This is a genomic window from Cecembia calidifontis (genome assembly GCF_004216715.1).
Classification (GTDB): Bacteria; Bacteroidota; Bacteroidia; order Cytophagales; family Cyclobacteriaceae; genus Cecembia_A; species Cecembia_A calidifontis.
This window is the reverse complement of the sequence record NZ_SGXG01000001.1, coordinates 1,613,944-1,671,614: the sequence shown is the minus strand read 5'-3', so window position 1 is coordinate 1,671,614 and position 57,671 is coordinate 1,613,944. Positions and strand designations below refer to the sequence as shown.

The following is a 57,671-nucleotide window of genomic DNA, read 5'->3' as shown; positions in this document are numbered from 1 at the left end:
TGTATCCTGTCAGGAAGGAACAAGCATTGCGGTAAAAAACCTGTTTTTCAATGTTCCGGCCAGAAGAAACTTCCTCAAATCCAATCCTGTGGAAATGCGCCATCTGGTAGATGAATTCCAAAGAGTGGCCCTTGCCTATCCTGAAATCGGATTTAGCTTTATCCAAAATGACATGGAGCTTTTTAACCTCCAACCCGGAAAATTGAGTCAAAGGATAGTGGGGCTTTTCGGAAAAAATTATCAAGGCCAATTGGTGGCCTGCAAAGAAGAAACACCACACCTGAATGTGCGGGGCTATGTCGGGAAACCTGAAAATTCCAAAAAAACCAGAGGAGAACAGTTCTTTTTTGTCAATAACCGCTTTATCAAAAGCAATTACCTCCACCATGCAGTGGCCAATGCTTATGAAGGTTTGATGCCTTCGGACATGCATCCTTTTTATGTGCTTTTCCTGGAGATAGACCCAAGCCACATAGATATCAATGTCCACCCCACCAAAACTGAAATCAAATTTGATGATGAAAGGACGGTATATGCCGTCATCCGATCGGCTGTAAAGCAGGCCCTTGGCGCCCATAATGTGGTCCCGGCCTTGGATTTTTCCCTGGATGTCAACTTTACAGAAAACTGGAAATATGATAGCGGAAAAAGACAGGAGGTCAAGCTGGAAAATACCTTAGTCCCTGACGACATAGCCAAAGAGAAATCCTACAAGTCATTCCAAAACCCTACTTTCAAAAAACAATCCGTTTCGGGTTGGGAAAGACTTTTTGAAGGAGGTTCAGGACTATCAGAAATAAGTCAGGAAACAGCGAGAAAGGAAGACAAAGACTTTCTGACATTTACCTCTAAAGCCAGTGAGGAACTCTCCAGGCCTACACTCGAATTTAGTAAGCCGGAAGAAAGTACCGGAACCACTTTTCAGGTCGAACTGAACTACATCATTGCCCAAATGTCAACTGGCCTGCTGATCATTGATCAACAGGTGGCCCATGAGCGGATCTTATATGAGCGGTATTCCAAGCAGCTTTCCCAAGCCTCGGGGGCCTCTCAGCAATGTCTTTTCCCTCCACATGTTCAATTGGCACCTGCAGATTTTGCCTTGGTCATGGACATCAAAGACGAACTCCATAGTCTGGGATTTGTATTGGTGGAATTTGGAAAAGATACCTTGCTCATCCAGGGAGTTCCGGCCGATGTACAGGTCACCAATGAAAAAGCACTCTTTGAGGGGCTATTGGAACAATACAAACATTTCAAGTCTGAGCTTTCCCTAGACAAGAGGGAAAATCTGGCAAGGTCCTTGGCTAAAAAATCTGCGATCAAGAGGGGGACCAAGCTTAGCACAGCTGAAATGGAAACGATCGTTGCCCAATTATTTTCCTGCCAAAACCCAAATTATGGGCTTTCAGGAAACAAAACCTTTGTCAAACTCGATTTACAAAAGATACAAACCTTTTTTAACAGATAATTTATGTTCAGAAACTTAACTCCTGTTGTAAAAAATTTATTGCTGATCACCATCGGTGTTTATGTGGTTACTTCCTTTTTCATGCCACAGCTGAAAGCATTTTTCGCACTGTATTATGTCCATAGCAACAGGTTTATGCCGACCCAGTTCCTGACTTATATGTTCATGCACGCAGATGGATGGCACCTTTTCAGCAATATGTTTGGCCTTTTCATTTTCGGCCCCCTTCTGGAGCAGTTTCTGGGCCCGAAGAAAATCCTCACCCTTTGGATGGTCTGCGGGGTTGGTTCGGGCTTGCTCTATTCCGGATATACTGCATACAGAATGAACCAAATGGACAACAGCATTTCTGAATTTTACAGCAATCCCAACCCGGATAGTTTTAGGGAATTTGTAAAAGATAATCCTGGTTTTTTCAAGCAAGGGGTTTATGATTTCATCGATGCCTACGACCGAAATCCTGACAATGCCAACCTGATCCAAAGGGCAAAGGACAACCTGATGTCTGTCAGGGAAATGCAGGCGAATGTCCCCATGGTGGGTGCATCTGGCGCCCTATTTGGTGTTTTGATTGCTTTCGCCATGCTTTTTCCAAACACTCAGTTATTTTTGTTGTTTCCACCTATGCCGGTAAAAGCCAAATATTTAGTCTTATTTTATGGCCTTTACACAGTTTATAACGTAATTTACAATAATCCACTTGACAATGTGGCCCATTTTGCCCATCTCAGTGGTCTGGTGATCGGGGCAGCATTGGTATGGTATTGGAAAAAAGATAGGCGCAACTTCTATTGAAAGCTATGTACGGAGGATTCTGGGACAATTTGAGAAATGCATTCAGGCAAAACAACAATAGCCTTTACAAGATATTGGCCATCAACATCATTGTGTTTTTTGCGATGGTCATCTTCCGTGTGGTATTTACTTTGTCTGGAGCGGGAAAGATCTATGAAGGCTTCAGGGCCTACCTGATGATGCCGGCAGATCTTTCCGTATTTATTATGCAGCCTTGGTCGCTGTTCACCTACATGTTTTTTCATGAAGGTCTCTTTCATATCCTTTTCAATTTGCTGTTCCTGTATTGGTTTGGCCTATTGGTACATGAATACTTGGGGAGCCGTAAATTGGCCAATCTCTATATCTTAGGAGGCATAGCCGGGGCCATGTTGTATGTCCTGATGTATAATATTTCCCCTTATTTCTCAGACGTACTGCCTATGGCCAAAATGCTTGGGGCAAGTGCAGGGGTTTATGCAGTCGTGGTGGGAGCGGCTACGCTGGCCCCCAATACAACCTTTCATTTGATTCTTTTGGGCCCGGTAAAAATCAAATACATCGCCATTTTTTATGTGATCATTGCATTTGTTAATTCTGCAGGCAGCAATGCCGGTGGGGAATTGGCGCACTTGGGCGGGGCGGCTTTGGGGTTTTTCTATATCAGTCAGCTCAGAAAAGGAAACGACTGGGGAAGGCCCGTACAAGCAGTTGGGCAGTTTTTTGAAAGATTATTGGATAAAAAGCCAAAAGTTAAAGTCTCTTACAGGAAAAAATCTTACTCTACGACAGAAAGTTATACCTCATCAGGAGCATCCAATATGAAATCCTCTTCTTTTTCAAGCGCAAACACACCAACCCAAGAAGAAATCGATCAAATCTTGGATAAGATTGCTGAAAAAGGCTATGATGGATTAAGCAAAGAGGAAAAAAGGAAACTCTTCGAATTCAGCAAGAAGTAAGCTCTTTTGAAGTCCCATTTCAAAAAATATTTTTGGTTTTTTGAAATGGCTTACAATTTAAACACTACCCCCACTCTAAGCACCGGTTGACGGGTATTTTGGCTTTGCATCTTAAATTCAGTCACCACCCCAAATTGATCCAATAGATCCAAAAAGGCACCGACCCCAAAATTACCCCCTGCCCTGGAAAGCACTTGACCAGGTTCCCCAGGTTGTAAATTGAGCCAAAGGTTATTGTAGCCTCCTACCAGGTAAACCTGGGATATCCCTTCTGTGAGATAGTACCTGAGATCCGCATTGAGGCTATAGCTTCTTCCGATATCCGGAAACCAATACGTAAAACTGGGGGCAAAAGAAAACCTATCGGCAAATAAGTACTCAAAACCCGCATTTCCCCCAAAATCATTGATCTGAAGTTTATAATCCCCTGCAATCTGAACCCTAAAATCCCCTTGCTCCTGGGCTGTGGCCAAAGAACAATACGTCAGTAGAACAATAATAAAAGCCAGCTTTTTCATACCTTAAATATAAGGAAAATCCAAGAAGCCCCAAGAATGGGACTTCTTGGATTCAAAAAAACCTTTTCAATTGTTGGCTAAATTGATCTCCTTTTCAAGGTAAGACAACCTACCGAATTTGTCCATACCCTGTACTACCACTTTGAGTTTTTGTACCACATCATTGTTGAAAAACTCAATATCAGCACTGTTCCCATTCAGGGCCAATTTGGGATTCCAGTACAAGGTTGACCGGAAGTCCGGCGCAGGGGAGCTCTCCTTATCATATTGAGGCATATAAAACTCCCTTGCTAAGGAATAACCAGGAAACCTCAAATTGAAGACCCCTTCACCTACATTTCCAATCCCTGCTCCTCTCTTGGTGTACAGGGCAATCACACCGCTGCCACCTGATGCCCCGAAAATGGCCAAAGAAGATGCGTCCTTAAACACTTCAACCGAAGCCAGGTCCCTGGGACTGATGGAGGAGGCAAAACTTATATCAACAGGCACATTATCCAATAATATCAAAGGGGGACCACCGGCCTGAAGAGAACTTACCCCCCTTATGGTGATACTAGGCCTTCCCATGGGGTCCGGTATAACCCTAACTCCGGCAAATCTACCTTGAAGTAATTGGAAAATATCCCGAAAACCCTCAAATCCACTGATATCCTCCGGTCTAAGAGAGGCATCTCCCTTTCCGTACATTCTGACAATTTGCTCTTCTTTTGGATCAATTTTCTCAGATTTTAGCACAAACTCATCCAGCTTGATTTCCCTAACTTCTCCAAAGGCTGCTTCGGCAGCCCTCCTTTTCTCAGCCTGAAGCAGGTAATCTCGCATCACCGGTGAAATCTGAAAATTTCCCACTTTGGGTTTGAAGCCTTCCCATGAAATATACTTAGACAAAGGTGGGTCGAGCTCAAGGTTTACAAATTCCTTCAGCCTTTTATCAGAGGCTGAAATGGTAAGCAGGGTGGTATCCTGAAAATCCAGGTCATCGAGAATGAATTTTCCGTTTTCACCGAATTCCACAGCGAAGAATTCTTCTTCCTTACCTTTTGAAAAAACATTGAGTACCCCGCCCGAAAGACCTCTCCTTCCTCCATTTTTTGGACTGACAGTACCGGTGACATTGATACCCTGTTCGATAAAGTTTTTATTCTCCATTTTCCCTGACAAAACCTTTTCCCAGTTGAACCTCCTCCAGCCATGGGTCAGCATCACCAGGTCAATCCCTGCATCATCTCTGCTTTCACCGAAAAATTGCTTGGGGTTATGGATAAGGCCCTTCAACTCAGATTCCATCTTGAGATAGGAAATGATATGGGATTGGTTGATATATGGACTTTCGTTGGCATCTGTAATGGAAACAGAATAATTCCCTCCTTCAAATGCTTCCCCCTCCAACAACAGCTTCCATTTGTTTTTCCCTCTTGGCTGACTATTGACCTGATCTGCCTGCAGCTTTAAGGAAACTTCCTTTTCCACAGGGATAAAAATCAAACGCTCGGCCAAAGGTGTTCCTCCCGGCTCAAATATGGTCACCTGATTGATCCCTGCTGGAAGTTGGGATTTGTTGACCCTGGCACCGGTTACCCCATTTTGGAGATTGATCATCTGCATGTGCCCTATCCTTCCACGGGCATGCACGACCAAGAGGCCTTCGCCTGAAGGGGAAATCTCCGTGAAATTGTTGGCCTGCACCAGGATATTCACCAGGCTTTCCTTGGAGTTGTCGACTGCAAGGTTTACCCCTTTGGTCTTCACCTGACCAACGGATTTATTTAATTTCCCAGAATCAGTAAGCAATTCAGCAGTGATATTTTGTCCTGATTGGGGAGTAATATTAAATGCTGCCAGACCGGATTCATTGGTGCTGAATTCCACCTCTTGCGAACCCGACGCTACTTTACCCTGTAACCTTACCGGAGAACCATCTGGATATACCGCCCTGACTGCCACCTTATTGTTGAAACCTGCTATCAGGTCTCCTCCTTCAGGTAAAAACTGGACATCAATAGAGGAACTTGGAAAAGGCAGAACAAATTTTCGGGAAATGGCATAATCTTCATTTTCTACCTGCTTCAATTCAAGGGCAGTCACCTGATTCAATGAAGCTGTGGGAAGGTCAAAAGCAAGCTCATGCTGACCGTTTTGGTCCAAAATAAAAATGCCTTTCTGAATCGTCTTGTCCCTATTCATCAGTTCATAATGCACTGAATCACCCGCCAAGGGCCTCAAAGAATTATCCAAAGCAGAAATCTTGGCCAGGTAATTTACCTGATTGCCATTTTCTTTCTTTTCAAATGTCACGGAAGGCTGGAATTTCAGGTTGTAAGGATCCAAGACCTGAATACTTGTCTGAAATACCGCATCTTCCCCAAATCCCTTTAACCAGTAAGAATAAGCCTTGATATGATACAGCCCCTCCTGGGTAAAAAGATCCAGTTTTAATTCCCCATATCCATGACCCTCTTCCATCTTCACAGTCTTCTGCTGCATCAGGCGTCCCTCATTGTCAAGCAAATCCACATAAACCACCTTGCTGAGCGGAGAAGGGACATCTGGACTACCTGCGGTCATGTAAACAGAAAACCAAATGTTATCTCCAGCCGCATAGAGGTTTTTATCCAAGTGGAGAAAAACTTTTTCCTCGGGAATTTCATCCACATAAAATTCCATCATGGAGATGATTTTTTCTGTAAGTTCTGAGATACCCGGCTTTTTCTGAAAAGCAGTAAATAGATAAAGTGCCGGAATGAGTAAAAACGGAATGAGGTACTTGATTTTTTTCATAGAAAACAAATTTTACGACAATCAAACAATTCAAATAGCCTGAAGCTTTTGGACATACCAAAACCCCCGAGTAGTTATTCCAACGAAATATTTTATTCGGTGGTTTTGTTATTGGCAAATAAAACTAAAAAAATAAAATATTCAAAAACCGCTTACATAAATAACTTTACCGAGACCATGAGGATCAAATGAAATAAAAGCAAGGTAAACTAACCACCTAATCTATTGAAGCTGAGCTACCTCGTTCTTGTTGGCAAGCTGACCACAGGCTGCATCTATGTCCTGTCCCCGGGATTTCCTGACCTTGGCTACTATGCCATTTTCCTCCAAAATCCTGACATACATATCCACTGCCTCTTGGGAAGCCTGCCGGAATTCTCCCTCATCGATAGGATTATATTGTATAATATTCACTTTTGAAGGAATGATTTTACAGAATTTTGCCAAAGCTTTCGCGTGGCGCTCATCATCATTTACCCCGTCCCAGATCACATATTCATAGGTGACTTTTCTTTTGGTCTTTTGGTACCAATATTTTAAAGACTCAGCCAGATCTTCCAATGGATTGACCTCATTAATGGGCATCAATCTGCTCCTGGTTTCGTTGACCGCAGAATGCAGGGAAATGGCCAAGTTGAACTTTACTCCATCATCTGCCATCTTTCGGATCATTTTGGGAATACCTACCGTGGAAAGCGTGATCCTTCTTGGCGCCATTCCCAATCCTTCGGGAGAGGTAATTTTGTCAATGGCCTCGATGACATTGTTGTAATTGAGCAGGGGTTCGCCCATGCCCATAAAAACGATATTGGTCAAGGGACGGTTGAAATAGGTTTCTGCTTCCTCCTTGATGGCCACTACCTGATCATAAATTTCATCAGGGTTTAGGTTGCGCATTCTTTTCAACCTTGCCGTCGCACAGAAGTTACAGTCCAAGCTACAGCCAACCTGAGAAGAAACACAGGCAGTAATTCTTTTGGTGGTTGGGATCAGAACGGACTCTACAATCTTGTTGTCAAAAAGTTTGACGGCATTTTTAATGGTACCGTCGGTAGAATGCTGCATCAGGTCCACATGGATGTGGTTAATGGAGAAATTCGCTTTCAACATCTCCCTGGTCTCCTTGGAAATGTTGGTCATGTCATCAAAATTCTTAAGTGACTTGTTCCAAAGCCAGTCATAAACCTGCTTGGCTCGGAATTTTTTGTCTCCTTGGGCAACAAAAAACTCCTCCAATTGGGTCAGTGTGAATTTTCTGATGTCTTTTTTAGCGGTGTTTTCCATGTTGCAAAGGTAGCGGATTGCAAGTTTGGAAAATAAAAAAATCTGACAATTCGTAATGTTGCACGTACGGGTAAATAGAAGCTACAATTAATCTGTTGAACAATTTTTCTCCAAAGTACCTTCTGTTTAGTTTATAGACAAACTCATCCAGGTAATTCTGCAAATACTTCTCACTGACCATATGGTATATTCCCAATAGGTTCTTTTTAAGGTTGCTTATTGCCACATTTACCCAGTTTAAATCTCCTTCTGTGGAATCTGGAGATGATTTAACCTTAACATGTTCTTCTACAAGTCTTTCAAGATTGTAATAAGCAGTATTTTTATCGGTAAAAAGGACCGATTTTGGTGACACTGCATCAGCCACAAACTGCAATACAGATTCTTTGGTCACCTCCTGGAGTTCTCTCATTTTGAAGAACCCACAATGTCGGCTTTTTATACCCGAATCCGCATCCTCCAATGGAATGGATTCTGATGCCACTGCAACAACCGCATGGTTTTGGCTTCCCTTGCCGCGTTTGAGACGCTTTTGGACTTCATGTCGGGTTGCTTTTCTGACATAGGCTTCATCATATTCAACCATACCTTTGAGAAAATACAAATCATCTCTTTTCCCCATTACTGATCTTATCTTGTGCATGAGATTAAACGCAGTCTCATACCTTTTCAAACCCAATTGTCTTTGAAATTCAAGACAGGAAAACCCTTTTTTGGTAGCTGACATCAACAGAAAAGCGGCAAACCAGGTGTGTAAAGAAAGATTACTAGACTCCATGACTGTACCGGATTTAAGTGAAGATCTTCTTCTGCATTTGCTGCACTCAAAAAACTTCCTCCCACTGAACCAATAGTGCCTTGTCATAAATTTGCAGGTCTTACAATAGATGCCGGTCTTCTCCCGATAGGTTTTTAAGAAGCGCTCACAACTTTCCTCGTCCGGAAAATGATTGATAAATTCAAAGATGTTCATGGCTTTATGTATTTTTAACCAAGAAACATCAATAAAACAGACTCAGAAAATCATTGACACTAAATGACAAAGATTATTTTGCTACGTGCATGATTCCGAAGAGTCAGATAAAAAAATTAAAAATTGATGAATATGGATTTGAAAATGCTTGAAATTCAAAAAAACATCCCCTAAACAGGGTATTTTTCTACATTTAAACTGAATTTTTTGCGAAAAAGATTTGATAATAATCACTAGTGTCCGACTAAAGTTGGCCTTTAGTGAAAAACATTTGAATGGAATAAATATAAGTACTTTTTCTGATCAGAATGAAAAGTAAGCCCCTACGTTGGGAATAATGAGGTTTGACCTTGATTTTTGATGCTTTCTTTTAATTCTTTTTCGGGATCGTTGAGGAAGTTGATTAGATGGACATAGCTTACCATATGAAACCTGACTAAAGCTACCATATTTGAGAATGCCCACTTTCTTTTAATGTTCTTTCGGACAACCTCCATCAGGAGAAGAGAGATAAGCGAACACCAAATTTGTATTTCAATCGCATTCTGGTTGTCCCCTAGAAAATATTTGAGAGGGAAGTTTTGCTTCAGTTTTTTAAACAGAAGTTCAATTTGCCATCTGTACTTATAGATCCCTGCTATTGTAGCGGCTTCTTGGTCGAAACTGTTAGTCAAAAACACCATGACCTTGGATTTAGTATCATCCCAAAGTACCACTCTACGAAGTTTCAAAGTCTCTTTATTTCCGTTTGCGGTATATTCCAGCGTTATTGTTTCATCTTTAATAATTTCCTGGTCCTTATCATCTGGCAGATCAATGTCATCTATACTTTCATAAACAGCATTGTCTTTCATTCTTGTAATAAAATAGATACCTCTGTCACTCCATTGTGCATACTGCAGATAGTCTGTATATCCCTTGTCCATGACAATATAAGAGCCCTCGGGCACATTGAGATGTTTGAGGAAAGTATGATCGTGCCTGACTCCCTCTGTAAACCTTATCAGACAAGGCATAAGTTCTGCGGCATGTATCATCACATGGGCTTTAATGCCACCTTTACTCTTCCCGTCTTTTCTAGGCCTCCCTGCAACTTTGAGAATATCTTTAAAAAGGCTTATGACAGTGGAATCAACAATAAATAGCTTTTTGATCACCTCCATTTTAAGTCGGCTGTCCGGTAAAATATGACGGTGTTTTTCAAAAAGCCCCATGTAGATGTCTCTGAACACTGCACTAGGTCTTTTACTGTTCCCGTCAGATATGGTAGATCGTTTTGGAGAAGTCTTAATTCCAATATGGACCAGCTTATTTTGCCAGGCTAAAAGCCCCGTAGAGAGCTCCCTCAACGATGTTGCACCACTCAAAGAACAGAAAAGCATTGTCACCAAATGCTGCCAGGTGTCGAACTTCTTGTAGTATCTGTCTGATTGATGTTTGGATCTGACTTGAGACAAAACAGTTTTGTCAACAAAAGAAAGTACCTGTGAAAAAATCGGCTGTCCGAAGAAATGTGTATTTTTACCCATGTGTAATTTATGTTGTCGTAAACACAAAGTACACAAAACAGGGTAGGTTCAAGCAATTGAATCTACCCTTATTTTAAAATCGTTTCTCGGACACTAGTGGATAATAATAATAATAATATGTTAGAATTACCTAACTGGTTGGTTAGTAATCTTGGCCAGGATTTTTGTTTTATACTAAAAATTTTAGAAAATGAAAAAATTTATTTTAAGCATAGGGGTAATCGCTCTTAGCCTTGGAAGTATAATGCCTGCAAATGCAATTTGTAGAGATTCCCGAGGCAACATAATTATTGAGAATGGGATGACATATTCCAGAGACAACGGAGATGGATCCTGCTCAGGATGTAATATGACTTGTGGAAGGCCACTACCGCAATATTAATTGGGACTATGACACAAACTGTGTAAGTTGGTTTCACTACTTACGAAGTTAAAGTTAAACCTCGAAATTCTCTGTGTGATTTAGAAGAAATCGCACAGGGAATTTGAGGAACCCGCGGTAGGCGCCCCCCGGTCTGTGTGTGGACAATTTCTTACCTTTATAACACACAGATTACAAAAATGAAAAAAGAAGATCTCCTAAATGATGACTTCCTCAAGCAGTTCAGGACTGCCGGGGAGCTTAATTCCTTCCTTCAACAGCTTCAGAAAAGAGCCGTTGAGAAAATGCTTGAAGGCGAGCTGGATGCCCATCTTGGCTATGAAAAGCATCAGAATTCCGATAATCCCAATTCAAGGAACGGCTATTCCACCAAAACAATAAAAAACACATTTGGGGAAGCTGAAATCAGAGTCCCAAGAGACAGGGACGGCAGCTTTGAGCCTGCCCTTGTGCCCAAACGCAGAAGCATGGCGGAGGGCGTTGAAAACGTGATCATTTCCATGTATGCCAAGGGAATGTCAAACCAGGACATCGAAGAACAGATCCGGGAGCTTTATGACATCAATGTTTCCTCCTCCACCATCTCAAGGGTTACCGGTGCCGTAGCGGAGGATATTGTTGCATGGAGAAACAGGCCGCTTGACCCTGTATACCTGATCGTTTGGATGGATGGTATATCCTTCAAAGTCAGGGAGAACTCCAAAGTGGTCAACAAGACCGTTTATATTGCCGTTGGCCTCAGAACTAACGGCCTTAAAGAGATCCTAGGCCTTTGGCTTGGCAAGAATGAATCTTCGGCTTTCTGGATGGGGGTACTCACCGACCTGAAAGCCAGAGGGGTTGAAGATATTCTCATAACGGCAACTGACAACCTGAACGGGTTTACTGATACGATAAAAGCTTCATTCCCCCAATCAGTCACTCAGATATGTGTCGTCCACCAGATCAGAAACGCATGTAGATATGTCGCATGGAAAGACCGCAGGGCGTTTACAAGGGATATGAAGGAAATTTATACCGCCCCTACAAAAGATGCTGCTTGGGCTGCCCTGAACGATTTTGCCAAAAAATGGGAATCCAAATACGCTTATGCCATCAAAAGCTGGAGGGACAACTGGGATGAACTCACCGTTTTCTTCGATTACCCGGCTGAAATCCGTAAAATCATCTATACCACCAACCTGATTGAAAATCTCAATGGAAAGATCAGAAAATACACCAAAAACAAGCTCTCTTTCCCGACAGATGATGCCGTAATGAAGTCTGTTTTCCTGGCTGCAAGAGAAGCATCGAAAAAATGGACTATGCCTATCAGAGACTGGGGAGCTATTCTTAACAGTTTCCTGCTTATATTTGGTGATAGGGTCAGGCTTCTTGATACCTGACAATAAAACCATAATTTGAAGTTTACACACTTATCGGGATAGTGTCTATTAATTATTCTTAAAGGGAACGGGAGATCCCGTTCCTTTTTCACTTTTACAATAATATTGATGAAATCAACAATTTCCCTATTCCTCGGATTTATAATTTTCTCATGTTCACCTTTAGCAAGTGAAGAAAAAACAAATTCTAATTTATTTAAAATTTCAGAAATAAACCTTTCCTTAGATGATTCTACAGCTCTTGACTTTATAAGGACCTCCTATTTATTTGAGAACGATACTGAATTTTTGTACCATCAAAATGAATTCAAAAAGTCAATTCAGGTTTATAATTTAGACTTAGAGATTTTAGAAAAAGAAATCAAATACCCATCTACCCCTCCCTTGGGAATAAAAACGGCTCAAGGAATTCTTGTGATCAATTCAGATTCCGTATTCATATTCCCAACACTCACTGTTCGTGGATCTCTTTTGATTAACAATAGTGGAGAAGTTTTGAATCGGTATATGCCGCCCCGTTATAAAAGCATTGAAGAATCTTTGGTTAACCACATTTCTTTTGGTTCCATGCCTACTATTTTGAGTAAAGGAAAATTAAGGTTTATCCAGCTCCCAATGTTTGATTTGAGTAATCCTGCAAATATCAGTGATGAATTTAAATTTGAAGTATCCTATGACATCGAAGCCAATACTTTGGAATTTGTAGAAGAATCAGGATTCCCATCTTTTTACCAAGACAAAATATGGCCAGGGAGTGATTTGCAGGTTTCAAGAATTGAGGATGACTTTGAAAGGGTAATTTATTCGTGGAAATATTTAGACTCTTTAAGTTATTTTTTAGATGGTCAAGAATTCAAAGTTTTTGGTGGAAGCAAATATAAGAATTCTGAAATCAAGCCTTTCACTATGGTTCCAGAACCGGAAAAAGAGGACATAGCATGGGTCGAAAATTCCAAATACTATGGTATCTATTTCGATCCATACCGAAAACTTTATTACAGAACTTTCCAATTCCCTGGGGTTTATGACAAAAATATCATATTGAAAGAAATCGATGCAAAAAAACAATTTAGTGTGATCGTCTTGGATAAGGATTTTAAAATAATTAAAGAAGTCGTATTTCCAGGAGGGATTTATAATGTCTATAGGGCATTTGTAGGTAAGAAGGGATTCTATCTTCCAAAGAACAATATTTTGAACCCAGAACTTCAAGAAAACTATTTATCCATAGACGTATTTGATTTTACTCAAGATGAAGAGAATTAGTATTTTATTGTTTATCATATTGCTCGGATGCAAACCAATAGAGAGTGATTTTGAAAAATACGGATCAATAATTGGATTTGACACTGATGCACCTACTCTGATTATCAGTCTTGAAAATTGTCAATATTGTTTTTCAGTATTTAAGGAATCCTTGCAAGAACTTGAAGGCAAAAAAATCAATGTTATCATTGTATCATCACAGGAGAAGAAAGCAAATTTACTGGCGAAGGTTGATGGCAAGTCTATTTTCATTGACCAAAAAAAGGAAGGTTTAAAGTTAGGATTGATAGAATCTTTACCTGTACTTTTCCTTTCGGGGCAAGAAAAACAAGTCATAGAAACTCCTGATGAACTTGTTGATTTAATTCAGAAACATGTCCAATAGCCTCAAATTCATCTCCTTAATTCTTTTTTTTCCTGTGTTTCAAAAAAAAAGGAACTATACAATCATGAATTTCAAATTGAATTTTCCCCCTTTGCTACTGTCAGAGATGTGGCTATCAGTGAATATGAAGTTTTCATTTTGACCAATAAGCATGAATTGCTTTCCTATACATTTGATGGAAATAAAACCTTGGATACAGTTATCCTCCAACCTAAGCTTTATCCTGATAAGAGTGTGGAATATTATCCAGATAATGCTTTCAGATCATTGTTTTATTATGACAACTCCTGCTATTTTCTGGGACAAAACCCAAGTGACTTATATAGGTTTGATCTTAGAACTAAAAAGATCAGCAAAAAAAGAGTGAACCTCGACGAAGCCGGACTACATTACATTCTTCATTCAGAAGCACAAGAAGCTATCATTCGGGTCAATAATATTATGGTCACAGAAGATGATTTAATACTTTATCGCCTGGATTTAAATTCAATGAAACCAAAAAAAATAATGAAAAAATCATTAGGGTATAGTCAGGAAGGAAGCTATTTGTATCATAAGGACAATATCCTTCGAATTTTGAACCCTTTACAAAACGGGTATCTTGAAGTCTCTAAGTCCGGTAAACTTTCAAAAACAAAGGAATATTTTCTTGATTCATTATTGGATAAAACCAAACCCAAGCGGGTAATGGAACTGAGTGAGTTTTATGGTATGGCACTGTGGGAGAGAAATCAATACCAATTAGATTTGATTCTTTCAGCTATTTCAGTCGATCAAGAAACAGATTACTTTTTGATCAAAAAACTGAATAGAACCTCCCCAACAGAAAAAGACTTCAAGATACTAATGATTAAGAAATACCAGGATAATATAGAAATTAAAGAATTAAAGGATTATGTGTTTTGTAAATTTGACCAGAACACCAAAACTTTTTGTGGAATCACCTTGGATTCCAAAATTGTGGTTACTTCGGATTTGGATAAAATTATAGACAACTAAAGCCGTCTTATTGAAGATTTAATTACATTAAGACTTACAGCCCCGCATGAAGGGGATCACATGCAATGATTCTTTTTTATAATAGGGACCAGAATAAAAATAGCTTAAAATTGATGGCAACAATCCTTTTCCCGTAAAAATACTTTTTCGACCCGTAATCAATTTATTTTCAGATAATTAATCAGAAAAGAGTATTTTTAAAAATATGGAAACCATCAACAACCTTCTACAAAGAATGACCAAAGAGTCTTCTCATTGGGAAAGCTCAGGCGACCGAAGACATGTGTTTTTACAGTGCTATACCCTGATGAGCCGAAATATGTATGTCTCCATTGAAGAAAAGCACTTTTCAGATCCTTTATGGGTAAGCACTTTGTTGGTCAGGTTCTCAGACTATTATTTCGAGGCACTCGATCTCTATCAATCTGAACATCCTCATGTGCCCTCCGTATGGAAGCAGGCGCATGATGCCAGCAAAAATCCTGAACCCCATGTCCTGCAAAACCTACTTTTGGGCGTCAATGCCCATATCAATTATGATCTTCCCTTGACACTTTATGATTGCATGGAACAAGAATGGATCAGCGCTGATCCAGATAAAAGAACGAAGCGGAAAAATGACCATGAACTGGTCAATCAGGTTATTGCCAACTCTATAGATGCGGTTCAGGACAATATCATCAAACCACTTTCGCCAAGTTTGGCATTTTTGGACAAATTGATGGGACGTATGGACGAATGGCTGCTTTCAAAAATGATCGTCTCCTGGAGAAGTGATGTCTGGAATGTTTCCCAGCTCCTTTTGGAAGCAAAATCACCCGATGTAAGGGAAGAAATCAGGCAAAGACAGGAGCTACAGGTCCTCAAAAGGGGAGAGCAGTTGTTCAACCTATTTTAAAACAGACAAAACTTTCAAATTGCTGAGCAAGAAATCTAATATCAATGAAGATGGCTACCGATCATATTAGCTGGTTTTAAGGTTTGCCACTACAAAAGATCTTTTGATTTTTTTATACCAAGTTCTTTTCCATTGCCACCAGAATATTCCTGATTTCTACGATACTATCCCATTCCCTATCTTTCTCTCCATGCTCAATACCGACATAACCATGATACCCATGAGAAAGCACAATCTTCATCATCCTTTCATAATCCAAAGGGGATTCATTGCCATAGTCATCAAAGGCTGTGGGTTTAAGACTCACCCCTTTTGCCAATGGCATCAATTCATCTACTCCTCGGTAAGAATCATAGGAAACATCCTTGGTCTCATCCTTAAAAATCCTGAAATTTCCAAAATCAGGAAGACTGCCTGCCCTTGGATGCGCTGTTTGCTTCAACATACCCACTAACCACTTGGCATCGCTGGAATAGCCACCATGGTTCTCAATGAGGATATTGATATCAAAATCATCCGCAAACTCACAAAGTGATCGCATACCCTCGGCACATAGTTTCATCGCTTCCGTGGCCATTTGAGGATCTGTAGACCAAGGGATTTCAGTATAAGCATTGATCCTGATGGAATGACAACCCAAGAATTGGGCAGCCTCCACCCACTTTTTATGATTTTCAACAGTCTGTTGGCGATCAGCCGCTGACTTGGCACCCAAAGTCCCTTCTCTGTCACACATGATCAATACCTGATCAATCCCTTCATTCTGACAACGGGTATTCATCTCCCGCAGGTAATTTTTATCCATAGCCTTGTACATGAAAAACTGATTGACATACTCGACAGCATGGATTCCATGCTTTTTGGTCATTAATGGAAAATCCAGATGATCCATCTGACCTGAAAAAAGCAATCGGTTGACAGACCATTCTGCCAAGGATATTTTGAATAAAGGATCTTGATTGGTCATGGAAAAAGCGATTTGGGGCATTCCTATTGCCATGGCTGCCAAACCGGCTTTTTTTAGAAATTCTCTTCTTTGGGGATGATGGGCTTGTTTCATGATTTGGGTAAGTGGGTGTTTGGGTTACTGTTGTAGGGTAGAAAAATACCCATACAGCAGATGGATTACAAAATTTTGGAAAATGTTTTTCACTAAATTTACCCAAAGACCAAAATCCAGTCAAAAATGTCATTTAAAAAAATAAGCCTTTCGCTGCTGTATTTTCTCAAAAGTAACATTTCAAAAGGGCTACTTTGGATTGGACTGAAATCCAAACTGATCGATAAAATAATGATTGTACCCTATAAAGGTTTTGGAAACGAAACTGAAATCTATTTTGTAGGACGGGTGCTCAAAGACAGGGGAATAGAAAACTCCAATCCGGAAGACAGTACATGGAAAAATTTCAAAAAAATGTACAAGCGATTTATGTCCTGGGAAATCCCCGGGGTTAAAATCAAGGCCATTTTTCAGCATCTCGAGCAAACGGTGACTACCGATGAGGAAGGCTACTTCAGCATACATTTAAAATCATCCGAGCCTTTTTTATTAGATGGTCCCTGGCAGGAGGTAAAATTGGAATTGCAGGATTATTTGGTAAAAAATCAAAAGGAAGTGCTGGCAGTCAACAAGGTCTTCATCCCCTTTAAAAACGTGGAGTACGGTATAATTTCTGACATCGATGATACCATTGTGCCTACAGGAGCCACCAGGCTTTTCACCATGCTGAAGACCACTTTTCTGGGCAATGCCCATACCCGGTTGCCTTTTCCAGGGGTAGCAGGATTTTACAGGGCATTGGCCAAAGGCAATGATGGCATTGAAAGCAATCCTTTCTTTTATGTCTCCAGTTCTCCCTGGAACCTGTATGACTTTCTGATGGAGTTTCTGGAAGTCCATGAAATCCCGAAAGGACCATTGATGCTCAGAGACCTGGGGCTGTCCAGGGAACAATTTATTGCCGGCAGTCATTGGGAACACAAGCTCAGGCAGGTGGAAAAAATATTTGAAATCGAGCGGCATCTTCCATTTATTCTGATTGGAGATTCAGGTCAGCATGACCCTGAAATTTACCTTCAGGTAGTCAAGGATTTCCCGGGAAGGGTAAAAATGATCTATATCAGGGACATTAAATCCTCAGGACATGCAAAGTTGGCTGCAATCGAAAAGGAGTTGAAAGATTTCGGAGTGCCCATGCTTTTAATCAAAAGCAGCCACGAGGCCGCAGCACATGCAGCAGCCCAGGGATGGATTCCTGAAGCTGCCATCAGTTCAATTCAACAGGCTGCAGAGGCCTACTGATACCGGTTTTCAATCCAAATAAAAGTCTTATCCATGTCCACCTTTTGATTGCTGATTCATAGATCATCATGGACAAACAAAAGGTACATGAATCGATAACAAAATTGTAGCCCCTATATTAGAAAGGATAGGGTTGCCTCATGAGCATCATGACTTTTGCCAATACGCCGATCCTTTTTTTCCATTCCATCCTATATGCTATTTTTCACAACAGGTACCTGACCTGAAAATATTTTTTAAATTACATGAATGAAAGCAACAAACCAATTGCCAAAGATAGAAGGAATTATAGTCCCTACAGTGACCCCTTTATTAGCCTCAGGAAAACTGGACCTAACCTAAAGAGAACTGAAACCTTAACGCGACATCTGATAGACGGGGGATACATGGCATTTTATTCTCCTAGATGCCCTGCCATGGTAGGGATTATTTTTGGTTTAATGGTTATATCCTGGATCAGTCTCAGTGACTTTTTCCCAAACATCCACTTACCTCAGCTACATAAAAATTTGGCCATTGTCCTGGGAACAATGGCCATAATGTCAATGGGATTTTTTGCAGGATCCTTAATGAGTACTAAAAGTACTCGATCTTAATGACTTTGATAATTCAGGGGGCTTTCCGGAAAGGAGTCGATAATGCGTCCATTTTCATCCACTGAAATCAGGCTGAACTGCTGTCCCTCCAAGGTCAATAAGGTAAATGCCCTGACAGATTGCGCTTTTTTAAGATACCAGGTACTTGCCACATCATGAATTGGCCTTTCTGCAACACCCCAAGAACCGTCACCCACATAAATCACTCCGGATTGGTCCTTTTGTAAGTTGCGGATAGGATATGTCCTTTTGTAGGCATGGTCATGGTTTTCAAAGGCTATCCTGACCCCGTTTTTCTCAAATAGTGGCACCCAATGTTCCCTGACCAAAGTCTGGGTCATGTCCTCATATTTTCTCACGGAGGGGAATCCAGGAACATGATATACCGGAATACGGTGTAAAACATGAGACCTTTCTTCCAACGTTTTTGCCAGCCATTGGGTCTGTACACCGGGAATGGGATTGGAATGCTCTGTATCCAAGATGATCAAACTGAGGTAATCCCCAAAGTCAAGCACATTGTATCCTGGTTGTCCCGGGAAAGCAAATAGACCATAAAAATAGGGGGCTATCCTTTTTCTAAAGGAATTGGTTTGTTCGTATCCTGGATTCCTGCTGTAGTATCCCCCCACGACCTCGTGGTTGCCAATGGCCACCAAACAGGGAAGAATACGCCTGTCCGCAGTGATTAAGGTATTGGAATAGCTTTCAAACCAATCATAAATACGCTGAATATTATCTGCCAGCCCATTTTCATAAGCCATATCTCCCCCTATGATGACGAAGTCGGGCTCAAAGAAAGACACGACCCTGTTGGTCTTTTCAAACCATTCTTTGCGGTGCATCGCATCCCCACCTATCGCTATTTTCAGTGACTTTTCATTGAGATTGGAAGGCATCGTTGTAAAATAGTACACTTCATCCAAACCTGGAAAACGGATTTCATAAGCAGTATCGGGCCTCAAATTCAATAAGGAAACCCGGTGTACCACCCTTTGGGAGAAGGGAAATGGGAGAACATCACTTTCCATTTGGCTCCAATTCTCTGTCCCTTTCCTTCTAATACTTAGCTGCTGTGGCTGCAAACCATCTGCATGCCAGTCCACCACCATTGAGGTAGTTGGGTCTTGATTCCAGGTCAGGTAAAAGGCATAAGGGGCGTTTTGTGCCTGGATTTTGCCTGTAACTAACAAAAGGAAGAGTACCAAAGTACTCAGGATAAGTTTTTTCATAGCGTGATTTTCAATTGGTATTTAATGCCGTTAAGTTAAGGAATGTGATTAAATAGATTTGTAATTCATTGAGTATTTCAGTTTAGCTCTGAATTTCCGCTTGAATACCTGGTTTCTTTTTGAATATTCTATTTTGGAAGCGATTTTCTTTACATATTTCTGGATAATCTGCTCCAATTCACCAATTAAATCTCTGATTTTAAGAATCAGGGATTTTGTTTTTGACAATGCATAAGTTTTATTGATTATCAAGGTCCTTGCTGACTTTGATGTCCGTCCTGTTTTGGTTTTTGGCTCCACATCATAGCAAAGAATATTGCAGAGTGATATGATCAGGGTCTTAGCATAGAAGTCCTGCTGGACCGCCCATGCTGTTTTGCCGGAAAAATCAGATACTTCAAGTCTTGATTTGATCAGTTTATATGCTTCTTCTATTCCCCATCTCTGTTTGTACAGGTTTATTAGAGAGGAGGCTGTATATTTTTTCCTGTCCAACAGCGAAGTCGCATATATTGAAATCTTACCCTTCTTATTCTTTTTCTTGATCAGTCTTACGGTCATGGTTTGGGATAACGAGGGATACTTTTCAAGCAGCCATCTGTATTTTGGAGGGAGTATTAATGTATATTCCGCATCAGAGGAACTACTTCGGGAAAAATCTTCGACACATTTCCACCAATTGTCTTTCATCCTGAAAAGAAAGTCGGCCCCTTTTCCTTTCAATTCGAAAAAAAGTCTCAGTGATGCATAATACCTGTCGCACACAAGAAGATCCCCTTCTTTAATATGTCCAAGATGGGCATGACATAGGGTGGCTTCCGAAGTGGTGTAGCTTTCCATACCGGCATCCAGTACAAGGCCGTTGTAAACATCATACAGGTAAGATATCCTGCTCATGTAATGTCCCGCATCCGCATTGGGCCCAAAACCATGATAGCTGAACTTCTCTGACATGGAGGGATGATCCGGGAGTTCAAGTGTTGAACCATCAACAGAAAGCACCCTATGCCCCTTCCATTTCTTGAACTTTGCATGTTGGTAAAAAAGACTGCAGATCAAACCGTTAAGCTTTTTAAAAACTGTATAGCACAGTTTTTTCCTGGCCTGGGTAAATGCACTTTTAGTGGGCGATAAGGAAGATTCCCCAAAAAACTCTTCAAGGCAGATATTAAGTCCTTTGTTGCTCTTTGACAAAATAAAAAGCACAAGAACTTCAAAGGAAAAGAAACGGTCACGAAGAAAATCTTTCACCGAAGTCCTACTTTCGATGATAAATTTTTCATAACTTAGTTTTAACTTGAATTCATTTACAATTAAAGTTTTAAGGCTTCCAGCACTCCCTGCTTTCGGAAGCCTTATTTTATACCTCTAATATAATGAATTTCAGTTAATTAACCACTAACTAAACGGCATTAAATTGGTATTATCTAAATACTTCGAACAATACAGCAGATGTATAAGTCATTTTAACTCCGAATCAGGAAATAGGGTTCGCTTTCATCCAGAGGAATTACCGTCAATGAATAATGGGTCTTAAACTTTAGGCTTTAAACCTTTAAACCCTCGCTTTTTCCTACCATCACTGACACAATACTCAGGCTTTCATCCTCTCTTTAAGCGCCAAATAGACCCCATTAGTCCAGCCAAAGCCATCCTGAACTGGGTACTCTCCTCCTCCTGCCTCCAAACTCAGGTCCTCGACATTGTATTTTTCCATCATTTTGCCTGTTTTTTGATAGACCTTTTCATTCAGAGCTGTCCATCTTTTGGCCAGTTCTAAAGCCAAATCCCTTCTGCCATAATTCCAGAATGCTTCAAAGCCAATCCACTGCAGCGGTGCCCAACCATTAGGTGCATCCCATTGCTGTCCTGAGTGAAAATTAGTAGTGACAAGCCCTCCGGGTTTGAGAAAATGCTTTTCTACATATTTGATCACATTTCCGGCCTGATGTGCATCTGCAGTTCCTGCCCATAAAGGGAATAACATGGCAAGAGAGGGACGGTCCACAAATTCCTTGAATTTGATATGGAAATCGAGATAAATCCCCCTTTCTTCATCCCAACAGTACCGGTTGATCCCTTCTATCCTGTTTCTCCTGTTTTTTTCAAGATTAGCAGCCAATTTCTCATTTCCTGACAACTTATTGGCATAGATTAAAATCCGTTCAGTCTCGGAAAGCAGTACATTCAAATCCACAGGAATGATGGCGGTCGTCTGTATAGTTCTAAGATCCATGGGGTCATAGCACCACCTAGAACTGAAATCCCAGCCGGACTCACAGGCTGCCCTGAGGTTTCTGTAAACCTTGAATGGAAAACGGGTGGTTCTCTGTGCCAAATGGATATCCTCCTGAAATGACTCCGGACGGGGTGTATCCTCATCATCAAAATACCTGTTCAAAAAAGCATCCTCATCCAATCTGACCACCCTCTTGTATCTTTTCCCAGGAAGGTACAATTCTGTATCTCCCTCTACCCAAAAAAGGTATTCCATCAGCATTTCCGGGATATATTGTTCCAATATCCCTTCATCCTGCTTCACCTCTGCAAGCAGTTCCACCATCTTGGCAAAGAACGGGGGCTGCGACCGGGAAAGAAAATAAGTCCTGTTCCCATTGGGGATATGGCCTACCGTATTGATCAAATGGGCAAAGTTGGCCACCATGGACTCGATAAGCTCAACTTTTCCTGATACTTTTAGTCCCAGCATCGTGAAATAACTGTCCCAATAATAAATCTCCCTAAACCTTCCTCCCGGTACTATGTAGGGATGTGGTAAAGGCAGAAGGCTAGAATCCGGTATCTCCGGATCGGGATCCCTCCTGAGCAGCTCCCATTGTAGGTGCAGCCGCTCTTCCAAGGGTAAATTTTGGGGAATATCAATGGGCTTGGGATCAGGAGGAAGGTGAAAATTAGCTTTTACAAATTCCAACAGATCAAAAGTCTTTGATTTGGATTCCTCATAAAAATCCAGCAAAATATCCTTGGCGGGTCTTTTTGGAATACAGTCCACAAATGTTTTGGAGTCCGGGAAAATCCCGCTCATTTGTACGGCGTCAAAAAGTTCCCAATACAGTTCTTCCGGTGGGGTAAATTGATGTAAACTCATGATATTTTAACCTGTCTGTTTAACAATACCAAAACCAAGCAGAGCAGGGCTATGGGCAACAAAGAGAAATAGAAGGCATTGGTCCCTCCATAAGCTTCAAAGATATGGCCTGTCATAATGGATCCTGTGGTACCTCCTAATGCCGAAAACACCACAATCAGTCCGGACATGGAACTTTGCATGTATTTTGGCAAAGCACTCAAGACTACCGAATTGATGGTAGGGTAAATCGGCGCCAGGAAAACCCCCAAAATAGGGAACAAATACACGACAAAAGGAGCATTGAACCAAGTAATTGTCTCTGAAGCATCCGGTAAATTGGAAGTCAACGGCAAAGTCAAAACAACACAAACCCCCACCATCAGTGTGCATATCAAAGTAAAGGCAAGCCAGTGCAACCGCTTCAGAATAATGCCCGCCAGCAGTCTACCTACGGCCAATGCACCCGCCAAGACGGCACCAGCCTGGATCCCCATGCTCGCAGGAACTTTCAGGACATCCTGATAAAAAGAAGGTGTCCAGGTCATAAAGCTTTGCTCTATCAGAACAAAGAGAAAAGCAGAAGCCGCAAAAACCAGTACCAGGGGTTTGATTACCAATTTTAGCATTTCCAGAAAATCATCCAGAGCATGGGTGTTTTCTCTTTTGGACTCTGATTCGTTAATCTTGGCCATAAACAACAAGAAGGCCGCGGCCAAGCTCATGGCTCCCAAATACCAGTAAACATTCAACCATTTCCTAGAAGTAGGGTCTGCATCATTGACAAACAATGAAAAGAAAACATTCCAGAGAAGCACTCCTACCATAAAAAAACCTTCAATGGTACTCATCAGGCTGCTGTGCTCTTTGGTATTGGAAGTCACCAGCCCGATCATCGCAAACACGGATACCTTGATGACTGCAAACGAAATCCCCACTGCCGCAAACAGCATCTTGAAATACCAGAATTGGTCAGCCGTCAGGGGCATGATAAAACAGATGGCCGCAACCAAAAAAAGTACTGCCAACATTCCCCTTTTTAGACCGATCTTGGGCAATAGGGAGGCAACGATAAAGGAAAAAATAGCAATCGGAAGGTCCTTGAAACCTTCCAGTACCGACGCTTCTGCTTTGCTTACATCAAAGGTACGCTGCACCTGTAAGATTACGGCGCCCACCGAATTCAACAAAACGGCAAAAACCATGTAATTGACAATCAAAAAAAGCCTGATCAATGCTCTTGAAGTCATTGGAGGAAGGAATTAAAGGTTTTGAAAAAGGTAATCTTATCCAATTTGGCCAATTATTTAAAAAATGCCAAATCCAATCAGTTTATTGCCTCTTTTAAAAGCTGAGGATAATCTGTCACTATTATGCCTGGCTTTCTTTTTTCAAGGAATTCCCTGTAAACCCTTTGATCTTCTTGGGCATGTTCATCAATGTTGCCCAAAACATCTGTAATGATAGGAAGACCAAGCTGCCTTGCCCTTCCGAAGAGTTCTAATGGAGCACCTTTATTTAGGTAAACTGCCAATTGATAGGGGTCAGCGCTTTTACATAAGTATTCATCAAATTCATCCTCTGAATTGATCAGCACGGATACCAGAAACTTCTTGTCCAAACCAATGGCTTCTATCGCCCTTTCCAACTCAAAAGTCAACAAAACCACCCTGTCCAGCATGTTTTTTTCGGAGACCAAATTGATTACTTTTTCCAACACTGCGCTTTTTACATCCAGCATCAAATAAATCCCAAGCTCTCTGGAGATGTCCAAAAAAGATTCAAAGCGGGGCAAGGTCTCCTGGGTATTTTTTAATCGTAATTGATCCAAGTCCCTGCTATCCCAATCCGAAATGTTTCCCTCATCATCCGTAGTCCTTCCCAAAGTCCTATCATGCAAAAGATATAACACGCCATCTCTGCTTTCCATGACATCAATTTCCAACATATGGAAACCCGCTTCTATAGCCAACTTTAGGCCGGTCAGGCTATTTTCAGGGATTTCGGGATGCAGAGCAGCTCTATGGATAAAAATCAGCGTCTGCTCTTGAGCAAGCAAAGACCTCAGGCTCTGCGCAGCTACAGGTAACTGAAAAAGACCAAGAAGCAACAAGAAGCAAAGTTTTTTAATCATTTTTTCGCCAGTAAATACCAACCTCTGGGGTCCACTTCAATGGGACCTTCACTCTTTACCAGGATGGGCTTGGAGGAAAGGACATGACGCTCATATCCATGGGAGGTCTTGAATTCAACTGGAAGATCGAATGAAATGTTCGGAACACTTACTTGATAGCCTTTTTTTCCTTTTTTCTTCACTTTCACATCCGGAAGACGTACAGTCTTTAGGTAAAGATCAAAAAAGCCCTGTAGGTCAATACCGGTATAATCCTGAACAAAACCGGTAAAATCGCTGGTCACAACAAGATTTTCATAGGTGAACCTTTCATCGGAGACAAAGGCTTTCAGCATGGGAAAAAACAGTTCATCCCCAATGTAGTACCGCAGGGAATGAATGATAAATGCCCCTTTGGTATAAATCTCGGGATGGTAGGCAAAATCTGAGTTGGAGTTTCTTGGGGATACCACCGGACGGAGGTTCCTGATATTTGTTTTTACAGAGGCTACTTTTTCATGATAAGCCTCTTCTCCTCCATGCTTCAGGTAAAAAAGCCAGTCTCCATAAGCGGTAAGGCCTTCATGAATCCAGAAATCAGCCCAGTCTTTGACAGAGATTTTGTTGCCAAACCATTCATGACCCAATTCATGATGTAGAAGCCAGTCAAAGGTCACGTTCCCTATTTTTTCAAATTGGAAATTATTCCCATAGGCATTGATGGTCTGATGCTCCATGCCCAGGTAAGGAGTTTCCACCACTGCGATTTTGTCATCAGGAAAAGGATAAGGCCCAAAATAAAATTCCAGCGTGGAAGCTGAGGTTCTTAAAACTTCGAGTAATTCCAGCGCTTTTCCACGATTCTGCTGTAGTACCCAGACATGCATCGGGATTTCTTTACCATCTTCACTTTTAAAAAGCGTGGCTTCTTGATGAAAAACACCCAAGGTAAAATTGATGTTGTAATTATTTATGGGATACCGGGTGCTCCAGTGATAAGCTATTTTTCCATTTTGCTCCTTGGTACTGAGCAGCCTGCCATTAGAAGCCACAAAATAGGGTTGAGGGGCCGTAAATATTAAATCAACACCATTCAAAGGCTCACTTGAAGGATGGTCCAGACAGGGCATAAATATTTTAGCTCCCTCATTTTGGGAAGATAATCCCATCCAATGGTTGCCCAGTTCATCCATTTCCCAGGTAAACCCTCCTGTCCAGGGCGGTCTGATGGCAATGGGCGTTTTTCCCCCATAGTAAATCTCCACTTCCTCACAGGTACAATCAATCGGATAAATATCCAAAATGTCGCCATGATGGTCAAAAGCAATTTCTTCCCCGTTCATGAGTACTTTCAGAACCTTATATTCCTCTATGAGATTAAGCCTTAGGGTATCCAGCTTCTCTTCAGCCTGAAAAGTGATTTTGTTCTTCCCATGTATTTCCTGCTTTTCGGGCAAGAGTTCCAGTTCCAATTGGTAATGCATGACCTGGAATTTTTGCTGCAATGGATCAATTGGTCCTCCCCAGGTCCAGTTTTTTTGGATTTGGGCAAAGCCCTCTATGGAGGCGAGAAATGTCAGGAAGAGGATGAGTATTCTTTTCATTGTACCGGAAATCAAGCTAAAACTTTGAAAATATAAGCAATTCCAGCCTACTTGCAGAAAAGTCTAAGGCATTTTTCGGCAATGAAAAACCCGGTATTTCTCCCCTACTTTGGTGCAGATCAAAAAATCATTTCCCCCATCTTTGAGTTTGAATTTATTTTTGATCTCTTCAGGAGAAAGAGCAAAATTCCTGGCAATGACGTTTATCTGACCTTTAGGAAATAGCGTTTTAAGTTCTTTTTTGGGCTGATGCAATTCCTTGATTACTTCAAAAACCCTGCCCGGAATCCCTTCAGAATAACTGTCCGAAGTGTAGAGGTGACTGTTGGGATGCAATTTTTCCAAGCCATATAGCTGTCCAAAATACTTGAAAGCTCCTGCCTTTAAAATACCGGCAATGGGTTCAATAATATAAGACTTAACCTCTGAAAAGTCGCTCTCCGCAGTGGCCTCTTTTTCAAAAGAAAAATCAAATTCCTGTCTTCCTTCCGGCCTTAGGTCCACACAATGAATGGTTATTTCTTCAGCTTTTTTGTCTTTTTCCCATAGCAACAAGACTTCCTTTACCTCATTTTTGACAGAAACCACCCAAACTTGTTGGATGTCGGGCAATTCCTGCAAGGACTGCTTGATGTCCATCATGGGGGAAGCTTTTACCAACACCGATCGCGCTTTGGATTGCAGGAGTGGCCAATGGCTAACGGTATCCGGCTCACAGTCCGAAAGTTTGTAAAGCTTTTGATTTTGTTCTCCCCTTCGGGCGGGATCTACATAAATGAGGTCAAAATTCTCGGGGGTTCCTGCAAGAAATTCAATCCCGTCACCTTGATTAATTTTAAACTTATTTTCCCCCAACACCTCCATATTGTATCGGAATATCTCAGCAAGATCTGCGTTCTGCTCACAATAGGTCGCCTCTTTAAAATTCCTTGCAAGATAATAAGTATCTACCCCAAAACCTCCTGTCAGGTCGATCATGCTTTTACCCTGTACCAACTCAGATTTGAATTGGGCAGTGTCTTCAGAGGAGGACTGCTCCACGGAAAGACCGGGAGGAAAAAAAAGGTCAAAATTATGCGACCAGTTGGGCAATTTTTTTTGGGCTTTGCGCCTGGCCTCCATTTGGTGAATGGCAAGTTTTAAGTCAAAACTGACTTTGTCCCGAAGCCGCATAAAAAGCAGTGCAGGATCCCATTCCAGTTGATCCTGCACAAATTGTTTGACTTCTTCGGTATAAATTCTCGGGATATTCAATTTATCTTTTTTTGGTCATCGGGAATTTTACCAATAATTTATGATGATTTGGAGCCAATATCTTTAAATAACTTGTCCGCTGAGGAAGATCAAACATCCATGAATATCGGTTTGCTACAATACTTTAGCTAAATTGATACTTTGCCCAGTTACGGGCATCAGGGTTTTGATATCCAGACTTGAAAAAAGCCAAGAAAAGACAATTACACCAAACTGTGCTCTACGAGATATTCCGCAATCTGCACGGCATTGGTAGCGGCACCTTTTCTAAGGTTATCTGCCACTATCCACATATTTAAGGTATTGGGCTGAGATTCATCCCTTCTCAACCTGCCTACAAAAACCTCATCTCTTTTGTGTGCAGTAAGCGGCATTGGATAAACATTGTTGGCCGGATCATCCTGCAAGACCACCCCTGGGGTTTCAGATAGGATCTTTCTGACCTCATCCAGATCGAAGTCCTGTTTGAATTCCACGTTTACGGATTCAGAATGTCCCCCGATGGTAGGTACCCTAACTGTTGTGGCTGTCACCTGAATGCTGTCATCCCCAAAAATCTTTTTGGTTTCGTTGATCATTTTCATCTCCTCTTTGGTGTAGCCATTAGGCTGGAATACATCTATATGGGGAAGGATATTCAAATCAATTTTATGCGGATATACCATGTCGGCAGGCTGCCCTGCTCTTTCTGCCATCATCTGGTCAACGGCCGCTTTGCCTGTACCGGTAACAGATTGATAGGTAGAAACCACGATTCTTTTAATACCGTATCTATCACGCAGTTTGTTCAAAGCAATTACCATCTGTATGGTGGAGCAGTTGGGATTTGCTATGATCCTGTCGTCAATTCTGAGTTCTTTGGCGTTGATTTCGGGAACAACCAGTTTTTTGGTAGGATCCATTCTCCAGGCGGAAGAGTTATCGATGACGATGGTACCTACCTCCGCAAATTTTGGCGCCCACTCCAAAGAAGTACTTCCTCCAGCGGAAAAAATAGCGATGTCCGGCTTCTCAGAAACAGCCTGTTTCAATCCCATCACCGTATATTCCTTACCCTTGAAAGTCATCTTCTTTCCGGCAGACCTTTCACTTGCTACCAAGAGTAATTCATCAAATGGGAAATTGTGCTCATCCAGCACTTCGAGGATTTCTGAGCCTACCAATCCGGTAGCTCCTACAACGGCTAGTTTCATTTTTACTGATTTTTTAGAATTGAACCGCAAAGGTAAGGCAAGAATTCCCAAAAAAGATAGCCTGACCGCATTTAATTAATTAATTTTCAAACAGGTGGTCATTTTTTTGAAAAGAATTGAAAAAATGACAGTTAAACGGATAAAACCCGATTAATGGGCTTCTCCTGTTTATTTTAAAAGCATGTTTGGTGTTTTTTTAAAACGGATAGTCATTGCTGCTGCCTTTCTGGGTCTGTTTTTTGAAAATGGGCTCTTCGCACAAATCCAGGACTTTGAAAGCAATTTCAGGATTGTGGACCACCCCCAGGAATTCTTGCCCGACTGGTCGGCCAATGAGGTAAGGAGTACGGCTGCACGGGTATTTCAGGCCAATTCAGAGGGTCGTTTTGGCTCCCGGGCTTTAGGGGTACAACCTATCAGTTCTTTTACCGGACAAATTTATACCCATTTTCATCCCCAAGACTACATAGCTCCTAAAATTGCCTTTTTTGCAAAAACAAGACAGAATGGGAGCGGATCGAGACCTGCCATGCTGAGTATATCTTTTTCAAAATCAGGTTTTGACCAATGGGAGTATACCCTGCCTGTCGGGGATGCATCGAGTTTCCCCAATCAGAATACAGAGTACCGCCTCTTCGAAATCCCCGTTCCCCAAGCGTTTAGAGAGGAAGAAAAGGTTTTTGTCAAAATACAAGTGCTGTATGGACCGGGAACAGGTTCCGCCGCCCGCTTTTTTATGGATGATTTTGGTATTTACAATGGTGATGAAGTAGTCGATCCGATTATCACCCGTTCAGCTTATCTCCTCGATCCTTACCGTTTAGCTTTACATTTGGACAAAGCTATTTTGCAACCTGTCAAATCCCAAGTAAGGATTTCGGGCTTTTCAAATTTCGAGTTGCTTTTCCCGGCTGACACCTTACTGGTTTTGGAATCCATTGATCCATTTCCGAAGGGGAGTTTCCCCATTCATTTGGAAAACCTAAGGGATAAAAACGGTACAGTCACCCCGCTCACGACTGCAGTGATGGATAATTCATATATTGAAATTGGTGAGACCCTATTCATCCGCCCCGATCAATTGCTGGTAAGTTTCAGTCATGAATTTTTGGAATCCTCAGTCACCCAAACCTCAAATTTCTTGCTCGGAAACCAAAACCCAATAGCCATAGAAACATTGGAAAATAGGTTTCAGGCAATCCTGACTTTCAGGAACCCATTTAACCTGAACTCATTTCTGGTCTTGGAAGCCAGAGGGATTCAAAATAAAGACCAAATCGGCAGGGAAGGAATGCTGCGCAGGTCCTTTGCTTATAGGGATTTTATAGAAGACTTATTTCTTATTGAACAGGACATAATTGATATTTTGCATGAATTGGACATTGACCCGTCCTCTATCAGTGCACCAAGTTTCAAAATTGAAGATTTTGAGGAAGTATCTTTTGAGGTCCTACTCCCTTCTCCCGCCAGGATTCAATTGATCGCACGGCTACCTTTTGAAGAAGGGCCAGTATTCAGTCTTTTGATCCCGCACAGAAAAAGCAGCAGAGGCTTCCCTATCCATGCCTCCAAAAGGGATTTCTTTTGGGACAGGACAGCCCCCGAACTGGTTCAGGTTTTACCCGTGGACAGAAATAAAGTGCTGGCTGTTTTTTCCGAAGCACTTGATCCTGCTTTTATGCTTGTTTCCAGTAATTTTTCCATCGGCCAAAGAAATCCCAATCAGATACTTTTACAGAACAACAATAGCCAGGCTTTACTCAGCTTTCCAATTTCCTTTGAAAATGGCCAACAGTATACACTCACTATTCAAAGGGCTGTGGACATTACTGGAAACTCCGCTGAAAACTTATCTTTTTCATTTGTATTTGACTTAGGTCAGAGAATAGGTTTTAAAGAAATTGTCATCAATGAAGTTATGCCTGCCCCCCGTGCCGGAAATCCAATCCCCAATGTGGAATATGTAGAACTGTATAACACCACAGACAAAAGCATTTATCTGGGCGGCATGCAATTGGCAAACTCAAGGAGAAACACCACCTTACCTTCAGCTGTGCTGGGGCCAAAATCTTACCTGATACTATGCCCCAGGGCCCGGATATCGGATTTAGCACCTTTTGGAGAGGTACTAGGACTTACCAACTGGCCCACTTTGCTCAATTCTTCCGACCAGGTCAAGCTCCTCGACAGTCAAGGAGAGGTGTTGGACAGTCTGAATTACACGACGGCTTCATTTGGGGGCAGTGCTTTTGCCCAGGGAGGATTTAGTCTTGAAATTGCAAATCCCTATTTATCCTGTTATTTGCCCAGCAACCTGAAGGCATCACAGCATGAGAAAAGAGGTACACCAGGCAAAAAAAATTCTGTCTATGAGAGTTCGCCCGACCTGAGCAAACCAAGATTTATTAGAAGCAGTTGGCTGGGAAACCGGCAGGTATTGTTCACTTTTTCAAAAATCCTAAATCCAAACACCCATTCCCTGTCAGTAGAGATCAGTCCAACCATTGAAATTGCACGGATTGCAACTGGTTCTTCCCCCGATCAGCTCTGGATAGAATTCAAAGAGGAGCTCAAAGAAGGCATACGTTATATCCTGAAATTTAAAAATCTCAGGGATTGCATCGGAAATTTGTTGGATGAAGATGCATTCGTTTGGATGGTCAGGCCCAGCACAGCTTCAGCCGGTGACATTGTCATCAATGAGGTGCTTTTCAATGCCCGGGTCAATGCTCCAAAATTTGTGGAAATTTACAACCACAGCGACAAATTTATTAATCTGAAGGATTGGAAACTGGCCAATTTCAACAGTTCCCAGGAAATAGCCAACCGGAGAATCCTTTTTGCTGATGATTTTATTATCGAACCCTTTAGCTTTTTGGTTTTTACTACCGATGCAGAAAAACTTCACCAAGAATACCCGAAAGGGGACAGAAGCAGGTTCGTTGCATACAGCAGCTTGCCAAGTTATCCCATATCCAGCGGTAATGTGGTACTACTCAATCCTGAGGAGAATATCAGGGAAATTTTCTCATACCATGAGCGGATGCACCACCCTTTACTCAGAGAAAGACGGGGAGTATCACTGGAAAGACTTTCTCCCTTCAAACCGGTAGATGCCCCCAACAACTGGCAATCTGCCTCGGCCTCCTCGGGCTTTGCCACGCCTGGCATTAGAAACTCACAGATTTTTGAAAGCCAGGAAGGAATCGGGATATCGATTAGCCCCAAGGTATTTGCTCCGGATATCCCAGGACAGCCGGCTTTTGTGACGATAGGATATAAGATGGAAGCACCTGGCAAAACTGCCAATATCAGAATTTATGCAGTGAATGGCTCCCTGATCAGAGAAATCTGCCAAAATGCTGTTTTGGGAGAGGAAGGATTTTTCCTCTGGGACGGAACAGACTTACAAGGAAGAAAGGTTAGACCGGGACATTATATTGTATGGGCCGAAATCTATGATTTAGACGGTACGATAAAGAGAATAAAAAATACGGCGGTAGTGGGAACAAATTTCTAAAAACATAAACATAATGTACAGATTTTTAGTATATTGTATTACATCCTCATCATTAAACCCTTATCGCCATGAACAAAGACTTGATCACCCAGACCCTGAAAACCTACTTCATCGAAAAAGGAAAAGATCTTAAGGTCATCCAACGCTACTTGAGCATCAAGCATAAGCTCATTTTGGATGAAAAATTGCTTCTCAAAAGGTTAAACAGCATCAATTAGCATAAAAAACCGCCCTGTGGGCGGTTTTTTATTTTTGCAAATTAAAAAGCTACCCTTATTTTAGGGAACTTTTCAATCAGACGTATGGATTGGAGGTTTTTAACCACATAAAGTTATTGCTATGAGCCAAGAAGAAAAAACTGCGTATTCCCCTGAGGAATTAAAGGAATTTGAAGAAATCATTCTTCAAAAACTGGCTGTTGCCAAAGAAGAGCTCACTTCGCTAAAAGAAACATTGAGCAAGAAAAATGATAGCGGGACGGATTTTACGGCCTCAACCTCCAAACTTTTGGAAGACGGAGCAGACACGCTGGAAAGAGAAAGTCTAAGCCAGTTAGCCGCGAGACAGCAGAAATTTATCATCAACCTGGAAAATGCGCTTATCAGAATCAAAAATGGCACTTACGGTGTATGCGTGGACACAGGTAAACTGATAGCTAAAGAACGCTTGAAAGCTGTTCCCCACACCATGCATTCCATAGAGGCTAAACTTGCAAAGAAATAATTTGGAATTTCTACACAAACATATTGAGGCTTTAATTTTCTGTTCACCATCTCCGTTGGGCGTTGATGAAATTCAAAAATGCCTAACGGAGATGTTTGAATCAGAGGTTCCAAAGGAGCATATTTTGGAGGCCATTACGGTACTTCAAGAAAAATACAGCCATGATGATTTTTCATTTGCACTGGAACACTTGGGAGGGGGATATCAGTTTTTGACCAAACCTGCCTACCAGAGCAGTATTTCAATCTTACTCAGGCAGCAGTCCCAGAAAAGGCTTTCCACTGCCCAACTGGAGACGCTCTCTATTATTGCTTACAAGCAACCCGTAACCAAAACTGAAGTAGAACAGATCCGTGGTGTAAGCTGTGACTATTCTATCCAAAAATTATTGGAAAAGGAGCTGATTGTCATCAAAGGCAAATCTGACAGTGTTGGCAAACCTATGCTTTACGGCACCAGTGACAAATTCATGGAATACTTTGGCATCAACAACCTGGGCGACCTTCCTCAACCCAAAGACTTTACCTCAGAATCCAATCAAATTGGAGAAGAAAAGGATCAGCTTTCGCAATAAGATTTGGGCACATACTGCAGACCAACACGATCCATGACTTTCAAGACGGGGTGATTTTACCGAGTCTAAAAAAAAGATTTTTGCCCTATTGTGCTTTCTTTACTTCTGCATGGGCAGAAATCAGGTATTTTCTACCTGTTGAAATTTCTTCACAAAGGACCCTCGTCCTTCTCACATGGTCTTTCCTGAATTTTCTGCCCTGAAGTATAAATACCTCGCCTAGGGACAAATCCAGCAAAAGAGAGGTGTCACTTGTGACTTTGGCATCATAAGCTTTCAATGTTTTGGCCAAAAAAAGATCGCCTCCTGTACTGGCCTTTGGATTTCTCATATGGAGCATCAGCGCCATAAAAATATCTTTTGGAAAGACTTTTTCTTTAAGCACAGGAAGCATTAATTCCCTAAAAGTCTGTTTCCATTCCGCGCCATGCGGTTTAATCCTTAGCCCATATTTTTCAAATGCCCTAAAATGCGCAACCTCGTGGATGTAAGTGATCAAAAACTGATAACGGCTAAGGTTGTGGTTGATCGTAATGGTCTGAATTTTCCTGTCCCTACGGAACCGAAAATCCCCCAACTTAGAAGCCCTGTTTTTGGTGATAAAAAAATTAAAGGGCTGTTGCTTCCAAAGTTGGAAACAATACATCACAGCCTCTTCGGGCAGGTGTTTTTTGAAAGCATTTAAAAACTGTTCTTCCTGAGCGCTCATTGCTGTCCCAAATTAAAAAAAAAGAGGCTGACCAATTCTGGACAGCCTCGATTTTTTTTTAGAAGATAGAATTAACCTTCAACTACTTCTTCAACTTCTTCAGTAGCTTCTTCGATAACTTCTTCAGCTTCGTCGATACCTTCTTCAGTTTCTTCGATGATCACTTCGATTTCTTCAGTAGCTTCTTCAGATACTTCTTTGTTTCCGCAAGCAGATGCGAACAACATACCAGTGATAGCGAATAATGCAAATACCTTTTTCATGATGTTTGGTTTGTTTCTTAAATTAAGCGTGCAAAATTAATTATAATTCAATTAATGTCAAGGGATTTTGCCAAATTTTTTACTTTTTCTTGTAAGTAATTTTTATCGGTACTCCCTCAAAATCAAAGTTTTCCCTTAGCCTGTTCTCCAAAAACCTGGTATAAGGCCCTTTGATATATTGTGGCAGGTTGCAAAAGAATGCAAATACAGGGTTTTTGGTCGGCAGTTGGGTAATATATTTGATTTTAATGTATTTCCCTTTATATGCCGGAGGAGGATAATTCTCAATTTCCGGCAGGATCAATTCATTAAGTTTGGAGGTAGGCACTTTTCTGGTTTTGTTTTCAAATACCCTTACAGCCAACTCTATTGCCTGAAAAATCCGCTGTTTGGTAAGTACAGATGTAAAAATGATCGGAATCCATCTGTTTTCACCCAATTTCTCAAGCATGTCCTTTTTGATTTTGTCCATGGTCTTATGGTCTTTTTCTATCAGATCCCATTTATTGACCATGATCATTATCCCTTTGTTGTTTTTAATGCCCAGGTTGATCAAGTTCATGTCCTGGGATTCAAATCCTCTTGTCGCGTCCACCATGATGATCAATACATCAGAGTCTTCCAAAGTCCGTAAAGATCTCATCACTGAGTAGAATTCAATGTCTTCTTTGACCTTGGCTTTTTTTCGGATTCCGGCTGTATCGGTAATGATGAAATCTTTGCCGTACAATTTGTAACGGGTATGGATAGCATCTCTGGTTGTTCCGGCTTCATCGGTTACGATGGACCGCTCTTTTCCCAAAAGTGCATTTAAGAAAGAGGATTTACCCACATTTGGTCTACCCAAAATAGCTATTTTCGGTATTCCTGCATCGGGATCTTCTTCGCCTGCATCCGGAAAATGTTTGATGACTTCATCCAGCAAGTCTCCGGTACCGCTTCCACTTACAGCTGCGATAGGAAACACCTCATTGTCCCCCAGGCCTAAACCATAAAATTCAGCCGCCAAAAGGGATTTTTCAGGACTATCGGCCTTATTGGCTACGATAAATATCGGTTTTTTGGTGCTGCGGAGTTCGTTGGCAAATTCTTTGTCCAGGTCTGTCAGACCGTCCAAACAGTCCACGACAAAAAGGATCACATTGGCCTCCTCAATGGCCAATTTTACCTGCTTGCGGATTTCAGCCTCAAACACATCATCAGAACCCGTCACATAACCTCCTGTATCAATTACTGAGAAAAACTTCCCTCCCCATTGGGCATGTCCGTAATGACGGTCACGGGTTACCCCGGACACGTTGTCCTCAATCGCTTTTCTCTCTTCAATCAATCTATTGAAAAAGGTAGATTTCCCTACATTGGGCCTACCTACTATTGCTACTATATTTGCCATTGTACACTTGTCTTATTGGTCGTAACCAAATTTTCTCAACTTGTTTTTATCTTTTCTCCAATCATCCGCCACTTTTACGAAGGTTTCCAAAAAGATTTTCTTTCCGAAAAACTTCTCCATTTCTTCCCTTGCCTGGATTCCCACCCGCTTGAGGGCTTTGCCCCCCTCTCCGATGATGATGCCTTTTTGGCTATTGCGCTCCACATAGATCACCGCACGGATACGGATAATGTTTTCCTCCTCATAGAAATCCTCGATGGCCACTTCTGTACTGTAAGGGATTTCTTTTTTGTAATTGAGGAAGATTTTTTCCCGGACTATTTCAGAAGCGAAGAAACGCTCAGGTCTGTCAGTGAGTTCCTCTTTATCATAAAAGGGTGGATGTTCGGGAAGCCTGTCAAGGATTTCCTGAAGAATGCGTTGGGTGTTGAAACTTTCGGTTGCAGAGATAGGAATCACCGTATCTGCTTTGATACGCTGGGTCCAATAAGCTGTCACTTCTTCCAATTGATTCTCCTTGGACAGGTCAATTTTGTTGATGACCAAGAGTACAGGAACACCTGATTGGTTGATCTTTTCAATTACGTCTTCTATTTCCGCGTCAGTTTCAAATAGATCGGTTACGAAAAGGATCACATCTGCATCCTCAAGGGCCATATGCACAAATCCCATCATGTTTTTATGGAGCTCATATTTGGGCTTCAACATGCCCGGGGTATCAGAAAATACGATCTGATAGTCCTCGTCATTGATGATTCCCATGATGCGGTGCCTTGTGGTCTGTGCCTTGGAGGAGATGATCGAAAGTCTCTCACCGATCAACACATTCATAAGCGTGGATTTGCCGACATTGGGTTTACCAATGATGTTGACGAATCCTGCTTTGTGTATTTTTTCGGTCATGACTACAGTTTTTTTTGTGCAAAGGTACTTGAATTTTTCCACAGACAATACTCAAAGAGAAAAACAAACCAAATAAACTTTGGAAAATAAGGTAAAAAATAGCCTGAAAACAGATTTTAGTGACTTTCCCCTGTGAAAAAAATATTTTCAATAAGACCCTAATATTCAGTCCATACCGACAAAACAGTCCTTATCCAAAAAAATTATCTCGAGCCAATATTTGCTTTATATCCAAAAAACCCCTACTTTTGTACCACGATTTCAGCAAAGGCTGTCAGATTTAGAAAAACATTTTATTAAAGATATATCGCGGGATGGAGCAGTTGGTAGCTCGTCGGGCTCATAACCCGAAGGTCACAGGTTCGAGTCCTGTTCCCGCTACTACGAAGGATACTGGAAACGGTATCCTTTTTTTTGTTTTTATCAATTCTCTGGAGGGCTCTTATCCGCCAAGGTTTTTAGAAGATTTGAAAAAACTCTATGAGTTAAACAGTTTGTGAAATTGGTTTACCAATGTTACAAATATACAACCGCAACATAGATGGCTGATGGTCAACAATCTTGTTTAGATTTTCCTGAGTAGATTTTGATTAATTTTTTTAGCTTTATCCATATGATCACTTTTAATTTCATGGATGAACAACTCATATCATCAATACTTCTACTTTTAGTATTTTCAATGATTTGGCTGGTCAAAAGATGGTTGGTCATGATCAAAAGAAAACGCAGGCGTGTTTATTACAGGAATGTCTATCTTAAATCGGAAGATTGGCAAAGAAAGCGATTTGTTGTTTTAAAGAGGGACAATTGGAGATGCGTATATAGTAATGCTCGTGCAACTGAAGTTCACCATAAAAAGTACGCCAAAAGGAATATCGGTAAAGAGCCCATCAATTGGTTGGTTTCGGTTTGCAGAACGTGCCATGACTCCTTGCACCAATAAAAAAGTCGTCACCAAAACTAAGGAATCAATCGCTTAAGTAGATATGATCAAGCCTACTGAAACAAACACTCTCTACTTTTCCTCCCTCCTCTCCTCAAAAGAGGAGTTCAAATCCTTTTTTGAAGCGCTTTCAAGGACTTTGAATTCACTGAAAATACCATTTCATCTGCTACCGTATACCAGGGATATCTGGGCAAGGGATTATATGCCCATTCAGATAGGAATCGATGACTTTCTGGAATACCGCTATGATCCAGATTACCTGCTGAGTACCGCAAAGCAAGATAGGGGTTCAAAAACCTATACTGGCTTGGTCTGCGATGCCCTTGGCCTGAGAACAAGAAAAACAGACCTGATCCTGGATGGAGGAAATGTGGTCAATAGCAGCAAATGCGTGATCCTGACAGATAAGGTGGTCATTGAAAATAAACACTGGTATTCCAAAAAACAAGTGATTGACAAACTCCATGAAGATTTTAGAGCTGAGAAAGTGATCTTGGTTCCTTGGGATAAATCGGAACCTTATGGTCACATAGATGGCGTCTTAAGGTTTATTAATGAAGAAACAGTTTTGATCAACGATTGCTATAAAGATGACCTCAACCTGATTCAACTACTTCGTAAAAATGGTCTGAAAACCGAATTTCTTCAATTCACTGTCAAAAAGCCTCATAGAGACAATTGGGCTTATATTAATTTTTTGCAAACTCAGGACATCATCCTCATGCCGACCTTGGGGATAGATGAAGACGAAAAGGCTTTTGATCAGCTTGGACATTTCTTTCCGACATATCTAAAAAACAATCGTATTGTTCCACTCCGCTCAGAAGACATCATCAAACACGGCGGAGCCCTGAATTGTGTCAGTTGGACAGTGGATGAGTTTTAATCTAAATTCAAAGCATACCCCACCGACCTCCCTGCCCCAGATTTGGTCAGCATTCCCTGCTTAAAGAGGTATTAGATAAAATCCCCTTTGTTTAACCAAATATTAGCTTATGAGCCCATTAGTAAAAATAATCGGCTCAAATCTATGATCCACTCGACTCATCGAATAAAAAAATAAACCCTACCTTTACCAAAAAAATACCCTACATGAATTTTTCAGACCTAGGATTATCTCCTATCCTGGTAAAGGCCATCCAAGAAGCCAGTTACGAAACCCCTTACCCTATCCAAGTCGAAGCCATTCCGGCAATCCTTCAAAAGCAGGATGTGCTTGGCCTTGCACAGACAGGTTCGGGGAAAACGGCCTCCTACATCCTGCCCATCTTGGAGGAACTCCAGAAAAAAGAGGTCAACAAAAGCAGGTCTGTTCCTGTCCTGGTCATTGTGCCCACCAGGGAACTGGCAGCCCAGGTGGAAGAGGTGGTACGGCTGTTAAGAAAACACTTGCCCAGGAAAGTAAAAAGTGCAGCGGTATTTGGAGGGGTGTCCATCAACCCTCAGATGATGAAATTGAACGGGACGGATATTTTGGTGGCCACTCCGGGACGTTTGCTGGATTTGATCTCCAAAAATGCCATCTCCATTTCAGAACTGACTACACTGGTCCTGGACGAAGCGGATAAGGTGTTGAGTTTGGGCTTCAAAATGGAAGTGGACGAGATTTTGAACCGACTGCCCAAAAAGCGGCAGAATATCCTCTTCTCCGCTACCATGGACGAAGCGGTGGAAGGCCTGATCGGCAAGCTGCTGAAAAATCCTGTGAAAATCGAAATCCAAACGGAGGAAGTCACACCTGACATTATCGCGCAGACGGCCTATTTGGTCGATCCAGAAAGGAAAGGGCCACTTCTCAGACATCTGATCAATGAAGGGAATTGGCAGCAGGTCCTTGTATTTGCGTCTTCCATACGGACTGCCAACAATCTGACGGCCAAACTCAACAAACATGGCATACAGGCCATGGCGCTCCATGGAGACAAAAGCCAAGGAGCCAGGACAGAGGCTTTAAAGCAATTTAAAGCAGGAAAACTGCGTGTGCTGGTGGCCACAGATCTGGCTGCCCGGGGGATTGATATCGAGGCATTGCCCCATGTGGTCAACTTCGAACTACCACGCTCTCCCAAAGATTACATCCACCGTATCGGAAGAACCGGCAGGGCAGGTGTGGAAGGAGAAGCCATCTCTCTGATCACCGAAGAGGACAGGCACCACTGGAAAGTCATCCAAAAAAAGATGAAAAGGTGGGTGGAATTGGTGGATTCTGACAACCTTGATTTTTGAAATCAATTACTGGATACCAACTCAGCAGGCTTTACATCCAATTTGGCTTTTGCTTCTCTGGAAAGTACCCAAAAAGCCATGAGCAATGAACTTGCCAGATAAATTCCAACAAAGACAGTGGCTCCTGGAATAATTTCCTGTAAACCAAACCAGCCCCCATTCCAATAAATCAGTCCGATCCCCATCACAAAACGGATGACTTCTGCGGGAAGGGCCACTTTGGCCTTGTCCATCAAACTGGTATAAGCAAAAATGGAAACCATCATAAATATGGCATACAGCATCACTTCCAGGTATTGAAAATTGACAAAGGCCACCAGGACATGGAATACCATGGCAAAGTTTACTACCAATTGGACCCATGACCAGACAAATAAAGTCTGGGAGGGCTTGCTGTCATACTTGACCTGCTCATAGGCATTCTTCCAGTAATTCCAGGGATATTTTTCAGCTACATCTGCAGGCCTCCAACCCGTAGGCATAAACCAAATCCTCAATTTATCCCACCAACTTTTTGTCCTCCAGGCATCCTGAATCAGCGACCACATATGCACATAATTGATGATCAAGGGGTTCCAGGTATTGACGGGTTTCTTCACGCCATATACAGGTGGTTCTTCTTCCAGTTCCTCTTGAAAGGTGCCGAACAATTTGTCCCAAAAGATAAAAATCTGCGAAAGGTTTTTATCCAGATAAATGTCATTGATGGCATGATGGACCCTATGGTGAGATGGGGTTACCAATATATGTTCCAAGAAGCCCATTTTACCAATCAAGCGGGTATGGTACCAAAACTGGGCAAATAAATGAATGGGGGCAACAATGGCCACTACTTCACCAGGTACGCCCAAAAAGGCCATAGGAATATAGAGGAAGAAGTAAATGCCCACAATGGCAGAGACTGATTGTCGAAGCGCACAACTCAAATTGAACTCTTCACTGCTGTGGTGTACAATATGCCTGTTCCAAAAGGCATTGATCTTATGGTCAAAGCGATGGCTCCAATACCCTACAAAGTCTATCCCGATAAAGGCCACCACATACACCAACCAGGTACTTTCTATTTGGAAAATTGCCACTTTATCCACCAGCCAGCCATAAGATACGATGGCAATGGACAAGCCCATTAAGTTTTTTAAGGTATTGGTCATCCCCGAACTCAAACTGGAGATCGTATCCATGCCATAATTAATGTGCCGCTTCATTTTGCGGGCAGCAATTTCTTCAATAATGATCAGGATCAGGAAAAAAGGGATGGCAAAGGTCAATGCCTTGGCATACAATTCCATAATTTTAGGGTTTATTGCTTTAACCCTACTAAGTTACACTTGTTTGAAGTTATACAAAAGAAAAACAGGGGCAAAAAGTCACCAAACAAATACCCCCTGTTCAATACTTAAAATATGAATTCAAAAAAGTTGCTTAATCACCCGCTACAAATATATGCAGGGAAATAGCGAGAGAAAATACCTAATATTAGGTATTTTTAAAGACCAAAAGTCAATCAATTCTTGAAATATTCAAATTTTGTATGAAATCCAAAATGAATTCCATGGACAGGCTCCGGCTGCTTTTTGAAGAACAGATCAACGTGATGCCCATTGTAGAGAACCTGTTCCTATTGGATCAATCCAACTTTAGGGATGAAATGAAAAAGAGGAACTTCCATTCCGCTATTGTCAAGGTGGATGGAAAGTGGATGAAATTCGATGAGGGAGACGAAACTCCAAGCCCAATTCAAGAAGAAGATTGGATGGAGCCCGACACTCCTTTGTTAATGGCTTTTAGGATGCTCATAAAAAGGAGAAGGTATTTTATCAAAGACGAGCAAGGTAATCCGGCTTACATTGTTACAAGAACTGATTTGGATAAAATTCCTTTGAGGATAGGTTTTTTTGGACTGATCAGCCTATTTGAAACCCACCTGAAGGAACTGATCCGAAAACAACTTCCAAACTGGGAAGAAAGCATTACCCAAAACCGCTTAGGACAGGCCAGAAACCTATATGAATGGAAAAAAGCAAGGGGGGAAGAAATCGACCTGGTTCAATGCTTGCAATTTGGAGATTTGGGTTCGGTTTTTTCCAAAAAACAACGCTTCCGCAAATTTGAACCTAATTTTAGCCGGGACAATTGGGTGGATATGATGAATGATATCGGACGTTTAAGGGATGCATTGGCCCATTCCCAGTCCCACTTAGGTTTTTCCTGGGAAGAAATTGACCGGATGATTGTTTTTATCAGGGGAATAATTGACCGCGAAGATCCAATTTTTTAGGGCTAGGACTTTATTTTCAAATTTTTCATACATCTTCCAAAGACAAGCATCGATACGCTACCTGAAAATCAGGAAATGAAAGAAGCAAATTGGCTGATTTTTCAATCAACTTTTGATGATTATATTTTTCTTTATTCAACTTCACTTCTGCGATGAGTAATTTCTTTTCTATCTCGTTTATAGCCACCAAATCTATTTCATTTTGATTCCCTTTTTCCCAATAAGTCCCTATGGCTGAATATAACTTGGATTCCTTGAGTTGGAGAAAAAAGTATTTTTCTAATGCTTGTCCAACAAACCCTGAGAAATCTCTTTTGACTATCTGTTTGATCAAATCAAAATTCTCGATCTCTACAATACTTCTGTATTTATAAATAAACCTAAACCAAAAATTCAAAAAGTTATCTTCAATTCTATATTTGATCTGCCGACTCGAAGGTTTGGATAAAATGGGTTTTATTTTTTTAATAATCCCAAATTCATTCTCAAGCCGATCCAAATAACCCCCTACGCTCATTTCTAAAATGGATTCAATTTCAGGCCTAGATGTTTTGGAAGATGCTATTAAACTCAGAATGGAGAAATATGTAGAATAATCTTTTCCAAATTCCTCTATTAGTACATGCTTACCCTCTTCCAACATGATGGAGTTGGATTGGAAAATTTCATTCAGCATAGCATCCAGGTTGAAGGCAGAAGCATTGACCATGTTTTCAAGATATTTAGCAACACCTCCAGTCAGTGTAAAAATCGCCAATAAATCGAATGGTGCTAAATCCGGTTTGTGGTCTGCTAAAATTTCTTTGATGGTATTTGTACCAAATGGCTGAAGTTGAATTTTCCCTGTAGCCCTGGCAAAAAGGGGTTCTCTGGAATCCTCAAATATTCTCTTCATCATAGAATAAATAGATCCACAGATAATAAGATTGATTTTTGCCACCTCCTTTTTACTGTCCCAGATATTTTGCATATCACTAAAAACAGAGGAGTTGATATTCAAAAATTCTTGGAATTCATCAATAACTAAAGTAAATGATTCTTTTTCAGCATGGTCCATCAAAACCCAAAAAATATCCTTGAAGGATTTCAACTCCCCATACCATGAAATGTTCAAATTGGTTCTTATTATTTCTGAAAACTCTTCTACCAAAAGGGTCTCGGATTTCTTGGCAATAAAAAAATACAAAGCTTTCTTCCCTTGAATACTTTTTTTGAGAAGTGAAGTCTTGCCAATTCTTCTCCTTCCAATGACTAAGGTCAGCTGGGCTGAAACTCTTGACCTTTGTTCCTGTTTTTCCAAGAACACTAATTCTTCTTCTCTATCATAAAATTTCATAACTTAATATATTGTAATCTACATTACTGTAACACAAATTACAGTAATATTCTTTACAATAAAAAATTTCATTGAAATCAGAGAAGCTCCGCATTAAAATCTCCCCACTTCAAAAGCTTTGATATCCATGGTAGAAGCGTGACCTTCATGAAGGTCTGTAAGGATTTTTCCTGTGGCAGGAGCCATACTGACCCCCATCATACCATGGCCAGTACCAAACCAAACGTTTTGATAACCCGGTGCAGCACCAATATAGGGGACCCCATCTGGTGAACATGGCCTCAGTCCTTTCCAAATCTTTTCCCTATCAGGGAATTTTGATTGAAATCCTGGATAATATTTGTTGATGGACTCAAAAATTCCTTTTACCCGGTTTATATTGATGGACTCATCTGTACCTGCAATTTCCATGGTGCCACCGAAGCGAACCTGCTGCCCATAAGGGCTTACAGCCACTTTCATTTCGGTAAGAATAGAGGCCTGCAGGATTTCGGGATGGTTGTCCTGCATAAAACTATACCCCTTGCCACCCAGCATGGGCAGCTTGAAACCCAGCATCTGTGCCAATTCAGCCGACCAAGCTCCACTACAAAGGATCACTTTATTGGCACTTAAGTACTCACTTTCAGTGAGCACTGCTGTTACCTTGCCTCCTTGCTTTTCAAAACCAAGGACTTTTCTGTTCGGGAGGAACTTGACTCCTTTTTCTAATAGGTATTTTTTTAGAAAATTGTAGAGATTGGAAGGAGAAAGGTGGGCATCGCCTGGAAACAAGACAGCTCCACGCGCTTTCACTTCCAGATTGGGTTCAATTTTAGCAATATCGGTGGGGTTTAGCACTTCAGCCTCCAGACCGTGCTGTCTGGCCAAATGCGCAAATTCAACCTCTTCTTTTTCCACTTCCGGGGTTTGATAAAGCATCATCAAACCTTTTTCTGCCATTTCCAGATCGACCGCATCCTTATGCTCATTTCTGAATTCCTGATAGAGCGCTTTACTCAGCAAGGATATGTTCTTCAGGAAGGGAATGGATTTTTCTACGTGCTTGGCATTGGCAGAGCGATAAAACAGCCAAGACCATTCTAAAAGCTTTCTGTCCAGACGCGGATGGATATAGAATGGACTTTTGGAAGAAAACATCCAGGCTACTCCCTTGGCTATCATCCCTGGTGCAGATAATGGAATGATATGACTGGGGACAATCATACCGGCATTCCCGGTGGAAGTGGTATCCTGCATATCGCTTTTGTCCACGATGATAACTTCAACCCCTTGCTTATTCAGGTAGTATGCTGTAAAAAGGCCTATAACGCCTCCGCCGATGATGATGGTTCGTTTCATTGTCTGTGCCAAGTCCCAAGTAATATGTACCAAGTGGAATTACCAATTGGAAGTACTTAATAAATTTTTGAAAATCTTGATAAAAGATAAATTTTGATTCATTTTTCCATTGCTTTGATATGATAAGAGAGACCCTATTCATTTGAAGCTGTCGATCATTTCGAAATCAGACTTTCAACATCCGACTTTTCTTGATGAATTTCTTAATTCCCTTAACTTCTGAATGGTTCAAAAACTATCTGATTCCGACTTCCACCTTCCGAAATTCTTACCTCTTGTTTCTTGATTCTTGCCTCTTATTTCTAAACGCTCGCTTCTCGCCTCTAACATCTTCTCAAATCACCTGAAATCCGTACACATACGGATCATCATCATCCATGATTATCGTATTGTATCCATAGATCTTAGCCCATCCTTCTATGCTTGGTACAATGGCAGGTTTTCCTGCTATCTCAGTGACTTGCTCAATCCTCCCTGTGAATTTGGAACCGATGAAACTCTCATGAATAAAGTCTTCTCCAGGTTTCAGCCAACCCTTGGCAAACCATTGCGCCATTCTCGCAGAGGTCCCAGTGCCACAAGGAGATCGGTCTATGGCTTTGTCTCCATAAAACACCGCATTTCTTGCCGTACTGGACTCATCCAACGTTTTCCCTGTCCACAACACATGGGAGAGCCCTTTGATCTGAGGATGCTCAGGATGTACAAACTCATATTTTTCATTCATCTTCTGCCTTAGATTACGGGCCATGGAAATCAGTTGCTCTGCCTTGAAATGCTCCAAGCCAGGGAAGTTTTCCTGAGGATCTACAATACAATAAAAATTCCCTCCATAAGCCACATCCACGATTAGTTTCCCCAATTCCTCGATTTCTATTTCCAGTGCTTCAGCTGCAAGAAAACTTTTGACATTCGTCAGTTTGACGGAGGCAACCTTTTTTCCTTCCTGCTTGTATTCTACCAAAACCAAACCTGCAGGAGCTTCCATTCGAAGGAATCCAGGAATCTTGGGCGTAATCAAACCTTCTTCAATGGCGATGGTAATCGTGCCAATGGTTCCATGTCCACACATCGGCAGACAGCCTGAAGTTTCGATAAACAAGACGGCAAAATCATTTTCTGGATCATGGGGAGGGAAAAGCATGGAACCCGACATCATGTCATGACCGCGGGGCTCAAACATCAACCCCGTCCGGATCCAATCCAGGTTATCCAAAAAATATTGCCGCTTTTCCAGCATATTATTCCCTTTGAGAAACGGAACACCGCCTGCCACTACCCTGACCGGATTACCACAGGTATGGGCATCAATGCATTGGAAGGTTTTTTTCATGATTTAAATTGAGATATGGGTGAAATTTAATGGAAATAAGGTGGAAATAATGTTGAAAATTAGCTCGCCAAATAGTTTTAAGGTTTTAGATGCTCCTCAAACCAAGATGTTCTTCCATGACTTGAAAGTCCTTTTCTGCATGTAATAGCCTGAAGTTATTGGCAATACAAAAGGTAGCGATAATTATATCAATGGTTTTTCTTACTGTTATTCCATTTTTCCTCAAGATTCGGTAATTCTCTGCTGCAAGTAAAGCTGTTTCTTTATTAATTAAAGCGAAATAGGGTAATGATTCAAGTGCTGTCTTTGCCTTTTGATATTGGGAATCATTCTTGAAACCCTGCAAAACCTCCACCCATATTAAATCCCCTGAAATGATGAGCTCATGACCCAACAACTGGTACAGCTTTTCCACATGATCGGCATCTTTGCCGTTGAAGAAGTCTATCCAAACCAAAGAATCTACCAGTATCATTGGTCCAACCTCATTTTTTCAAGATCCCCCTCCCATTTCAACTTCCCTATTAAATCCCGGATTTTCTTTTGTTGGTGTAATTGGACAATAAGCCTTAAGCCCTCTTCAACCGTTGCTTTTTTGGTTTTAAGGCCGGTAACCTTCATGGCCGCGGCCAATAAATCCTCATCTATTTCTATATTTGTCCTCATAATGTGTACGTTTTTATCGAATACACACATTTTTTAACTTTCCAAAGTAATTACATTAGGGGAAAAATAATCATGGTAGAAATAACTATTATCGCTTGAATTCCCCATCGACCATCCGCCAAATTCCCAAAGGATTTTCATCTCTCAAGGCATCAGGGAGCAATTCATGCGGCATATCCTGGAATGCTATCGGTCTGGCAAACCGCTTGATGGCATATACACCTACCGAAGTAAATCTGCTATCTGTAGTAGAAGGATAAGGCCCCCCGTGCTGCATGGCATAACCCACCTCAACACCTGTAGGAACTCCCTTGAACAATAACCTACCACATTTTTCTTCCAATTGATTGATCAGATCCACCTTATTGGCCAATTCTTCTTCTTCTCCCCAAAGGGTAATCGTCAACTGTCCATGTAACCTTTGGGCTATCGCATACAACTCACTGAAACGCTCATAAACCACCATCAAAGCAAATGAACCAAAAACCTCTTGCTGAAAGTGGTCATCCTCCAACCAATCTGATGCTTTGATCTTCGCAAGTGCAGGATATGCCTTGATCAGGTCCTTGGCTTCTGCCACTTGTACCCATTCCAGTTCTTTTCTTCCCTGCAACATGGCCAAAGCATTGTAGTAGGCCGCCGCAATACCTTCATGCAGCATAGGAGCTGCGACAATCTGTTCCAATTCCTTTTTTACTGCCGAAGCAAATGCAACTGCATATTCAGCAGGAACAACAATCAAACCCGGATTGGTACAAAACTGTCCTGCACCAAGGGTGAGTGAAGCTACAAACTGCTTAGATAAGGCTTCTATATTTTTGCCAAGCTTCTCTTTGAGGACAATGATGGGATTGACCGACCCCATTTCTGCAAATACAGGAATAGGCTCTTTCCTCTGGTTGGCCGCATCAAACAAGGCTTTACCCCCTGCAAAAGAACCTGTAAAGGCAACAGCTTTGGCAAGAGGATGCTTCGCAAGTGCTTGTCCTACATCTATTCCTCCCTCTACATGGGTAAAGACACCTATTGGCAAGGCAGCGTCAATGACAGCTTTGTGAATTACCTGTCCCACCAATCGGGAGGTCTCGGGATGAGCGGGATGGGCTTTATAAATCACCGGGCAACCTGCCGCCAAGGCAGATATGGTATCTCCCCCTGCGGTGGAAAATGCCAAAGGAAAATTACTTGCCCCAAATACTACCACCGGACCCAAAGCTGTCAAAAACCTACGGATATCAGGTTTGGGAACAGGGGCCCTTTCAGGGTCTGCATGATCTATAACCGCCTCCACCCAAGATCCTTCTTCCACCAATTTGGCAAATAACCTGATCTGTCCTACTGTCCTTCCAAGTTCCCCGGTAATCCTGCCTTCAGGCAAGTTGGATTCTTCGGAAGCCATTGGAATCAGAGTGTGTTTCTCAGCTTCCAGCCCATCAGCTATTTTTCTCAAAAAAGCTGCTTTTTCTTTTCCCGGAACATTTTTGTAATGTAAAAAAGCATCTTGAGCAGACTGGAAAATTGGATCTAAGTTCATGGTATCTTTTTGTCAGTTAATTAGAAATTAGGTTGAAATAGGATAGAAATATAATTGAAATAGGCTGCAAATCGAAGCCATATGCCAGAAATCGGAAAACATTTCCAACTATTGAAATGACAATACAAATATCCCAAAATCACAAAGCCAATATCTTCAAATCTCCAAGCCTATCACGTCATGAGTCATGAATCCAGAAATCAAACTACCGGTCTATGCTCCAATCCCCTCTTGATGATATTCTCTATCTTCACCCTTTCCTCACCTACCAAAGTCAGGCGTGGCGCCCTTACCCATTCTGTTCCAACGCCGGCCATCTGCTCTGCCAGTTTGATATATTGAACCAATTTGGGATGAATGTCCAGCTCCAATAACGGCAAAAACCAACGGTAAATAGCCAAAGCCTGATCATATTTTCCTGCCTTTACCAATTCATAAACCGCAACTGTTTCCTTCGGAAAAGCACACACCAAACCGGCCACCCATCCATCGGCTCCCATTACCAATTCTTCCATGGCAAGTGTATCTACACCGCATAGGATCTTGTAACGGTCCCCAAAACGGTTACGCATACGGGTGACATTGGAGATGTCCCTGGTGGATTCTTTGATGGCCTGAATATTTTCACAATCGGCCAATTCCTCGAACATGGAAATGGTCACCAAGGTCTTGTAATCCACAGGATTGTTGTAGATCATTATGGGCAAATCAGTACTGTGGGCTACAGCCTTAAAGTAGGTCACCACTTCTCTATGATCTGCCGCATAACGCATGGGGGGCAAAAGCATCAGTCCCGAAGCACCCATTTCCTTCGCCTTTTCTGCCCAGAAAATAGCATCTTTGGTAGCGCCTTCTGCAATATTCAGGATTACAGGAACCTTCCCATTGATGTATTTGACTGTTTCTGTTGTCAATTTTATTTTTTCCTCCAAGGACAAAACAGAGGATTCTCCCAAGGTCCCGCCTAAAATGATCCCGTGTACCCCCGCATCCAATTGCGCATCTAGGTTTTTAAAAAACATGTCCATATCCAAGCTTCCATCCTGGTGAAATTTGGTCGTTAATGCCGGAAATACACCTTGCCATTTCATAGATTTTCTCATTTAGATTGATTATTCAAAAGTATAGGCTAATTCTTCCGAATGCTTATACTCATTTAATACTTACTAATACCCTATTGACTCCACATGAGGAACTGCGGCAAATTCTTATTAATATTATATCAAAGTTTTGATCTGGTATTAGACAAACCTATACCTTCTAAGATTGAATACTTTGGCAAAGCATCGAATATGAGCCGGAAAATCATCTCCTTTCAAATCCCCAAGTCCAACAAGGAATTTGTCCGATTCCAAGTGGATGCAGGAAAGCATTTTTACGAAAAACTCCATCAACATCCTCAATGGCAGCTCACCTTCATCATCGAAGGGAAAGGGCAGCTGATGGTGGGAGACTACCTGGGAAGATTTGAGCCAGGTGACATGTTTCTGTTTTCAGCCAATATGCCTCACGTATTCCGGTCCGATACAGAGTATTTCAACCCAGAAACAGACAAGCGGTCCTTGAGCCATACCTTGTTTTTTGATTTTGAAGCTTTGGGAAAAAGCCTGAGGGAGGTGGAAGAATTTGCCGGTTTGCACCAGTGGATCCAACAGACAAAGGGCTGCTTTGCCATTCAAGGAAGTACTAAAGACAAGATCAAAAGTACCTTAATGAGTTTCAGTGACTTACAGGGATTAAAAAAAATGCTTTGCGCCTTGGAGATATTGAATGGCTTACAGGAATCACAGGAACTGAATTCCTTAAACAGGTTCATCCCCCAAAAGGACTTTACAGAAACAGAAGGCAAGCGCATGGGACATGTGATGTCCTTTATCCTTTCCAAAAGCCAAAGCTCAATAAGCCTACAGGAGGTCGCGGATGTTGCTAATTTAAGCAAAGAAGCTTTTTGTAGATTTTTCAAAGAAAGAACAGGCAAAACCTTTACTGAATTTCTTATTCAGGTTAGAATTCATCAAGCTTGCCAACTTTTGCAAGAAAAGGAATGGTCAATTTCACAGATCGCCTACCACACCGGTTTTCAGAATCTTTCTTACTTCAACAGGGTATTTAAAAAGATCCAGGGTGAAACTCCCAAGGAGTATAGGTCAAGAATGTTTTAATATTTGGGCCTGATTTATTTTTATTCTGAGCTGAGTTTTTTAAAAATGATGTAAATCATTCATAATCTTGTTTTTATTTAGGTTTTATACATAAAAAAAGTGGTATTTTAGGTAGGTCTGAAATGGGCAATTTAAAATTTTCACTTTAACCATAAAACCATGAAAAAACGTGTAATAATGGCGGTGTGGCTGTCCGCCTTCCTCTTGGGCAGTTCGTTGCCCTTATTTGCACAAAGCATGAGCAAACAAGATTATTTGGATAAAAGCCGAAGACAAAAGACTACTGGCTTTATCATGTTGGGTGGTGGAGTAGCAATGGTAACAGCTGGCAGCATCCTTTTCTCGGAAAACTTTATCCTATTTGGTGCTTCAAATGCTGATGATAATGCAGCAGCCATTGGGGCTGCTATGGTGGTAGTGGGTGGTTTGGCAACAATAGGAAGCATCCCCCTATTTATAAGTGCTGGAAACAATAAAAGGAAGTCATCTGAATTAAGCTTTAAAAACCTACCTAGCAATATACCAAAATATTCCGGTAACATCCCAAGGTCAATTCCCTCCGTCACTTACTCCATCCCCTTGAATTAAACTTGAATAGGAAAGCGGCTATCTCCCAAATGAGGTTAGCCTCTTTCTATTCTGTAATTCTCCTAAATCAAATTCCTTTCAGTTCAAGCTTATATATTTATTAAATAGGAGGACTATTCATCACCATCCATCAACATTAGCAACCCACTGGTCAACAGGGTATTGGTTTTTTTTCCATAAATAATGGAACTTACTTTTTGAAATTTGAATGGGAAATTAAATTGGAATACGGCATTACTGAAATATTAACTCGGCGGAACACTTATGTTTCGGCTTAAACTGAAAATCATTTGATATATTTCTACTTTATTTCAATTTTCCTCCACAGTATTTCCACTTAACTATTTTCAAATCAAGTCCATTATGAAAAAAAGTATACTTTCCTTCCTATTAGGAATCATACTTACAGGAAGTTCATTGGCCACTGAGCTTTATCCTGCCATCAGCAGCTATCAGGCAGACAGGGGGGCATTGGCCAGAAAGTACAACAATCCCCTGTCCGACGAATACTTTCAGCGTTTTGAAAAACTATTCAAGGACTGGCTAAAAGCACTGGAAAGCATGCCTTATGAATCCTACTCTTTGGATGGGAAAATGGATTACCAACTTTTCAAAAACCATTTGGAAAAGGAGCTCTTCTTCCATCAATTGGCCTATGAAGATTTCAGACAGGTAAGTCATGTGGTAGATTTTAAAGATGACTTGGAAAAGTTTTACCAAACCAGAAGGATGGCGGTGAAGCCCAATGCCCAGGAAGTGGCTGCAATGTTTACCAAAACTGAGAAGCTGATCAAAGCCAAATGGGAATCCATGAAAAAAGCCAAAGCATTTGATTCCTGGCAAAAGGCGGACCTTGCTTCCCAAAGCGTGGAAGCATTGAGAAAAAGTACCGAAGAGGCCTATAACTTTTATTATGATTATGATCCGGAGTTTACCTGGTGGATGAAGAAGCCCATGGAGAGTATGAATGAAACCCTAAAGGCTTATGCTGCCTTTTTGAAAAACCATTTTGAAAATACTGTAGTCAAAGATGATGGTTCGGGTATTATCGGTAAACCTGTAGGAAAGCTCGCCATAGAAAAGGAACTGGCGTACAATATGATTCCATACACCGCAGAAGAATTATTGAAAGAAGGAGAAAAGCAATATGCCTGGTGTGAAGCGGAAATGATCAAAGCTTCGCAAGAACTTGGTTTTGGCAGAGATTGGAAAGCGGCCCTCGAACATGTAAAAAATACTTATGCCCCTGCCGGGAAATGGCCTCAGATGGTGACTGAAATGGCTGAGGAAGCCATTGAATTTTTGGAATCCAGAGACCTCTTAACCATTCCGGATATGGCCAAGGAAACCTGGAGAACTACCATGATGTCTGCAGAAAGACAAAAAGTAAGCCCTTTCTTCTTGGGCGGAGAAACCATCATCATTTCTTACCCCACTTCTACCATGACGCATGAGGAAAAAATGATGAGCATGCGGGGTAACAATCCCCATTTTTCAAGAGCTACTGTTCAGCACGAATTGATACCTGGCCATCACTTGCAGCAGTTTATGAACCAAAGACATTTTCCCCACAGAAGGGTATTCAATACACCATTTTGGGTAGAAGGATGGACACTGTATTGGGAATTCAACCTTTGGGATAAAAATTTCCCAAGAAATGCAGAGGATAGGGTCGGCATGTTATTCTGGAGAATGCACCGTGCAGCGAGGATTGTCTTTTCACTGAATTATCACTTGGGCAAATGGACGCCACAGCAATGTATTGATTTCTTGGTGGACCGCGTCGGTCATGAACAGGCCAATGCAGAAGCTGAAGTCAGAAGGTCTTTTGAAGGCAGCTATGGTCCCTTGTACCAATTGGCCTACATGATCGGAGGACTACAGGTATATGGTTTGAGAAAAGAAATGGTAGAAGGCGGCAAAATGACCGAAAAAGAATTCCATGACTTCTTTATTACCCAAAATTACACCCCCATCGAACTGCTCAGAGCAAGGATGAAAGGGGATATTCCAAAAGATTTCAAAAGTTCCTGGAGGTTTTTGGATTGATAAACTAAACCCTCCAAGGGTTCCAAACCCTTGGAGGGTTTACAACTATTCAAATTTTTTAATCATTTCATGACCTGCATTAAGATCATGAAATTTTATAAAATCCATTCTCCCTCCAAACCAATCTAAAACTTCTCTTCTTTTTATTTTTGTTTCTTTTTGTTCTAGAAAAGTTCTGTAGGAGGAGAATTTCCATTCAAAGAGATTTTCACAAAATCCATGATGGATAGGGTTCTTGTGAATATAAAGTATCAACCAGGTAAAATATGCCTCAGACTCGATTACTTTTCGATTAAAATTTGGATTAAACAAGCTCCCTTTTCTTTGGTAAACTTTATTGAAACTTTGGGTGTAAGAATTGAATAGTTTGGAAAACTGATTGCTAATGATGGTTGAGTAATTGAAATATTGTTTTGTGGATTTGCCTTGGTTCTTCTGAAAATTAAATGTCCATTCTTCGTCTTTTGTTTTTATCATTAAATGGAGGTGATTCGGCATTAAACAATAAGCATAAGTATCCACCAAATCTGATAGATAATATTTGTACCGATCAAGAAAAAAATAATAATTTTTCGTTTCATTAAATAAATTTTCGAATCCATTTGCATGCGTCCATATATGGTAATAGCGCTCAGGTTCGAAAGTAATTTTCGGTTTTACCATATTTTAAAAAGTTTAAACTAAAATTAAAAAAATAAATGTAACCCTCCAAGGGTTTCGAACCCTTGGAGGGTGTAATTTTACCTAAAGGTGTACTTCAAACCCAACCCGGCCCGAAAATAACTTCCGTATTCCGTTGGGAAAATGGGGCTGGCTTCCATCATAAAGCCAAAATTTTTGACAGGAAAAGGCTTTACCAGTAAACCGAATGGTATACCCAAATAAAATCCATCCCGGCGACCTTCAACACCCAAATGGAACCCACTATAAAAGTTTACATCATCTCTTTGGATGAAATTATAACCAAAAGTCCCTTCAAATCCAACAAACCTCCCTGTTGCCAGTCTGGCTTCACCGAAGATCTTATTGTCCACATCGGTACCCACTGATACCAGAGTTGAAGCACTTGATTGATAAAGCCCTGTTGAAACCTGGGCATTGACATGCATGATGGCCGCAAAAAAGAGGACCAAAGAAAATACAAGAATTTTTTTCATAAGAATAAATAGTTGGTAAGGCCTAATGAAAGCAAAGACCAGACCAAATCCGGGAAAAAACCCCTCAGTTTCGCCCTCAAAAAGATAAAAAACTGAATCTTAGACTTTTCAAAAACAAAAAAATCCTCCTTCCACTCAAACACCGAACTGCCGCAGGTGATGATCGGTATGCTTCCATACCAATATTCCCCATTCTTGGTGATTGAGCGGTCCGAAGAAGGGGTGGAAGCCTTGGAGTTGGTGGCTAATACCGCCAAAGGCTTGCAGGGCATCGATTAATCCTTGCTTTTCTTCCAGAAATTCATCTTGGGAAACCTTACCCTTCATGTCAAAGCGTTTGGGGCCTTTGACCAGCTTGGGAAATTCTTTTTTGAAATAGAAAAAATAGTACTTCCCGAGAAGCTGCTTGATATTTGCCTTCTTCTCAGGTTTGGGCGATTTCAATACAGCAGCCGCTACCTCCCGTGCATGTGCCAGCATCTCCTCTACCCGCATACTTCCCCAATGTGCTTGGTCTCCCGCTTGAAGCTCGGCTACTCTGTCCAGTAGTTCTTGGCGATGGTCTGAGTGAAGGATGGATTTTTTCATGAGGGAAGAGGGTTTTGGGTTTGTTTGATGCTGTTTTAAATCTACTAATTTTTAGGTTCTTTTTTAAAAGGAGAACTCAAATCGCAAAAATTATATAAATCCAAGACGAAATCCGATATAGGAATCTTGCCCTTCAATTGGGGATTTCTTATCGGTTTGTTAGAAAGAAATAGGTGGTTTTATAAATTTTGTCTAGCTAAAGCTGAGTTAGCGGGATCATTTTCAGATTTATTCAATCCCGAGTCTATTATTTTGAAATTGAGGAATGGCTTGAGGTAGGACATGAGTTAACTATCTTCTAAACCAAAGGTAAGGATTTAGAATAGTCCTAATTTAGGTTTATAAAATGAATTTGTAAACATTGGCTTTTCCATCATCTGAATATCCAAAAAGAAGGGAATCATCATGGGACACTACTATTAAACTAACTGCTTTATCTAAGTAAATTTCTTTGACTTTTTTTCCATCCCAATCAAATACAATTACTGTTTGACTATCATCAATATTATCACCCATTTTTTCTCCTGAATACAACCCATATATGTATTGATTAGAAACTGCTGTGCTTAAAAATCCAAGTACATTCTCTTTATTGTAATCCGCCCGAATCACATTTCCTTCCTGACTGGTAAATATGGGTTTTGTCATCTCTTTCCTAAAATCCAGTTTTGGCACTGATCCTTCCATAGATAGGATATCTAATGCTCCAAAATTTGAAGAAGTGAATATAATTTTTTTACCATCTGGTCTTTTGTGTAAGTTTCCCTGAGAGGCCATGGCAATATTTTCATAAGAGTGAAGGCCAATCAATTCCTCTTCGAAATGATATTTGACATCAGACGGAAAAATTTCCCGTTTATTTTGGTCAAAAACTACATATTTACTAGTAAACAAACCATAACCTAAAATTCTACCACCTCCAAGGTCTACGATTTTCTGAAAATTAAAATCTAATTTAAAATCTCTATAATTACAGGGGTAATCAAAATCTGTTGGTGACAGCAAATATTCAACTGGGAAATCCAAAATTTGAAAGGTATTTTTGTTAAAAAAAGATAGATTAATATCATCCACCTTGATTATTGGACTTGGGGAACTTAGTTCACAGGGTCCATTTCCTTTTTTACCTAATTCTTTAATAAATTTATCCTGACGAATGTCAAAGATTTTATACAAGTTTTGAGCACTCGGATCACTGACAATTAGTAAATTATCGAAAAGATAAATGGATTTTACCCGGGTCAGGTTATCACTCAAATTCATCCTTTCTGATGATACAAAAACTTGATTTACTTCAGTATTGTCTTGAATACTACTCCCACAACCAAATAAAAATATTAAGTAAATTAAATACCTATTTTTTTTCATTCCATTATTAAGCTAAAGAATATATAATTAAAAGGGTGTCAACAAATTGACACCCATATAAAATCAATCTTGACAAGGAGATAATTTACCGTAAAAAATATGAGGACCTGAAGGTGTTATTGTTCTTGAACACTCATCTTCAGTTGTTTCATCACATATATTACAGGGAGGATTTGGTGGATCAACAGAAGCCTGTCCGTTAACTGTAATATTTACTCCCAAACTAAACAAAGCAATAAAGCTTAACATTAAAATTGACTTTTTCATAAAACATTAAATAAGTAGGCGTTTTAAAAGTAGGCAGCCTGTTACCTTTAAGCTTAATAAAAATTTGCTCAATATTTTATTATACCTTGTATGAACCTATGGCCATTTTTTCAATAATGCAATAGATTGGGTAAAAAAAATATAATTATTCGGAATGTTATACGTAAGGATGAACAGCTGCAACGATCAATCGGTCAAACATACGTGTGAAGTTCGGGAGAGTCGTGTAAGTAAAATATTTTTTAAAATTTGAAAAAAAATTTTAATTCAAAAATGCTCAAATTTACTTATAAATTAGTTTAAACAAGAGGTAAGAGGGCGGTTTTCTCGGAATATTATTTTATTTTTTATTATTTAAAAAGTAAAATAAATAATAATAAGGGCCAATTGAAGACTACCTATATTCAAGTCATAAATGCAACACTAAGGGTTTAAGGGAAGGAACCTAGGTTCCTTCCCTTAGGCTGAAAATATTAATTTAGTGTTGTCATGAATAAATTTAAACATCTCAGCCAGGAACAAAGGTACCAAATAGAGGCTTTATTTAGAAACGGAACTTCCCAGACCAAAATCGCTGCGATTATCGGTGTCAACAAAAGTACTGTATCCAGAGAACTTCAAAGAAATACCGGCAAGAGGGGCCGTTATAGCGGTGAATATAAGGCTGCAGTTGCCCAGAACCGTACAGACGAAAGACATAGACTCAAGAGAAAGCGAATCAAATTTACCGAGTCCCTTAAAGAAGAGGCCCGCAAATT

50 protein-coding genes, 1 tRNA gene and 1 pseudogene (2 of these 52 only partly in view) are annotated in these 57,671 nt (G+C 41.0%); 21 read left to right on the top strand and 31 right to left on the bottom strand.

The features are described from left to right. The 3 genes in view from mutL to BC751_RS07255 are tightly spaced (at most 5 nt apart) and all read left to right on the top strand, a layout consistent with a single transcriptional unit that may run on beyond the window. Positions 1-1,471, top strand: the 3' portion of a protein-coding gene (gene mutL / locus BC751_RS07265) for a DNA mismatch repair endonuclease MutL (RefSeq protein ID WP_130274961.1). The gene continues 410 nt to the left of window position 1, outside the view; the window shows 1,471 of its 1,881 coding nt (coding positions 411-1,881); the start codon falls outside the window, past its left edge; its stop codon occupies positions 1,469-1,471. Between the two features lie 3 nt (positions 1,472-1,474). Then, positions 1,475-2,266 carry a rhomboid family intramembrane serine protease gene (locus tag BC751_RS07260; protein ID WP_130274960.1) on the top strand — a complete coding sequence of 264 codons (792 nt, stop codon included), beginning with the start codon at positions 1,475-1,477 and terminating at the stop codon, positions 2,264-2,266. Positions 2,267-2,271: 5 nt separating this feature from the next. Next, positions 2,272-3,207 (top strand): rhomboid family protein, encoded by a 936-nt coding sequence (locus tag BC751_RS07255; RefSeq protein WP_130274959.1) that lies wholly within the window; start codon positions 2,272-2,274, stop codon positions 3,205-3,207. Between the two features lie 50 nt (positions 3,208-3,257). Here the strand turns inward: BC751_RS07255 and BC751_RS07250 are convergent, their stop codons facing one another. The 5 genes and pseudogenes from BC751_RS07250 to BC751_RS07230 all read right to left on the bottom strand — a co-directional run bounded on the left by BC751_RS07250 (position 3,258) and on the right by BC751_RS07230 (position 10,292). Next, positions 3,258-3,725: a hypothetical protein gene (locus tag BC751_RS07250; RefSeq protein ID WP_130274958.1), complete on the bottom strand. Its 468-nt coding sequence runs from the start codon at positions 3,723-3,725 to the stop codon at positions 3,258-3,260. A gap of 66 nt (positions 3,726-3,791) precedes the next feature. Next, the gene (locus tag BC751_RS07245) at positions 3,792-6,506 is read right to left on the bottom strand and encodes a TonB-dependent receptor plug domain-containing protein (protein ID WP_130274957.1); all 2,715 of its coding nucleotides are present in this window, start codon (positions 6,504-6,506) and stop codon (positions 3,792-3,794) included. Between the two features lie 222 nt (positions 6,507-6,728). Then, positions 6,729-7,790: a dual-specificity RNA methyltransferase RlmN gene (gene rlmN, locus BC751_RS07240; RefSeq protein ID WP_130274956.1), complete on the bottom strand. Its 1,062-nt coding sequence runs from the start codon at positions 7,788-7,790 to the stop codon at positions 6,729-6,731. Between the two features lie 49 nt (positions 7,791-7,839). After that, positions 7,840-8,763 (bottom strand): annotated as a pseudogene (locus tag BC751_RS07235) (IS1595 family transposase); the annotation flags it as partial. Positions 8,764-9,086: 323 nt separating this feature from the next. Further along, on the bottom strand, positions 9,087-10,292 hold the full coding sequence (locus tag BC751_RS07230) for an IS4 family transposase (RefSeq protein WP_130274955.1): 1,206 nt from the start codon (positions 10,290-10,292) through the stop codon (positions 9,087-9,089). Between the two features lie 561 nt (positions 10,293-10,853). Here BC751_RS07230 and BC751_RS07225 point away from each other — a divergent pair. The 5 genes from BC751_RS07225 (at position 10,854) to BC751_RS07205 (ending at position 15,607) form a co-directional block, all read left to right on the top strand. Then, positions 10,854-12,059, top strand: coding sequence for an IS256 family transposase (locus BC751_RS07225; protein ID WP_130274032.1), 1,206 nt, complete (start codon positions 10,854-10,856; stop codon positions 12,057-12,059). 108 nt (positions 12,060-12,167) lie between these two features. Next, entirely contained in the window at positions 12,168-13,325 is a 1,158-nt protein-coding gene (locus BC751_RS07220) for a DUF4221 family protein (RefSeq protein ID WP_130274954.1), read from the top strand. Continuing rightward, complete coding sequence (locus BC751_RS07215) at positions 13,312-13,710, top strand: hypothetical protein (RefSeq protein WP_130274953.1); 399 nt, start codon at positions 13,312-13,314, stop codon at positions 13,708-13,710. The genes BC751_RS07220 and BC751_RS07215 overlap by 14 nt, the downstream gene beginning before the upstream one ends. Positions 13,711-13,818: 108 nt before the next feature. After that, positions 13,819-14,709 (top strand): hypothetical protein, encoded by an 891-nt coding sequence (locus tag BC751_RS07210; RefSeq protein ID WP_130274952.1) that lies wholly within the window; start codon positions 13,819-13,821, stop codon positions 14,707-14,709. Positions 14,710-14,914: 205 nt separating this feature from the next. Continuing rightward, positions 14,915-15,607, top strand: a complete 693-nt coding sequence (locus tag BC751_RS07205) for a DUF5995 family protein (protein ID WP_130274951.1) — start codon at positions 14,915-14,917, stop codon at positions 15,605-15,607. Positions 15,608-15,719: 112 nt separating this feature from the next. On the opposite strand, the gene BC751_RS07200 is transcribed toward BC751_RS07205, so the two are convergent. Continuing rightward, positions 15,720-16,667, bottom strand: coding sequence for a sugar phosphate isomerase/epimerase family protein (locus tag BC751_RS07200; protein WP_130274950.1), 948 nt, complete (start codon positions 16,665-16,667; stop codon positions 15,720-15,722). Between the two features lie 126 nt (positions 16,668-16,793). Here BC751_RS07200 and BC751_RS07195 point away from each other — a divergent pair, with 126 nt between their 5' ends. Then, the gene (locus BC751_RS07195) at positions 16,794-17,909 is read left to right on the top strand and encodes an App1 family protein (protein WP_130274949.1); all 1,116 of its coding nucleotides are present in this window, start codon (positions 16,794-16,796) and stop codon (positions 17,907-17,909) included. A 592-nt stretch (positions 17,910-18,501) separates the two neighbouring features. Here BC751_RS07195 and BC751_RS07190 read toward each other — a convergent pair. The 8 genes from BC751_RS07190 to BC751_RS07155 all read right to left on the bottom strand — a co-directional run bounded on the left by BC751_RS07190 (position 18,502) and on the right by BC751_RS07155 (position 28,989). Continuing rightward, complete coding sequence (locus BC751_RS07190; protein ID WP_130274948.1) at positions 18,502-19,737, bottom strand: purple acid phosphatase family protein; 1,236 nt, start codon at positions 19,735-19,737, stop codon at positions 18,502-18,504. Between the two features lie 48 nt (positions 19,738-19,785). Next, positions 19,786-20,988, bottom strand: a complete 1,203-nt coding sequence (locus BC751_RS07185; RefSeq protein WP_165389808.1) for an IS4 family transposase — start codon at positions 20,986-20,988, stop codon at positions 19,786-19,788. A gap of 343 nt (positions 20,989-21,331) precedes the next feature. Beyond that, positions 21,332-22,846, bottom strand: coding sequence for an alpha,alpha-trehalase TreF (gene treF / locus BC751_RS07180; RefSeq protein ID WP_130274947.1), 1,515 nt, complete (start codon positions 22,844-22,846; stop codon positions 21,332-21,334). After that, the gene (locus tag BC751_RS07175; protein ID WP_130274946.1) at positions 22,843-24,075 is read right to left on the bottom strand and encodes an MFS transporter; all 1,233 of its coding nucleotides are present in this window, start codon (positions 24,073-24,075) and stop codon (positions 22,843-22,845) included. The genes treF and BC751_RS07175 overlap by 4 nt, the downstream gene beginning before the upstream one ends. 77 nt (positions 24,076-24,152) lie before the next feature. After that, positions 24,153-24,959 (bottom strand): glycerophosphodiester phosphodiesterase family protein, encoded by an 807-nt coding sequence (locus BC751_RS07170; protein ID WP_130274945.1) that lies wholly within the window; start codon positions 24,957-24,959, stop codon positions 24,153-24,155. Then, positions 24,956-26,542 (bottom strand): M1 family metallopeptidase, encoded by a 1,587-nt coding sequence (locus BC751_RS07165; protein WP_130274944.1) that lies wholly within the window; start codon positions 26,540-26,542, stop codon positions 24,956-24,958. Before BC751_RS07165 ends, BC751_RS07170 begins: the two co-directional genes overlap by 4 nt. Positions 26,543-26,605: 63 nt before the next feature. Next, positions 26,606-27,796 (bottom strand): class I SAM-dependent methyltransferase, encoded by a 1,191-nt coding sequence (locus BC751_RS07160; RefSeq protein ID WP_130274943.1) that lies wholly within the window; start codon positions 27,794-27,796, stop codon positions 26,606-26,608. A gap of 203 nt (positions 27,797-27,999) precedes the next feature. After that, positions 28,000-28,989 carry an aspartate-semialdehyde dehydrogenase gene (locus tag BC751_RS07155; protein WP_130274942.1) on the bottom strand — a complete coding sequence of 330 codons (990 nt, stop codon included), beginning with the start codon at positions 28,987-28,989 and terminating at the stop codon, positions 28,000-28,002. A gap of 181 nt (positions 28,990-29,170) precedes the next feature. Between BC751_RS07155 and BC751_RS07150 the strand changes: the two genes are divergently transcribed. The 4 genes from BC751_RS07150 (at position 29,171) to scpB (ending at position 33,806) form a co-directional block, all read left to right on the top strand. After that, positions 29,171-32,509, top strand: a complete 3,339-nt coding sequence (locus tag BC751_RS07150; protein WP_130274941.1) for a lamin tail domain-containing protein — start codon at positions 29,171-29,173, stop codon at positions 32,507-32,509. A 68-nt stretch (positions 32,510-32,577) separates the two neighbouring features. Beyond that, a complete protein-coding gene (locus BC751_RS21880; RefSeq protein WP_165389811.1) occupies positions 32,578-32,727 on the top strand; it encodes a hypothetical protein in 150 nt (49 codons plus the stop codon). Positions 32,728-32,848: 121 nt separating this feature from the next. Continuing rightward, on the top strand, positions 32,849-33,232 hold the full coding sequence (locus BC751_RS07145) for a TraR/DksA family transcriptional regulator (protein WP_130274940.1): 384 nt from the start codon (positions 32,849-32,851) through the stop codon (positions 33,230-33,232). A 1-nt stretch (position 33,233) separates the two neighbouring features. Next, complete coding sequence (gene scpB / locus BC751_RS07140; protein ID WP_130277527.1) at positions 33,234-33,806, top strand: SMC-Scp complex subunit ScpB; 573 nt, start codon at positions 33,234-33,236, stop codon at positions 33,804-33,806. Positions 33,807-33,891: 85 nt separating this feature from the next. Here the strand turns inward: scpB and BC751_RS07135 are convergent, their stop codons facing one another. The 4 genes from BC751_RS07135 to era all read right to left on the bottom strand — a co-directional run bounded on the left by BC751_RS07135 (position 33,892) and on the right by era (position 37,074). After that, the gene (locus tag BC751_RS07135; protein ID WP_130274939.1) at positions 33,892-34,515 is read right to left on the bottom strand and encodes a SprT-like domain-containing protein; all 624 of its coding nucleotides are present in this window, start codon (positions 34,513-34,515) and stop codon (positions 33,892-33,894) included. A gap of 71 nt (positions 34,516-34,586) precedes the next feature. Continuing rightward, positions 34,587-34,778 (bottom strand): hypothetical protein, encoded by a 192-nt coding sequence (locus BC751_RS07130; protein WP_130274938.1) that lies wholly within the window; start codon positions 34,776-34,778, stop codon positions 34,587-34,589. Positions 34,779-34,857: 79 nt separating this feature from the next. Then, the gene (gene der / locus BC751_RS07125) at positions 34,858-36,171 is read right to left on the bottom strand and encodes a ribosome biogenesis GTPase Der (RefSeq protein WP_130274937.1); all 1,314 of its coding nucleotides are present in this window, start codon (positions 36,169-36,171) and stop codon (positions 34,858-34,860) included. A gap of 12 nt (positions 36,172-36,183) precedes the next feature. Next, positions 36,184-37,074, bottom strand: a complete 891-nt coding sequence (gene era / locus BC751_RS07120; protein WP_130274936.1) for a GTPase Era — start codon at positions 37,072-37,074, stop codon at positions 36,184-36,186. 308 nt (positions 37,075-37,382) lie between these two features. On the opposite strand from era, the gene BC751_RS07115 reads away from it, so the two are divergent. The 3 genes from BC751_RS07115 (at position 37,383) to BC751_RS07105 (ending at position 40,246) form a co-directional block, all read left to right on the top strand. Then, positions 37,383-37,455: transfer RNA gene (locus BC751_RS07115), tRNA-Met, on the top strand. A 605-nt stretch (positions 37,456-38,060) separates the two neighbouring features. Then, positions 38,061-38,906, top strand: a complete 846-nt coding sequence (locus BC751_RS07110) for an agmatine deiminase family protein (protein ID WP_130274935.1) — start codon at positions 38,061-38,063, stop codon at positions 38,904-38,906. A gap of 206 nt (positions 38,907-39,112) precedes the next feature. Continuing rightward, positions 39,113-40,246: a DEAD/DEAH box helicase gene (locus tag BC751_RS07105; RefSeq protein ID WP_130274934.1), complete on the top strand. Its 1,134-nt coding sequence runs from the start codon at positions 39,113-39,115 to the stop codon at positions 40,244-40,246. A 2-nt stretch (positions 40,247-40,248) separates the two neighbouring features. Here BC751_RS07105 and BC751_RS07100 read toward each other — a convergent pair whose 3' ends face one another. After that, entirely contained in the window at positions 40,249-41,535 is a 1,287-nt protein-coding gene (locus BC751_RS07100) for a sterol desaturase family protein (RefSeq protein ID WP_130274933.1), read from the bottom strand. A 242-nt stretch (positions 41,536-41,777) separates the two neighbouring features. Here BC751_RS07100 and BC751_RS07095 point away from each other — a divergent pair, with 242 nt between their 5' ends. Continuing rightward, on the top strand, positions 41,778-42,524 hold the full coding sequence (locus BC751_RS07095) for a CBS domain-containing protein (protein WP_130274932.1): 747 nt from the start codon (positions 41,778-41,780) through the stop codon (positions 42,522-42,524). 25 nt (positions 42,525-42,549) lie between these two features. On the opposite strand, the gene BC751_RS07090 is transcribed toward BC751_RS07095, so the two are convergent. The 7 genes from BC751_RS07090 to BC751_RS07060 form a co-directional block, all read right to left on the bottom strand. Then, positions 42,550-43,860, bottom strand: coding sequence for an ATP-binding protein (locus BC751_RS07090; protein ID WP_130274931.1), 1,311 nt, complete (start codon positions 43,858-43,860; stop codon positions 42,550-42,552). Between the two features lie 93 nt (positions 43,861-43,953). After that, complete coding sequence (locus tag BC751_RS07085; protein WP_130274930.1) at positions 43,954-45,201, bottom strand: NAD(P)/FAD-dependent oxidoreductase; 1,248 nt, start codon at positions 45,199-45,201, stop codon at positions 43,954-43,956. 334 nt (positions 45,202-45,535) lie between these two features. Beyond that, entirely contained in the window at positions 45,536-46,534 is a 999-nt protein-coding gene (locus BC751_RS07080; RefSeq protein ID WP_130274929.1) for a 4-hydroxyproline epimerase, read from the bottom strand. 85 nt (positions 46,535-46,619) lie between these two features. Next, positions 46,620-47,009: a type II toxin-antitoxin system VapC family toxin gene (vapC, locus tag BC751_RS07075; protein ID WP_130274928.1), complete on the bottom strand. Its 390-nt coding sequence runs from the start codon at positions 47,007-47,009 to the stop codon at positions 46,620-46,622. Continuing rightward, positions 47,006-47,200, bottom strand: a complete 195-nt coding sequence (locus BC751_RS07070; protein WP_130274927.1) for a type II toxin-antitoxin system VapB family antitoxin — start codon at positions 47,198-47,200, stop codon at positions 47,006-47,008. Before BC751_RS07070 ends, vapC begins: the two co-directional genes overlap by 4 nt. Positions 47,201-47,288: 88 nt before the next feature. Further along, entirely contained in the window at positions 47,289-48,734 is a 1,446-nt protein-coding gene (locus BC751_RS07065; RefSeq protein WP_130274926.1) for an aldehyde dehydrogenase (NADP(+)), read from the bottom strand. A gap of 200 nt (positions 48,735-48,934) precedes the next feature. Further along, a complete protein-coding gene (locus BC751_RS07060; RefSeq protein ID WP_130277526.1) occupies positions 48,935-49,825 on the bottom strand; it encodes a dihydrodipicolinate synthase family protein in 891 nt (296 codons plus the stop codon). 201 nt (positions 49,826-50,026) lie between these two features. On the opposite strand from BC751_RS07060, the gene BC751_RS07055 reads away from it, so the two are divergent. The 3 genes from BC751_RS07055 to BC751_RS07045 all read left to right on the top strand — a co-directional run bounded on the left by BC751_RS07055 (position 50,027) and on the right by BC751_RS07045 (position 53,533). After that, positions 50,027-50,896: a helix-turn-helix domain-containing protein gene (locus BC751_RS07055; RefSeq protein WP_130274925.1), complete on the top strand. Its 870-nt coding sequence runs from the start codon at positions 50,027-50,029 to the stop codon at positions 50,894-50,896. 159 nt (positions 50,897-51,055) lie between these two features. Further along, positions 51,056-51,484: a hypothetical protein gene (locus BC751_RS07050; protein WP_130274924.1), complete on the top strand. Its 429-nt coding sequence runs from the start codon at positions 51,056-51,058 to the stop codon at positions 51,482-51,484. A gap of 363 nt (positions 51,485-51,847) precedes the next feature. After that, positions 51,848-53,533, top strand: a complete 1,686-nt coding sequence (locus BC751_RS07045; protein WP_130274923.1) for a DUF885 family protein — start codon at positions 51,848-51,850, stop codon at positions 53,531-53,533. Positions 53,534-53,578: 45 nt separating this feature from the next. Here the strand turns inward: BC751_RS07045 and BC751_RS07040 are convergent, their stop codons facing one another. The 5 genes from BC751_RS07040 to BC751_RS07020 form a co-directional block, all read right to left on the bottom strand. Next, the gene (locus BC751_RS07040) at positions 53,579-54,196 is read right to left on the bottom strand and encodes a hypothetical protein (RefSeq protein ID WP_130274922.1); all 618 of its coding nucleotides are present in this window, start codon (positions 54,194-54,196) and stop codon (positions 53,579-53,581) included. A 77-nt stretch (positions 54,197-54,273) separates the two neighbouring features. Next, entirely contained in the window at positions 54,274-54,690 is a 417-nt protein-coding gene (locus BC751_RS07035; RefSeq protein ID WP_130274921.1) for an outer membrane insertion C- signal, read from the bottom strand. 135 nt (positions 54,691-54,825) lie between these two features. After that, positions 54,826-55,278 (bottom strand): DUF1569 domain-containing protein, encoded by a 453-nt coding sequence (locus BC751_RS07030; protein WP_130274920.1) that lies wholly within the window; start codon positions 55,276-55,278, stop codon positions 54,826-54,828. A gap of 339 nt (positions 55,279-55,617) precedes the next feature. Beyond that, positions 55,618-56,646 (bottom strand): BF3164 family lipoprotein, encoded by a 1,029-nt coding sequence (locus BC751_RS07025; RefSeq protein WP_130274919.1) that lies wholly within the window; start codon positions 56,644-56,646, stop codon positions 55,618-55,620. 63 nt (positions 56,647-56,709) lie between these two features. Continuing rightward, positions 56,710-56,913: a hypothetical protein gene (locus BC751_RS07020; protein ID WP_130274918.1), complete on the bottom strand. Its 204-nt coding sequence runs from the start codon at positions 56,911-56,913 to the stop codon at positions 56,710-56,712. A 489-nt stretch (positions 56,914-57,402) separates the two neighbouring features. Between BC751_RS07020 and BC751_RS07015 the strand changes: the two genes are divergently transcribed. After that, positions 57,403-57,671, top strand: the beginning of a protein-coding gene (locus BC751_RS07015) for an IS30 family transposase (RefSeq protein ID WP_130273814.1). 742 nt of this gene lie beyond the right edge of the window; 269 of the gene's 1,011 nt are visible here — the first part of the coding sequence; it begins with the start codon at positions 57,403-57,405; its stop codon lies beyond the right edge, outside the window.

What these genes read in the sequence shown, in the direction of transcription:
- BC751_RS07020 (WP_130274918.1), bottom strand. Translation starts at nt 56,913, where the DNA reads ATGAAAAAGTCAATTTTAATGTTAAGCTTTATTGCTTTGTTTAGTTTG.
- BC751_RS07025 (WP_130274919.1), bottom strand. Translation starts at nt 56,646, where the DNA reads ATGAAAAAAAATAGGTATTTAATTTACTTAATATTTTTATTTGGTTGT.
- BC751_RS07175 (WP_130274946.1), bottom strand. Translation starts at nt 24,075, where the DNA reads ATGACTTCAAGAGCATTGATCAGGCTTTTTTTGATTGTCAATTACATG.
- era (WP_130274936.1), bottom strand. Translation starts at nt 37,074, where the DNA reads ATGACCGAAAAAATACACAAAGCAGGATTCGTCAACATCATTGGTAAA.
- BC751_RS07215 (WP_130274953.1), top strand. Translation starts at nt 13,312, where the DNA reads ATGAAGAGAATTAGTATTTTATTGTTTATCATATTGCTCGGATGCAAA.
- BC751_RS07260 (WP_130274960.1), top strand. Translation starts at nt 1,475, where the DNA reads ATGTTCAGAAACTTAACTCCTGTTGTAAAAAATTTATTGCTGATCACC.
- der (WP_130274937.1), bottom strand. Translation starts at nt 36,171, where the DNA reads ATGGCAAATATAGTAGCAATAGTAGGTAGGCCCAATGTAGGGAAATCT.
- BC751_RS07230 (WP_130274955.1), bottom strand. Translation starts at nt 10,292, where the DNA reads ATGGGTAAAAATACACATTTCTTCGGACAGCCGATTTTTTCACAGGTA.
- BC751_RS07245 (WP_130274957.1), bottom strand. Translation starts at nt 6,506, where the DNA reads ATGAAAAAAATCAAGTACCTCATTCCGTTTTTACTCATTCCGGCACTT.
- rlmN (WP_130274956.1), bottom strand. Translation starts at nt 7,790, where the DNA reads ATGGAAAACACCGCTAAAAAAGACATCAGAAAATTCACACTGACCCAA.
- BC751_RS07080 (WP_130274929.1), bottom strand. Translation starts at nt 46,534, where the DNA reads ATGAAAAAAACCTTCCAATGCATTGATGCCCATACCTGTGGTAATCCG.
- BC751_RS07250 (WP_130274958.1), bottom strand. Translation starts at nt 3,725, where the DNA reads ATGAAAAAGCTGGCTTTTATTATTGTTCTACTGACGTATTGTTCTTTG.
- BC751_RS07195 (WP_130274949.1), top strand. Translation starts at nt 16,794, where the DNA reads ATGTCATTTAAAAAAATAAGCCTTTCGCTGCTGTATTTTCTCAAAAGT.
- BC751_RS07135 (WP_130274939.1), bottom strand. Translation starts at nt 34,515, where the DNA reads ATGAGCGCTCAGGAAGAACAGTTTTTAAATGCTTTCAAAAAACACCTG.
- BC751_RS07165 (WP_130274944.1), bottom strand. Translation starts at nt 26,542, where the DNA reads ATGAAAAGAATACTCATCCTCTTCCTGACATTTCTCGCCTCCATAGAG.
- BC751_RS21880 (WP_165389811.1), top strand. Translation starts at nt 32,578, where the DNA reads ATGAACAAAGACTTGATCACCCAGACCCTGAAAACCTACTTCATCGAA.
- BC751_RS07090 (WP_130274931.1), bottom strand. Translation starts at nt 43,860, where the DNA reads ATGAAATTTTATGATAGAGAAGAAGAATTAGTGTTCTTGGAAAAACAG.
- BC751_RS07040 (WP_130274922.1), bottom strand. Translation starts at nt 54,196, where the DNA reads ATGGTAAAACCGAAAATTACTTTCGAACCTGAGCGCTATTACCATATA.
- BC751_RS07155 (WP_130274942.1), bottom strand. Translation starts at nt 28,989, where the DNA reads ATGAAACTAGCCGTTGTAGGAGCTACCGGATTGGTAGGCTCAGAAATC.
- BC751_RS07110 (WP_130274935.1), top strand. Translation starts at nt 38,061, where the DNA reads ATGATCAAGCCTACTGAAACAAACACTCTCTACTTTTCCTCCCTCCTC.
- BC751_RS07105 (WP_130274934.1), top strand. Translation starts at nt 39,113, where the DNA reads ATGAATTTTTCAGACCTAGGATTATCTCCTATCCTGGTAAAGGCCATC.
- BC751_RS07085 (WP_130274930.1), bottom strand. Translation starts at nt 45,201, where the DNA reads ATGAAACGAACCATCATCATCGGCGGAGGCGTTATAGGCCTTTTTACA.
- BC751_RS07030 (WP_130274920.1), bottom strand. Translation starts at nt 55,278, where the DNA reads ATGAAAAAATCCATCCTTCACTCAGACCATCGCCAAGAACTACTGGAC.
- BC751_RS07220 (WP_130274954.1), top strand. Translation starts at nt 12,168, where the DNA reads ATGAAATCAACAATTTCCCTATTCCTCGGATTTATAATTTTCTCATGT.
- BC751_RS07050 (WP_130274924.1), top strand. Translation starts at nt 51,056, where the DNA reads ATGAAAAAACGTGTAATAATGGCGGTGTGGCTGTCCGCCTTCCTCTTG.
- BC751_RS07100 (WP_130274933.1), bottom strand. Translation starts at nt 41,535, where the DNA reads ATGGAATTGTATGCCAAGGCATTGACCTTTGCCATCCCTTTTTTCCTG.
- BC751_RS07065 (WP_130274926.1), bottom strand. Translation starts at nt 48,734, where the DNA reads ATGAACTTAGATCCAATTTTCCAGTCTGCTCAAGATGCTTTTTTACAT.
- treF (WP_130274947.1), bottom strand. Translation starts at nt 22,846, where the DNA reads ATGAGTTTACATCAATTTACCCCACCGGAAGAACTGTATTGGGAACTT.
- BC751_RS07225 (WP_130274032.1), top strand. Translation starts at nt 10,854, where the DNA reads ATGAAAAAAGAAGATCTCCTAAATGATGACTTCCTCAAGCAGTTCAGG.
- BC751_RS07170 (WP_130274945.1), bottom strand. Translation starts at nt 24,959, where the DNA reads ATGATTAAAAAACTTTGCTTCTTGTTGCTTCTTGGTCTTTTTCAGTTA.
- BC751_RS07190 (WP_130274948.1), bottom strand. Translation starts at nt 19,737, where the DNA reads ATGAAAAAACTTATCCTGAGTACTTTGGTACTCTTCCTTTTGTTAGTT.
- BC751_RS07095 (WP_130274932.1), top strand. Translation starts at nt 41,778, where the DNA reads ATGAAATCCAAAATGAATTCCATGGACAGGCTCCGGCTGCTTTTTGAA.
- BC751_RS07070 (WP_130274927.1), bottom strand. Translation starts at nt 47,200, where the DNA reads ATGAGGACAAATATAGAAATAGATGAGGATTTATTGGCCGCGGCCATG.
- BC751_RS07045 (WP_130274923.1), top strand. Translation starts at nt 51,848, where the DNA reads ATGAAAAAAAGTATACTTTCCTTCCTATTAGGAATCATACTTACAGGA.
- vapC (WP_130274928.1), bottom strand. Translation starts at nt 47,009, where the DNA reads ATGATACTGGTAGATTCTTTGGTTTGGATAGACTTCTTCAACGGCAAA.
- BC751_RS07150 (WP_130274941.1), top strand. Translation starts at nt 29,171, where the DNA reads ATGTTTGGTGTTTTTTTAAAACGGATAGTCATTGCTGCTGCCTTTCTG.
- BC751_RS07130 (WP_130274938.1), bottom strand. Translation starts at nt 34,778, where the DNA reads ATGAAAAAGGTATTTGCATTATTCGCTATCACTGGTATGTTGTTCGCA.
- BC751_RS07205 (WP_130274951.1), top strand. Translation starts at nt 14,915, where the DNA reads ATGGAAACCATCAACAACCTTCTACAAAGAATGACCAAAGAGTCTTCT.
- BC751_RS07200 (WP_130274950.1), bottom strand. Translation starts at nt 16,667, where the DNA reads ATGAAACAAGCCCATCATCCCCAAAGAAGAGAATTTCTAAAAAAAGCC.
- BC751_RS07055 (WP_130274925.1), top strand. Translation starts at nt 50,027, where the DNA reads ATGAGCCGGAAAATCATCTCCTTTCAAATCCCCAAGTCCAACAAGGAA.
- BC751_RS07035 (WP_130274921.1), bottom strand. Translation starts at nt 54,690, where the DNA reads ATGAAAAAAATTCTTGTATTTTCTTTGGTCCTCTTTTTTGCGGCCATC.
- BC751_RS07060 (WP_130277526.1), bottom strand. Translation starts at nt 49,825, where the DNA reads ATGAAATGGCAAGGTGTATTTCCGGCATTAACGACCAAATTTCACCAG.
- BC751_RS07255 (WP_130274959.1), top strand. Translation starts at nt 2,272, where the DNA reads ATGTACGGAGGATTCTGGGACAATTTGAGAAATGCATTCAGGCAAAAC.
- BC751_RS07145 (WP_130274940.1), top strand. Translation starts at nt 32,849, where the DNA reads ATGAGCCAAGAAGAAAAAACTGCGTATTCCCCTGAGGAATTAAAGGAA.